54 protein-coding genes and 1 tRNA gene (1 of these 55 cut by a window edge) are annotated in these 49,923 nt (G+C 68.5%); 28 read left to right on the top strand and 27 right to left on the bottom strand.

Annotation, left to right across the window (positions count from 1 at the left end; all coding sequences use genetic code 11):
* Together AUR65_RS09700 and AUR65_RS09695 are read left to right on the top strand one after the other, a co-directional pair.
* Positions 1-279: winged helix-turn-helix domain-containing protein (locus tag AUR65_RS09700; RefSeq protein ID WP_058566622.1), on the top strand; the 279-nt coding region annotated here is incomplete at its 5' end.
* Positions 276-704, top strand: coding sequence for a hypothetical protein (locus AUR65_RS09695; protein ID WP_058566621.1), 429 nt, complete (start codon positions 276-278; stop codon positions 702-704). The genes AUR65_RS09700 and AUR65_RS09695, both read left to right, overlap by 4 nt.
* 58 nt (positions 705-762) lie before the next feature.
* On the opposite strand, the gene msrB is transcribed toward AUR65_RS09695, so the two are convergent.
* From msrB to AUR65_RS09670, 5 genes are all read right to left on the bottom strand, one after another.
* Positions 763-1,164, bottom strand: coding sequence for a peptide-methionine (R)-S-oxide reductase MsrB (gene msrB, locus AUR65_RS09690; RefSeq protein ID WP_058566620.1), 402 nt, complete (start codon positions 1,162-1,164; stop codon positions 763-765).
* 59 nt (positions 1,165-1,223) lie between these two features.
* A complete protein-coding gene (locus AUR65_RS09685) occupies positions 1,224-1,640 on the bottom strand; it encodes a hypothetical protein (protein ID WP_058566619.1) in 417 nt (138 codons plus the stop codon).
* A 13-nt stretch (positions 1,641-1,653) separates the two neighbouring features.
* The gene (locus AUR65_RS09680) at positions 1,654-2,358 is read right to left on the bottom strand and encodes an RAD55 family ATPase (RefSeq protein WP_004062671.1); all 705 of its coding nucleotides are present in this window, start codon (positions 2,356-2,358) and stop codon (positions 1,654-1,656) included.
* Between the two features lie 86 nt (positions 2,359-2,444).
* Positions 2,445-3,221 carry an aldo/keto reductase gene (locus AUR65_RS09675; RefSeq protein ID WP_058566618.1) on the bottom strand — a complete coding sequence of 259 codons (777 nt, stop codon included), beginning with the start codon at positions 3,219-3,221 and terminating at the stop codon, positions 2,445-2,447.
* A complete protein-coding gene (locus AUR65_RS09670; protein WP_058566617.1) occupies positions 3,218-3,949 on the bottom strand; it encodes an HAD family hydrolase in 732 nt (243 codons plus the stop codon). The genes AUR65_RS09675 and AUR65_RS09670 overlap by 4 nt, the downstream gene beginning before the upstream one ends.
* Before the next feature lie 155 nt (positions 3,950-4,104).
* Between AUR65_RS09670 and AUR65_RS09665 the strand changes: the two genes are divergently transcribed.
* Complete coding sequence (locus tag AUR65_RS09665) at positions 4,105-5,139, top strand: NAD(P)/FAD-dependent oxidoreductase (RefSeq protein ID WP_058566616.1); 1,035 nt, start codon at positions 4,105-4,107, stop codon at positions 5,137-5,139.
* Between the two features lie 54 nt (positions 5,140-5,193).
* Here AUR65_RS09665 and AUR65_RS09660 read toward each other — a convergent pair whose 3' ends face one another.
* Positions 5,194-6,948 (bottom strand): Rieske (2Fe-2S) protein, encoded by a 1,755-nt coding sequence (locus AUR65_RS09660; protein WP_058566615.1) that lies wholly within the window; start codon positions 6,946-6,948, stop codon positions 5,194-5,196.
* A 207-nt stretch (positions 6,949-7,155) separates the two neighbouring features.
* Here AUR65_RS09660 and AUR65_RS09655 point away from each other — a divergent pair, with 207 nt between their 5' ends.
* Positions 7,156-8,025 carry a CehA/McbA family metallohydrolase gene (locus AUR65_RS09655; protein WP_058566614.1) on the top strand — a complete coding sequence of 290 codons (870 nt, stop codon included), beginning with the start codon at positions 7,156-7,158 and terminating at the stop codon, positions 8,023-8,025.
* A gap of 48 nt (positions 8,026-8,073) precedes the next feature.
* Here AUR65_RS09655 and ahbB read toward each other — a convergent pair whose 3' ends face one another.
* Positions 8,074-9,117: a siroheme decarboxylase subunit beta gene (gene ahbB / locus AUR65_RS09650; protein WP_058566613.1), complete on the bottom strand. Its 1,044-nt coding sequence runs from the start codon at positions 9,115-9,117 to the stop codon at positions 8,074-8,076.
* 108 nt (positions 9,118-9,225) lie between these two features.
* Here ahbB and AUR65_RS09645 point away from each other — a divergent pair, with 108 nt between their 5' ends.
* Positions 9,226-10,308 carry an anthranilate phosphoribosyltransferase gene (locus AUR65_RS09645; protein ID WP_058566612.1) on the top strand — a complete coding sequence of 361 codons (1,083 nt, stop codon included), beginning with the start codon at positions 9,226-9,228 and terminating at the stop codon, positions 10,306-10,308.
* Positions 10,309-10,330: 22 nt separating this feature from the next.
* Here AUR65_RS09645 and AUR65_RS09640 read toward each other — a convergent pair whose 3' ends face one another.
* From AUR65_RS09640 to AUR65_RS09625, 4 genes are all read right to left on the bottom strand, one after another.
* Positions 10,331-10,687 (bottom strand): hypothetical protein, encoded by a 357-nt coding sequence (locus AUR65_RS09640; RefSeq protein WP_058566611.1) that lies wholly within the window; start codon positions 10,685-10,687, stop codon positions 10,331-10,333.
* Between the two features lie 38 nt (positions 10,688-10,725).
* Entirely contained in the window at positions 10,726-11,751 is a 1,026-nt protein-coding gene (locus tag AUR65_RS09635; protein WP_058566610.1) for a succinylglutamate desuccinylase/aspartoacylase family protein, read from the bottom strand.
* Between the two features lie 70 nt (positions 11,752-11,821).
* Positions 11,822-12,061, bottom strand: coding sequence for a YgaP family membrane protein (locus tag AUR65_RS09630; protein WP_058566609.1), 240 nt, complete (start codon positions 12,059-12,061; stop codon positions 11,822-11,824).
* 90 nt (positions 12,062-12,151) lie between these two features.
* The gene (locus AUR65_RS09625; protein WP_058566608.1) at positions 12,152-13,129 is read right to left on the bottom strand and encodes a bile acid:sodium symporter family protein; all 978 of its coding nucleotides are present in this window, start codon (positions 13,127-13,129) and stop codon (positions 12,152-12,154) included.
* A gap of 207 nt (positions 13,130-13,336) precedes the next feature.
* Here AUR65_RS09625 and AUR65_RS09620 point away from each other — a divergent pair, with 207 nt between their 5' ends.
* Positions 13,337-13,855, top strand: coding sequence for a peptidylprolyl isomerase (locus AUR65_RS09620; protein ID WP_058566607.1), 519 nt, complete (start codon positions 13,337-13,339; stop codon positions 13,853-13,855).
* Between the two features lie 48 nt (positions 13,856-13,903).
* Here the strand turns inward: AUR65_RS09620 and AUR65_RS09615 are convergent, their stop codons facing one another.
* Positions 13,904-15,262: a hypothetical protein gene (locus AUR65_RS09615; protein WP_058566606.1), complete on the bottom strand. Its 1,359-nt coding sequence runs from the start codon at positions 15,260-15,262 to the stop codon at positions 13,904-13,906.
* Between the two features lie 128 nt (positions 15,263-15,390).
* Positions 15,391-17,958, bottom strand: a complete 2,568-nt coding sequence (locus AUR65_RS09610; RefSeq protein ID WP_058566605.1) for a methyl-accepting chemotaxis protein — start codon at positions 17,956-17,958, stop codon at positions 15,391-15,393.
* 292 nt (positions 17,959-18,250) lie between these two features.
* On the opposite strand from AUR65_RS09610, the gene AUR65_RS09605 reads away from it, so the two are divergent.
* Positions 18,251-18,595 carry a ferredoxin gene (locus tag AUR65_RS09605; RefSeq protein ID WP_058566604.1) on the top strand — a complete coding sequence of 115 codons (345 nt, stop codon included), beginning with the start codon at positions 18,251-18,253 and terminating at the stop codon, positions 18,593-18,595.
* Between the two features lie 41 nt (positions 18,596-18,636).
* A tRNA-Leu gene (locus tag AUR65_RS09600) sits at positions 18,637-18,721 on the top strand.
* 209 nt (positions 18,722-18,930) lie between these two features.
* Here AUR65_RS09600 and AUR65_RS09595 read toward each other — a convergent pair.
* A complete protein-coding gene (locus AUR65_RS09595) occupies positions 18,931-19,371 on the bottom strand; it encodes an ester cyclase (RefSeq protein ID WP_058566603.1) in 441 nt (146 codons plus the stop codon).
* A 212-nt stretch (positions 19,372-19,583) separates the two neighbouring features.
* On the opposite strand from AUR65_RS09595, the gene AUR65_RS09590 reads away from it, so the two are divergent.
* From AUR65_RS09590 to AUR65_RS09580, 4 genes are all read left to right on the top strand, one after another.
* The gene (locus AUR65_RS09590; protein WP_058566602.1) at positions 19,584-20,378 is read left to right on the top strand and encodes a tetratricopeptide repeat protein; all 795 of its coding nucleotides are present in this window, start codon (positions 19,584-19,586) and stop codon (positions 20,376-20,378) included.
* A gap of 52 nt (positions 20,379-20,430) precedes the next feature.
* On the top strand, positions 20,431-20,607 hold the full coding sequence (locus tag AUR65_RS19975) for a hypothetical protein (protein WP_199180587.1): 177 nt from the start codon (positions 20,431-20,433) through the stop codon (positions 20,605-20,607).
* Positions 20,608-20,723: 116 nt separating this feature from the next.
* A complete protein-coding gene (locus AUR65_RS09585; RefSeq protein WP_058566601.1) occupies positions 20,724-23,093 on the top strand; it encodes a methyl-accepting chemotaxis protein in 2,370 nt (789 codons plus the stop codon).
* Between the two features lie 369 nt (positions 23,094-23,462).
* Positions 23,463-23,960, top strand: a complete 498-nt coding sequence (locus AUR65_RS09580; RefSeq protein ID WP_058566600.1) for a DUF5813 family protein — start codon at positions 23,463-23,465, stop codon at positions 23,958-23,960.
* 75 nt (positions 23,961-24,035) lie between these two features.
* Here AUR65_RS09580 and AUR65_RS09575 read toward each other — a convergent pair whose 3' ends face one another.
* Together AUR65_RS09575 and AUR65_RS09570 are read right to left on the bottom strand one after the other, a co-directional pair.
* A complete protein-coding gene (locus AUR65_RS09575; protein WP_058566599.1) occupies positions 24,036-24,272 on the bottom strand; it encodes an Lrp/AsnC ligand binding domain-containing protein in 237 nt (78 codons plus the stop codon).
* 2 nt (positions 24,273-24,274) lie between these two features.
* Entirely contained in the window at positions 24,275-24,958 is a 684-nt protein-coding gene (locus AUR65_RS09570; protein WP_058566598.1) for a potassium channel family protein, read from the bottom strand.
* A gap of 108 nt (positions 24,959-25,066) precedes the next feature.
* On the opposite strand from AUR65_RS09570, the gene AUR65_RS09565 reads away from it, so the two are divergent.
* A complete protein-coding gene (locus AUR65_RS09565) occupies positions 25,067-25,300 on the top strand; it encodes an Lrp/AsnC ligand binding domain-containing protein (protein ID WP_058566597.1) in 234 nt (77 codons plus the stop codon).
* Positions 25,301-25,316: 16 nt separating this feature from the next.
* Here the strand turns inward: AUR65_RS09565 and AUR65_RS09560 are convergent, their stop codons facing one another.
* Positions 25,317-26,363 (bottom strand): thiamine pyrophosphate-dependent dehydrogenase E1 component subunit alpha, encoded by a 1,047-nt coding sequence (locus AUR65_RS09560; protein WP_058566596.1) that lies wholly within the window; start codon positions 26,361-26,363, stop codon positions 25,317-25,319.
* Positions 26,364-26,503: 140 nt separating this feature from the next.
* Here AUR65_RS09560 and AUR65_RS09555 point away from each other — a divergent pair, with 140 nt between their 5' ends.
* Positions 26,504-26,824, top strand: a complete 321-nt coding sequence (locus AUR65_RS09555) for a hypothetical protein (protein WP_058566595.1) — start codon at positions 26,504-26,506, stop codon at positions 26,822-26,824.
* Between the two features lie 19 nt (positions 26,825-26,843).
* Here the strand turns inward: AUR65_RS09555 and tmk are convergent, their stop codons facing one another.
* Positions 26,844-27,437 carry a dTMP kinase gene (tmk, locus tag AUR65_RS09550; RefSeq protein ID WP_058566594.1) on the bottom strand — a complete coding sequence of 198 codons (594 nt, stop codon included), beginning with the start codon at positions 27,435-27,437 and terminating at the stop codon, positions 26,844-26,846.
* Positions 27,438-27,522: 85 nt separating this feature from the next.
* Between tmk and AUR65_RS09545 the strand changes: the two genes are divergently transcribed.
* The 7 genes from AUR65_RS09545 (at position 27,523) to AUR65_RS09515 (ending at position 33,682) form a co-directional block, all read left to right on the top strand.
* The gene (locus AUR65_RS09545; protein WP_058566593.1) at positions 27,523-27,768 is read left to right on the top strand and encodes a hypothetical protein; all 246 of its coding nucleotides are present in this window, start codon (positions 27,523-27,525) and stop codon (positions 27,766-27,768) included.
* Between the two features lie 146 nt (positions 27,769-27,914).
* On the top strand, positions 27,915-28,820 hold the full coding sequence (locus AUR65_RS09540; RefSeq protein ID WP_058566592.1) for a complex I NDUFA9 subunit family protein: 906 nt from the start codon (positions 27,915-27,917) through the stop codon (positions 28,818-28,820).
* Between the two features lie 211 nt (positions 28,821-29,031).
* On the top strand, positions 29,032-30,222 hold the full coding sequence (locus tag AUR65_RS09535) for a tubulin/FtsZ family protein (protein WP_199180586.1): 1,191 nt from the start codon (positions 29,032-29,034) through the stop codon (positions 30,220-30,222).
* A complete protein-coding gene (locus AUR65_RS09530) occupies positions 30,191-30,985 on the top strand; it encodes a hypothetical protein (protein WP_058566591.1) in 795 nt (264 codons plus the stop codon). The genes AUR65_RS09535 and AUR65_RS09530 overlap by 32 nt, the downstream gene beginning before the upstream one ends.
* Before the next feature lie 6 nt (positions 30,986-30,991).
* Complete coding sequence (gene cofC / locus AUR65_RS09525) at positions 30,992-31,612, top strand: 2-phospho-L-lactate guanylyltransferase (RefSeq protein WP_058566590.1); 621 nt, start codon at positions 30,992-30,994, stop codon at positions 31,610-31,612.
* 318 nt (positions 31,613-31,930) lie between these two features.
* The gene (gene cofG / locus AUR65_RS09520) at positions 31,931-33,106 is read left to right on the top strand and encodes a 7,8-didemethyl-8-hydroxy-5-deazariboflavin synthase subunit CofG (protein WP_058566589.1); all 1,176 of its coding nucleotides are present in this window, start codon (positions 31,931-31,933) and stop codon (positions 33,104-33,106) included.
* Positions 33,107-33,178: 72 nt separating this feature from the next.
* A complete protein-coding gene (locus AUR65_RS09515) occupies positions 33,179-33,682 on the top strand; it encodes a pyridoxamine 5'-phosphate oxidase family protein (RefSeq protein WP_058566588.1) in 504 nt (167 codons plus the stop codon).
* Positions 33,683-33,695: 13 nt separating this feature from the next.
* Here AUR65_RS09515 and AUR65_RS09510 read toward each other — a convergent pair whose 3' ends face one another.
* The 3 genes from AUR65_RS09510 to cofH all read right to left on the bottom strand — a co-directional run bounded on the left by AUR65_RS09510 (position 33,696) and on the right by cofH (position 36,351).
* Positions 33,696-34,298, bottom strand: coding sequence for a hypothetical protein (locus tag AUR65_RS09510; protein WP_084816416.1), 603 nt, complete (start codon positions 34,296-34,298; stop codon positions 33,696-33,698).
* Between the two features lie 135 nt (positions 34,299-34,433).
* Positions 34,434-34,982, bottom strand: coding sequence for a hypothetical protein (locus tag AUR65_RS09505; protein ID WP_058566587.1), 549 nt, complete (start codon positions 34,980-34,982; stop codon positions 34,434-34,436).
* 1 nt (position 34,983) lies between these two features.
* The gene (gene cofH, locus AUR65_RS09500; RefSeq protein ID WP_058566586.1) at positions 34,984-36,351 is read right to left on the bottom strand and encodes a 7,8-didemethyl-8-hydroxy-5-deazariboflavin synthase subunit CofH; all 1,368 of its coding nucleotides are present in this window, start codon (positions 36,349-36,351) and stop codon (positions 34,984-34,986) included.
* A 110-nt stretch (positions 36,352-36,461) separates the two neighbouring features.
* Between cofH and AUR65_RS09495 the strand changes: the two genes are divergently transcribed.
* On the top strand, positions 36,462-36,878 hold the full coding sequence (locus AUR65_RS09495) for a DUF5518 domain-containing protein (RefSeq protein WP_058566585.1): 417 nt from the start codon (positions 36,462-36,464) through the stop codon (positions 36,876-36,878).
* 24 nt (positions 36,879-36,902) lie between these two features.
* Here AUR65_RS09495 and AUR65_RS09490 read toward each other — a convergent pair whose 3' ends face one another.
* Positions 36,903-38,915, bottom strand: coding sequence for a hybrid sensor histidine kinase/response regulator (locus AUR65_RS09490; RefSeq protein WP_058566584.1), 2,013 nt, complete (start codon positions 38,913-38,915; stop codon positions 36,903-36,905).
* 108 nt (positions 38,916-39,023) lie between these two features.
* Between AUR65_RS09490 and AUR65_RS09485 the strand changes: the two genes are divergently transcribed.
* On the top strand, positions 39,024-39,272 hold the full coding sequence (locus tag AUR65_RS09485; RefSeq protein WP_058566583.1) for a hypothetical protein: 249 nt from the start codon (positions 39,024-39,026) through the stop codon (positions 39,270-39,272).
* Positions 39,273-39,301: 29 nt separating this feature from the next.
* Here the strand turns inward: AUR65_RS09485 and AUR65_RS09480 are convergent, their stop codons facing one another.
* Positions 39,302-40,060 (bottom strand): SIR2 family NAD-dependent protein deacylase, encoded by a 759-nt coding sequence (locus tag AUR65_RS09480; RefSeq protein WP_058566582.1) that lies wholly within the window; start codon positions 40,058-40,060, stop codon positions 39,302-39,304.
* Positions 40,061-40,198: 138 nt separating this feature from the next.
* On the opposite strand from AUR65_RS09480, the gene AUR65_RS09475 reads away from it, so the two are divergent.
* Entirely contained in the window at positions 40,199-41,218 is a 1,020-nt protein-coding gene (locus AUR65_RS09475) for a phosphoribosylaminoimidazolesuccinocarboxamide synthase (RefSeq protein WP_058566581.1), read from the top strand.
* A 212-nt stretch (positions 41,219-41,430) separates the two neighbouring features.
* Here the strand turns inward: AUR65_RS09475 and AUR65_RS09470 are convergent, their stop codons facing one another.
* On the bottom strand, positions 41,431-42,414 hold the full coding sequence (locus AUR65_RS09470; RefSeq protein ID WP_058566580.1) for a formyltetrahydrofolate deformylase: 984 nt from the start codon (positions 42,412-42,414) through the stop codon (positions 41,431-41,433).
* A gap of 146 nt (positions 42,415-42,560) precedes the next feature.
* Complete coding sequence (locus tag AUR65_RS09465) at positions 42,561-43,955, bottom strand: GntP family permease (protein WP_058566579.1); 1,395 nt, start codon at positions 43,953-43,955, stop codon at positions 42,561-42,563.
* 282 nt (positions 43,956-44,237) lie between these two features.
* Here AUR65_RS09465 and purS point away from each other — a divergent pair, with 282 nt between their 5' ends.
* Together purS and purQ are read left to right on the top strand one after the other, a co-directional pair.
* On the top strand, positions 44,238-44,489 hold the full coding sequence (gene purS / locus AUR65_RS09460) for a phosphoribosylformylglycinamidine synthase subunit PurS (protein ID WP_058566578.1): 252 nt from the start codon (positions 44,238-44,240) through the stop codon (positions 44,487-44,489).
* A 1-nt stretch (position 44,490) separates the two neighbouring features.
* Positions 44,491-45,165: a phosphoribosylformylglycinamidine synthase I gene (gene purQ / locus AUR65_RS09455; RefSeq protein ID WP_004975659.1), complete on the top strand. Its 675-nt coding sequence runs from the start codon at positions 44,491-44,493 to the stop codon at positions 45,163-45,165.
* 441 nt (positions 45,166-45,606) lie between these two features.
* Here the strand turns inward: purQ and AUR65_RS09450 are convergent, their stop codons facing one another.
* Both AUR65_RS09450 and AUR65_RS09445 read right to left on the bottom strand, forming a co-directional pair.
* On the bottom strand, positions 45,607-46,689 hold the full coding sequence (locus AUR65_RS09450; RefSeq protein WP_058566577.1) for an archaeosine biosynthesis radical SAM protein RaSEA: 1,083 nt from the start codon (positions 46,687-46,689) through the stop codon (positions 45,607-45,609).
* Between the two features lie 79 nt (positions 46,690-46,768).
* Complete coding sequence (locus AUR65_RS09445) at positions 46,769-47,626, bottom strand: DICT sensory domain-containing protein (protein ID WP_058566576.1); 858 nt, start codon at positions 47,624-47,626, stop codon at positions 46,769-46,771.
* 150 nt (positions 47,627-47,776) lie between these two features.
* Here AUR65_RS09445 and AUR65_RS09440 point away from each other — a divergent pair, with 150 nt between their 5' ends.
* Positions 47,777-48,856, top strand: coding sequence for a hypothetical protein (locus AUR65_RS09440; RefSeq protein ID WP_058566575.1), 1,080 nt, complete (start codon positions 47,777-47,779; stop codon positions 48,854-48,856).
* Between the two features lie 126 nt (positions 48,857-48,982).
* On the top strand, positions 48,983-49,923 hold the start of the coding sequence (locus AUR65_RS09435; protein WP_058566574.1) for an aldehyde ferredoxin oxidoreductase family protein. Its footprint extends 991 nt past the window's final position; only the first 941 of its 1,932 coding nucleotides appear in the window; it begins with the start codon at positions 48,983-48,985; its stop codon lies off the right edge, out of view.

Below are 49,923 nucleotides of genomic sequence, written 5' to 3'. Positions count from 1 at the left end.
GGGTCGCGCGGGGGGCGAAACCGCCTGCGAATTATCCGCGCGCTCGACGACATGCCGATGAACGCCAACCAACTCTCGAACGAACTCGACCTCGACTACAAGACCACACAGCACCACCTGGAACTCCTCGTCGAGAACAACGTGTTGATGACTATGGGTGACAACTACGGAAAGACGTACTTTCTGACCGATCAGATGGAAGCCAACCTCGACGTGCTCGACGAGGTGGCTCGGAAGGCCAACTTAGACGACGTCGCGGTCGGAGGTGACGACGCGTGAGCGACGCGCCCAACCGCGACCCGCTCCGACGGACCGCGGTCGTCGTGGTCGTCTCGCTCGCCGTCGCCGCGCTCGTGACGTGGTTCGGACCCGCCCTGTTCGTCCCGCACAAGCCGGGCGGCCCCGGTGGCCCGCCCATCCCCGACCTGTTCGTGCAGCTAAAACTGTTCGTCTCGACGTACAACCTCGTCGCGCTCGGGTTCCTCGCGGCCACCTACGCGATGCTCTACCGGGAGCTTCCGAACCGGTTCACCCTGAGCCTGCTGCTCTTCACCGCGGCGTTGCTCCTGTACGCCCTCACGTCGAACCCGCTGGCGTCTATCCTCCTCGGGTTCAGGGGGAGTGGGCTGGGACCGTTCACGTTCCTGCCCGACCTCTTCGCGGCCGTCGCCGTGACGTTCCTCACGTATCAGAGTTCGGCGTGAGGAAGGCGAGGTTCGCGTTCGGTGTTCGTCGGTCCGGTTCGCTGTCGTCTCTTCCGACCTATTTTTCGTCCGCCTCGAAATCGAGCGCGACCGAGTTGATACAGAAGCGCTTGCCGGTCGGCTCCGGGCCGTCGTCGAAGACGTGGCCGAGGTGGCCGCCGCAGGTCGAACAGACGACCTCGGTGCGGTCCATGCCGTGGCTCAGGTCGCGCCGAAGCTCGATGTTCGAGTCCTCGGCGGCGTAGAAGCTCGGCCACCCGCAGTTCGAGTCGTACTTCGTCTCCGAGTCGAACAGCTCGGTCCCACAGCCGGCACAGCGGTAGACGCCGTCGTCGCTCCGGTCGACGTGCTCGCCGGAAAACCGCGGCTCGGTCCCCTGTTCGCGGAGGACGCGGTAGGCGTCCTCCGAGAGTCGCTCGCGCCACTCGGACTCGGAGAGGCTGAATTCGCTGTCGCTCATACGTCGAGAGAGGGTTCGAACGCCCAAAGGCTCGTCGGCTACTCGCGTCGTCCCTTCGACTACCCGCGTCGGAGGAACTTCGGTAGCCGAATCCGAGCGAAGTCGTCGTCGTTCCCGTCGAGGACGGACGCCCGGCCGACGGCGTTGGGGATGCCCTGTTTGTCCGTCGGCTTCTGCATCGTCACGTCGGCGCGACCCGTCGTGGCGGGCGTCGTCTCCTCGTCGACGAGCGCCTCCCAGACGTCCTGTTTCGAGTCGTACTCCGACTCGTTGCGGGCGACGCGCTGTTTGCCCTCCTCGAAGGCGAGTTGGAGGACGCTCCGGCCGTAGGCGGTCCCTGCCTGCCGGCGGATGCGTTCGAACTCGCCGCGGTTCGGGTGGCCGAGCGCGCTGGAGACGCCGAGGGCGTACATCCGGCGGATGGCCTCCTCGTCCGAAATCGTCCGCCAGTCCGTTCCGAAGACCCGTTCGTACATGGTTGTGGTTACCTCAGAGGTCGACCTTCGACCGGGGGTCGACGACCAGTCCGTTGTCGGTGAACTCGAGCGACCGGATGTCGCAGTCGATGTTCGTCCCGCGCATCTTGATGACCTGAATGCCGCGTGTCATCCCCGTCGCCTCCAGATAGTTGTGGAAGAACACCACGCCGTGGGCGAGGAAGTGCTCGTCGGAGTACGACGAGGGGTCGGTCATCTCGGAGATGAGAAGCGTCGTGGCGTCGCCCTGCTTGAGCGCCGTCAGAAACCGCGTCATCTCCTCGGAGCCGTTGGCGAAAAACAGCCGAAGCAACATCGTCGAGTCGATGACGAGGCGGTCGACCTGCCGGGAGTTGACGAACGCGACGATTTTGTCGGTGAGGCTCTGGACGCTCGACGAGCCACCGGTCTGGGAGAACTGGTTGAGGATGTGTTTGCCCTTCGGGCTCACGAGATTGATGAAGCGAAAACCCTCGGAACTGGCGAGCGTCTCGAAGCCGAAGTCGAAACTCGACATGTCGTTGACGAGTTCGTCTTCGGTCTCGTGCATGGTGATGTACATGCATTTCTCGCCGTTCCGTAGCCCCTCGGCCATGAACTGCGCCGTGAACGTCGTCTTCCCGCTCCCCGGCGGTCCGCTCAGCACGTACAGTCGGCGCGGGAGGAAGCCCCCCTGGATGAGTTCGTCGAACCCGCTTACCCCACTCGGAATCCGCATGGTCGGACACTCGCCCGTCTTATTATAATCGTTCCGGGACTAGTATCGAAATTGAGACTTCGAGACGGCGCCGAGCGCCTGACTCGTCACTCGGGAAACAGTTCGACCTCAAATTCGATACCGTCGATGGCCGCCACGTCGGCCGCATCGAGTTCCAGCGAGACGGCGTCGAGATTCGCCCGGAGATGCTTCTCGCTCGACGCCTTCGGAATGGGGCACAGCCCCTTGGCGGCCAGCCACGCGAGGCTCACCGCCTCGGGTGTCGCGCCGTGTTTCTCCGCGACCGCGACGACCTCGTCCACGTCGCGGACGCGGCCCCCCGAAAGCGGCGAGTAGGCGACAACGTCGTAGCCGTGTTCCTCGGCGTGGTCGAGGAGCGCGGGGCGCTGGAACAGCGGGTGGTACTCCGTCTGGTGAGCGACGAGCGGCGCGTCGAGCAGGTCGAGTGCCTCGTCTAGCTCGGCGATAGTGAAGTTGCTCACGCCGACCCCGCGGGCGAGGCCGTCGTCGACGAGTTCGTCGAAGGCCGCAAGCGTCGCCTCGGGGTCGTAGGTGTCGATGGGGCGGTGGACGTACAGGAGGTCGACGGAGTCGGTTCCGAGCGTTTCGAGGCTCTCGCGGGTCGTCCGGCGCACGTCGGCGGGCGCGAGGCTGTCCGCCCAGACCTTGGTTGCGAGCGTCACGTCCTCGCGGGGCACGTCGGCGGCCGCGAGCGCATCGCCGACGACCGCCTCGTTCCCGTAAATCTGCGCGGTATCGACGTGGCGGTAACCCAACTCCAGCGCCGTCGTCACGGCGGCGGCCTCGTCGGGCGTGTCGAGGCCCATCGTCCCGAGGCCGATGCGGGGGAGCGACCGGGTCATCGAGACGGCGCTCCGCCTTCGCGGCCGCCGTCGGCCGCGGGACCCGACGCGGCGGACGCGTCGCCGACGACGGGCACCCCGTCGAGTTCGAGCAGGTCGTCGAGGCCGGCGATTTCGTGGGTCGGATCGGGCGTCGGCGTGTGGTCGGCGCGGTGGCCGCGGCGGATGAACGCGGAGTCGACGCCCGCGGCCTCGGCGGCGGCGATGTCGCTGTCGCTGTCGCCGACGAACAGCGGCGATTCGACGCCGAGGTCGGCCATGGCGCGTTCGAGGTAGTAAGGTTCGGGCTTCTTGCGGTGGAGGCTCGTCATCGAGGGCTCGCGGCCGTAGGCGGTTCCGAACAGGTCGGTCGCATCGAGGTGGTCGAGGACGAAGTCGATGGTCGCCTGCTGGTTGCTGGAGACGATGCCCATCGGGGCGTCGATGCGGCGGAGCGCGTCGAAGTCGTCGTAGGGGACCTTCTGGCCGTCGGCGATGGCCCGCTGTTGGGCGGCCGACTGGAGTTCGTCGCGGACGCGGAACAGCGTCTCGGGGTCGAGGTCGTAGGGCTCGGCGGCGGCGCGCACGTCCTCGGGCGTGACGTGGATGACCACCTGCTCGACGTGGTCCGGGTCGGGGTCGGCGACGCCGAGTTCGGCGAAGGCGTCCCACGTCGCGTCGCGGAGGGGCGAAAGCTCGACGAGCGTCGTCAACACGCCGTCGTGGTCGAAGATGACCGAGTCGTACATACCCGGACTCCGGCGGCGCGACGTGAATCGTTTTCGCCTCCGGCCGGGGTGGAGGCGTGGGCGCGGTCCCCAATCCCGCCGCGTTGCGAGTCTTTTAGCGCCTCGAAGCCTCACGTTTGACCAATGCTGGCTGGACTCACACGCGGGGTGGCGAGATGACTCGCGACGTGTGCATCGTCGGAGCCGGGGCCGCTGGGGCTGGCGCGGCCTACGCGCTCCGCGAGGCGAACGCGAGCGTCACGATTCTCGAGAAGAGCCGCGGCGTGTGCGGGCGCGCCGCGACGCGCCGCCGACACGGCTGTCGGTACGACCACGGCGCGAACTACGTGAAAGACTACGACCGCCGCACGGAACGGCTCGTCCGCGGACTGGGCGCGGACGGGTTGGTCGACATCGACGAACCGGTCTGGACGTTCGACGGCGACGGCGTCATCTCCGAGGGCGACGAGCGGGACCAACACAAGTGGACGTGGACCGAGGGCATCACCCAACTGGCGAAGCGCCTGCTCGCGGAGACCGAAGCGACGGTCGAGCGCGAGACGCGCGTCGCCGCTATCGACCACAACCCCGACAGCGGCTACTGGTCCGTCGTCGACGAGGCGGGGACGCGCCACGGCCCGTTCGACTCGGTGCTCCTGACGCCGCCGGCCCCGCAGACGGCCGGGATTCTCACCGAGATGGGCTGGGGCGACCAGTGCATGGTCGCGCTCCGCGAGGCCATCGGGAGCGTCGAGTACCGGACGGTTCGAACCGTCGTCCTCCACTACCCCTTCGAGCGCGAGGAGCCGTGGTACGCCCTCGTCAACCCAGACAAGACCCACCCGATCGGCTGGGTCGCCCGCGAGGAGTGCAAGGAGGGACACGTCCCCGACGGCGAGAGCCTGCTCGTCGTCCAACCGAGCCCCGAGTGGTCGGAGGCGCACTACGACGACCCCCTCTCCGACGCGGCCGACGAGGTCGCCGGGATGGTCGCCGAACTCCTCGACGACGAGCGCCTGCGCGACCCCGACTGGGTGGACGACCAGGGCTGGCGGTACGCCCTCCCCGACGGCGTCGCCGACCGCGAGATACTCCGCCGCGGGGAGTCTCACGGCCTCTACTTCGCTGGCGACTGGACGGTCGGCGAGGGCCGGGTCCACGCCGCGCTCTGGAGCGGCGTCGACGCGGGCGAGCGAATCGCCGAGCAGTAGAAAAGAGACGACGGCGACAGCGACGGGGGCCGACGCGACGACCCCGGCGCGGGGTCAGCGGGCCGCGTCTTCGACGTCCTCGCCGTACACCGACTCGCCGCGCTGGAGTCGCGCGGCGATGCTGAACGTCTGTTCTCGCTCCCGGCGCGTCGGCGAGTGCGCCGCGAGGTAGCGCGCGACGCCGACGAGGAGGGTCCGCGCCTCCTCGGGCGGCCGCGTCGCCGCCTGTTCGAACCCGGCTTCGAGCGCCTGATAGGTGTGGAAGCCGGCGTCCTCGCGGAGCAGCGCGCCCCCGAGTTCGCGGCGGAGCCTCGCCGGGTCGCCGCCGCCGTCGAGGAAAACCGCGGCCGCCCGGCCGGCGTCGTTCACCCGTCCCTCGGCGTCGAACGCCGCGGACAGCGTTTCGAGTGCTTCCGCGGGGTCGGCGTCGGGGGCCGGGTCGGGAAGCGGGGCCGGCGGCGTGTTCAGGAACCGGTCGAGGTAGACGTTGACGGCGGCGTCGAACGCGCCGCGGTAGAGCTCTTTCGCGCCCGTCCGCTCGGCGAGCCGATGGACCGCGTTGGCGTAGGTGAACGTGTGGTGGACCGTGTTCCAGTCGCCGAACTCGTTGGTGGTCGAGAACCGCGCGACGCGGGTCCCGGCGGCGAAGGCGACGACATCGGCGAGTTGGGCGGGCGTCGCGCCGCTCCGAATCGCCCCGGTCAGCGCGTCGACGATGACGTGCGGGTCGTCGCCGAGGAGGGTATCGAGCAGGTCGTCCGGGCGGGACCACGTCTCGCCCGCGCCGGCGGCGACGTGGTCGTCGAGGTCGGCGAACACGTCGTCGAGCGTGCCCGCGAGGTCGATTGGGCGACGCCACTCGGCGGACTCCTCGGCCCGGTCGGCGCGAGCGAGTCCGCGGACGAGGCTCGGGAGGACCTCGTCGGCGCGGTCCCAGCCGACGTGGTCGAGCGCCTCGCAGGCCTTGTTCACGAAGTCGAGGACGTGCCCCGTGTCGAGGTAGCGGTGGTCGGTGGCCGCGGCGGCGACCATGCCGGCGAGTTCAGCGTCGTCGTGACCGGCCGCGATGGCGGTCCGGAGGACGCGTTCCGCGCCGTCCGGGTCGCGGACCTCGACGTTCTCGCGGAACCACGACCGCAGGCGGTCGAAGTCGGTGTCGGTCGCGCCGAGCGCGTCCTGTTCGAACTGCGGCGGCTCGTCGGAGACGTCGCCCGCGACGTGGACGAGCCCCTGATAGAGCGCGCGCTTCCGGTCGTCGGGGGCGAGGTCGGGGAGGACGTTCGCCATCGCGGTCAGGATGGTGAGTCCCGACCCCCAGCCGTCGCGCCGGTAGCGACAGCCGAACCGGACGCCGGTCGAAAGCGGCTCCGTCGGCTCGACGCCGGCGTCGAGGAGGCCGATGACGGACTTCGCGACGACCAGCCGGAGGTTCTGTTCGAGGCCGTCTTCCAGCCGGTTCGACCAGCGGACCGCCGGGGGGTCGTCCGGCTCGGGGTTCGGGTCGACGTAGACCGTTCCCTCGCGCACCTCCACGGGGTAGGTCCGCACGTCGTCGGCCCACGGGTCGAAGGTGTCGCCGCAGGAGAGTTCGAACCGAGCGTGGTGCCAGTGACAGGTCAGTACGCCCTCGTCCACGGAGCCGCGAACGAGGGGAAAACCCATGTGCGGACAAGCGTTGTCGATGGCCCTGACGGAACCTTCGTGGTCGAAGAGGACGATAGAGCGTCCGTCCAGCGCGACGAGTTCGCGGCCCGACTCGCGGAGGTTCGCGAGGTCGGCGGCGGGACGAAAGCGGTCTTGGGATGCCATGTGCACACGTTCGACACGATAATTCCTAAAGATTCGCTGAAACGAATTTACGTCGGTAGTGTGACGTATTCCTGAACCCTCCGCGCCCGCGGGTTTTCACGGTCGTTCCGGTGGGTGTCGGGATTCCATCGGATTGCCCGAGTGCTGTGCTGCGAGATAGCACGATTCGGGCGTGTCTTTTTCGTTACCGAAGCCTAACGAGGAAGCGTGTCCGCGCTGACCGTCCGCATCGACCCCCACGTGCACTCGGAAGGCTCGTACGACGCGCACGACCCGGTGGAGCTCATCTTGGAGCAGGCCGCCGAAATCGGGTTGGACGCCGTCGTCGTCACCGACCACGACGTCATCGACGAGTCCCTTCGAGCGGCGCAACTCGCACCGATGTACGGCCTCGTCGGCATCCCCGGCGTGGAAGTCTCGACGGCCGACGGCCACCTCCTCGCGCTCGGCGTGGAGGAGCTTCCGCCGCGTCGTCGCCCGCTGGACGAGACGGCCCGCTGGGTGCGCGAGCGCGGCGGCGTCGCCATCGTCCCGCACCCCTTCCAGCGGAGCCGACACGGCATCGGTCGCCGTCGGCTCGGCCGGTATCACGACGCCGCGGGCGGCGACGCCTTCGACGCCATCGAGACGTACAACTCGTGGCTCTTCACGGGCTACAAGAACCGCCGCGCCCGCCGGTTCGCGGCGAATCGCCAGTACCCCGGCGTCGCCGGCAGCGACGCCCACAAAGTCGGGTACGTCGGTCGCGCCTACACGGAAATCGACATCCCCGACGTGTCGCGCGCCTCCCTCAGCGGCGACGACATCTTGGACGCCATCCGCAACGGCTCGACCGAGGTCCAAGGCCGCCGAACGCCGATTCCGACGAGCACGAAACACTACGCCGGCGCGGCCGGCCGGAAGTCCGCGTACTACGCCAAGCGCGGGGCGCTCGGGAGCGCGCTGCTCGCCAAGAAGGGCGCGTTCAAGTCCGGCTACTACGCGAAAATCGGCGCGCTCAAGAGCGGGTCGCTGGCGAAGACGGGCGTCGCGCAGGCCGCGCGGATGCTCTACCGGCTGTCGCCGCTCTCGCGGTGAAGTAACGCGGACGACGGTGCGGGCGTCGAAAACGAGTGCTGTTTCTCCTCAGTCGTCGGAGCCCACGAGCTCCTCGTACTGCGCGCCGGTCTGCTTCAGTTTCGCCGTCGAGTAGAGTCGCTCGTGGTCGAACGGCAGGTGGTCGGCGGCGAGTTCGTCTATCTTCTCGTCGACGGCGTCGGCGTCCCGGCCGTGAATCATGGTAAACAGATTGTACTCCCAGCCCTGCTCGGGGCGGCGCGGCCGGTGATAACAGAGCGTGACGTACGGGAGGCTCCCGACGGCCTCGCCGCGGGCGTCGAGTTCGTCGTCGGGGACGTTCCAGACGACCATGCAGTTGTTCCGAAAGCCGGTGACGATGTGGTTGACGACGCAGCCGATGCGCTTGATACAGCCGTCGGCGAGCAGGCGCTCGACGGCGACGAGCACGTCGTCGACCTCGGCGTCGAGGGCGTCGGCCACGTCCCGGTAGGGCGTCTTCGACAGGGGGAAGCCGCCCTGAATCTCCACGAGCAGGCGGGCTTCGAGCGCCGAGAGGTCGCCGGTCGCGTCCTCGGAGATGCGGGTGGCGCTCACGTCGGTCGCGCCGAGGCTCTCGCGGGCGAAGCGGTCGTCGTTGACGATGGGGAATTCGAGGTCGATGTAGTAGTCGGTGAGCATCGGGAGGTTCAGCACCTCGCAACCCGTTCGCTCCTCGATTTCGGCGAGGATGCGGTCGCGCGTCTCGCGGGAGCCGGCGGTGACGACGAACCACATGTTCCACTCGTGGGCGCGGCGGTAGTTGTGGTTCACCTGGCGGTAGCCGTTGATGAGCTCGGCGACCTCCTCGAAGCGTTCCTCGGGAGCCGAGACGGCCGCGAGGGTCGAACTCCCGATGACCGGCGGGTTGAGGACCGGACCGAACCGCCGGAAGATGCCGTCGTCGCGGAGCCGACGGACGCGGTCGAGGGCGTCGTCCTCGTCGATGCCTAACGCCTCGGCGACGGCGCGGAACGGCCGCCGTTCGACCGGGAAGCCGCTCTGGTAGCCGTCGATAAGCGCCGCATCGACCTCGTCGATGCCGTCCCGCCAATCATCCGACAACGCGCTCATTACCCGGCGTTAGGAGTCGGGAAGCCTATCGCTTTCGGACGGCGTCGTCGCTCCCGGGCGACGGGACCGAACGGGACGTTTTTTGACCGCTCGCCCGAACACAGGCGCATGGCAGTAGTCGACAGCGAGTTCGGGGAATGGCCGCTGAAGCGTCTGATGACGGAAGTCGTCGGCACAGGCACGAAGTCCGCCGAGGACATGAGCCGCGAGCAGGCGTCCGAGGCGATGCGCCGCATCCTCGCCGGCGAACCGGACCACACGACGCTCGGCGCGTTCTGGCTCGCCAACCGCTGGAAGCACAACAACGCGGAGGAACTCGCCGCCTACGCCGACGTGATGGCCGAACACGTCGAGTACGCCGAACCCGACGCCGACCCCGTCGACTGCGGCGCGAACTACGACGGCAAGGGCAAGACCGCCATCCTCGGCGTCGCCGCCGGCGTCGTCGCCGCCGCGGCCGGCACGCCCGTCGTCGTCCACTCCGGCGACCGCGTCCCGACACAGAAGCAGGACGCCTACAAGCACGTCCTCGACGAACTCGGCGTCCGCACGGAACTCGACCCCGAGGAGTCCGCCGACATGGTCGACGACACCGGCTTCGGCTTCTACTACCAGCCGCGGTTCAACCCCGCCATCCACGCCCTCTGGGAGCGCCGCGACAACATGGGCGTCCGGACGTTCGTCAACACCATCGAGACCATCGCCAACCCCGCGAACGCCTCGGTTCACCTCGGGTCGTTCTACCACCTCGCGTTCGCCAAGAAGATGGTCAACACCTTCGAGGCGAGCGAGCACCACGACCTCGACCGCGTCCTCATGTTCCAGGGCATGGAAGGCTACGACGACATCCGCCCCGGCTACACGAAGGTCGCCGAGTGGACCGCCGGCGACGACGGCGAGGCCACCTTCGACGACTTCGACATCGAGACCGCCGAGTACGGCATGGACTTCGAGTACGACGACCTCGGCGTCGACGAGGACGACGTGGCCGGCGACTCCGCGGAAATCACGGAGGCCGTGCTCGCCGGCGACCGCGAGGACCGCTTCGCCGACGCCGTCGCCCTCAACGCGGCGCTCCGCATCTACGCCCGCGAGGACGCGGAAACCATCGACGAGGGGCTGGAGATGGCCCGCGAGACCATCGCCTCCGGCGACGCGGAAGCCGTGCTCGAAGACCTGCGCGCGTTCTAAAACCGACTCGAACGCTCTCGCTTCAACACGTCGGCCCTACCGACTCACCGCCGACGTACCGAACCGACTCCACGCCCACGACGTAGACCGATTCCGACGACGCGTCGGTGTGTGACCGGTTCGTGCTGTACCAGTACGGATGCGAGACGCGGACCGTCCAGCCGTCGAGGCTTCGGCCGACGACCGACGCCGACTCGTCGCTGACGGTCGCCGACGTGCCGTACGTCGTGACGCACTCGCTGGCCGCCAGTTCGGTCTGGAGACGCGTTTCTTCCGCCGCTATCGCCCGCCGTTGGGCCTCCCTGTCGAGGACGAAGACGGTGCCCGCCGCGACAACGAGGAGAACCAAGAGAAGCGAGAACGCGGCGCGGCGGTCCATACACGCCCGACCGCCGGCTCGAATAAGTGTTTTCTGCCCTATATGTCGAGGTCGCCGTCGGCCTCGTCGAAGGGGTCGTCCCCTTCGGTGTCGTCCTCGCCGTCGTCCAGCGGGAGCGCGATGCCGACGAGCGTCTCGCCGCCCGTGACGGTCGCCTCGCGGGCGATAGAGTAGACGAGACCCGCGCGCTCGGCTTCGACCTCCTGCAGTACCTCGTAGGTGGTCGGGTCGTACACCCAGCCGAGGTGGTCGCCGGGGCGGACCTCGCGGCCGAGTTCGACGTCCTCGCGGGCGACGAACAGGCCCGAGGCGGCGGCCTGCACGCGGCCGAGGTGGTTGCGATAGGTGCGGCCGTCCCACGACTCGACCGCGCCCGAGAGGATGCCCATGTCGCGGCAGACGTTGAGCACGCCCTCGACGCCGGCGACGATGGCCGGCTCGACGAGCTGTTTGTTGTGGGCGAGTTCCGGGGTGATGGAGGGAATGCCCGCGTTCGTGGCCGCCACGCGGAGTTTGCCGTCGAAGCTCCGTTCGGTCCACTCGTCGTCGGCCTCGTCGCCGGCGGCCTCTGCGAGGAGGATATCGACGCCGAACGCCCGCGCGAGGTCGCGGGAGGCCTCGTCGCCCCGGAGGTAGACGGTGTGGGTGAGCATGTCCGGGCTCCCGGTGTGGAGGTCGATGATGGCGTCGGCGTCGCTGATGTACTCCCAGAGCTTCGCGGCCATGCGCTGGTGGAGCGACCCGTCGGCGTCGCCCGGCCAGACGCGGTTCATGTTGGAGTTGACGGAGTCGAGCACCTCGGGCGTGACGTAGGAGACGCGGTCGAACGTCAGCGGGTCGGCCACGGGGACGGCGACGACGCGCCCCGAGAGCTCTGCGCGTTCGAGGCGACTGTGCAGTCGTCGGAGCACTTCGGTGCCGTTGATTTCGCGCCCGTGCTGGGCGGCCTGCACGTAGAGCGTCGGGCCGTCGGTCCCGTCGGCTGGTTCGTACGTGTGAACCGTCGTCTGTACCGGGACGCCGGAGGGGAGGCGAGTGAGCGTCACGGTCTCCGCGGTGTGCATATCCGACGCATCGCGGTGGGGTGTCTTGTAGTTAGGGGAGCGAGAAGGGCAGACGGGGCGATACTGGGCGTCAGTTCCGGCCGTCGGAGGTGTCGATGCCGAACGGCAGGTACAGCGGACACGTCCGGCGGAACCCGGTCACGAGCAGGATGACGCCGACGGCCGCGACGAACACGGCTCCGAGCGCCGCGGGCACCGGGCCGAACCCGAGCGAGAACAGCCCCGCGTAGCTTCCGACGCCGCCGACGACGAGAAGCGCGCCGAGCGCGAGGCGAACAGTCCGGTCGAGCGTGCCGACGTTTCGTACCATACAGTAGTGCTTGTTCTCCACAATACATTAATCCAGCGCAGGTTCCGAGCGGACGGGGCTAACGGAAATGTCGCGTCGTTTACGAGCGATTCAGTCGTCAGCCGGCGCGCCACCGGCGGAGCCGCTCGCAGACCGGGAGAAGTAGCTCGCGAGGAGGGGCCCGGTGATGTTGTGCCAGACGCTGAACAGCGCCGGCGGAAGGGCGGCGGCGGGCGAGAAGAACGACAGCGCGAGGGCCGCCGCGAGCCCGCTGTTCTGGAGGCCGACCTCGAACGTCGTCGTCCGGACGCGGTCCTCGGACATCCCGGCGAGGCGGCCGGTGCCGTAGCCAGTGCCGAGGCCGATGGCGTTGTGGAGGACGACGGCCCCGATGGCGGCCGCGCCCGCGCCGAGGATGGTATCGACGTTGAGGCCGACGACGGCCGCGACGATGGCGACGATGCTCAGGACCGAGACGAGCGGGAACACGTCGAGGCCGACTTCGGCGACCTCGGGCGCGTTGCGGTCGAGCACGAGGCGGAGTGCGAAGCCGAGGACGACCGGGATGAAGACGATTTGCAGGATGTTGACGAACAGGTCCACGAAGCCGACCTGCAGCTGTTCGCCGGCGAGCGCGACGACCCACGCGGGCATGACCAGCGGCGCGGCCAGCGTGGTGACGGTCGTGATGGCGACCGAGAGCGCCACGTCGCCTTTCCCGAGGTAGGCCATGACGTTCGAGGCGGTGCCGCCGGGGGCCGCGCCGACGAGGATGACGCCGACGGCGAGTTCCGGCGGGAGCGAGAGGACCACCGTGAGCGCGTAGGCGGCGGTCGGCATGATGAGCCACTGGGCGAGCGCGCCGATGGCAACGTCTCGCGGGCGCTCCGCGAGTCGGCGGAAGTCAACGGGCTGGAGCGTCAGCCCCATCCCGAGCATGATGAGCCCGAGGAGCGGCGAGATGTAGGGCGCAATCCACGTGAACAGGTCCGGTTGCGCCAACGCGGCGGCCGACGCGAGGAGCACGAGGCCGACGAAGTAGGTGTTGGCGAGTTCCGACAGGCGTTCGAGGGTCGAGCGGGCGTTCACTCCGACCGCCCTCCGTCGAATTGTGATGTCATCTCACACCACTCGGTCGCGGGGGAGAAAAACGTCTGTCGGTGTGACAGTCAGCGGAACCGACCGGAAGACTCGGGCCGAACGGGGTCGTGTCACCGACGGAGAACCGGAGAGCCGCGTCACCGGCGACGAACCGGAGGCGGCACGGTTTTCACTCGCCCGCCCGACGGGTCGAGTATGAGCGACAACCCAACGGCCACGCTCCACACGAACAAGGGCGACATCACGGTCGAACTCTTCGAGGACAAGGTCCCGAACACGGTCGAGAACTTCGTCGGCCTCGCGACGGGCGAGAAGACGTGGGTCCACCCCGAGACGGACGAGACGATGGAGGGCGAGCCTCTCTACGAGGACATCCTCTTTCACCGCATCATCTCGGACTTCATGATTCAGGGCGGCGACCCGACAGGGACCGGCCGCGGCGGCCCCGGCTACACCTTCGACGACGAGTTCCACTCGGACCTCAGCCACGACGGCCCCGGCGTGCTCTCGATGGCGAACCGCGGCCCCAACACGAACGGCTCGCAGTTCTTCATCACGCTCGACGCCCAGCCCCACCTCGACGGCAAGCACGCCGTCTTCGGGAAGGTCACGGACGGCATGGACGTCGTCGAGGACATCGGCTCTGTCCCGACCGACCGCAACGACAAGCCGGTGTCCGACGTGGTCCTCGAATCGGTCGACGTCGAGCAGTAAACGCCGCGAATATCGGGACGGCCTCGGTCGGTGGCACGCGCCCGGTCGCTACCCGGTCGCATTCGCCGGAACGACGGTCCGGCCGCCGTTCGAACCGTCGGCGCGGTCGAGCCACGCCGGTCGCGTGACCGTCGTCTCGCCGACCGCGTCGTACGCGAACCAGACCTCGACGCCGAGGCCGTCGCGGGTCTCGTAGGTGACGCGCATCGAGCGGACGAACCCGTCTTCTTCGACGACCGCTTCGACCCGATAGCCGCGCGACCGCGGGAAGTCGGTGCCGCGGCCCTCGATTCGGTACAGCGCCACCTCGTTTTCGACGCTCGCGTTCGCCGGGGTCGTCACGCGTGCCACGCTCGTCTCGTCCGCCGAGAGGTACCAGTCGAGATAGCGGGCGGCGCGCGAGGCCTGTCGCCCCGGTCCGTCGCGCACGTCCGGGTCGAGGACGCGGGCGGCGACGCCGTCCGGTTCCGCGGGTCGGCGGGCGTAGCGCGTGGTCCCGTCGGCATACGCGTCCTCCGAGGCGGTCGGGCGCGGGAACGCCCTGAGTCGCCCGGCGCGCTGTACCTCGGAGACGTAGACGTGCGGGGCCTCGACGTAAACGACCTCGACCTCGCGGCCCGTCTCGTCGCCGGCGATGGACTCGCGGTAGCCGAGCGTCCAGCGGTACGACCGGTTCGCCGCGGCCCGACGGTGGGCCGCCGCGAGGAGCGTCGCGTTCTCGACGCCTGCGGTAGTCACGCCGGGAGCGACCACCCGCGGTTCGGGCGTCGGCGTCGGGGCGGGAGTCGTCGCCGCGGTTGGCGTCGGGGACGACGGCTGTTGCCCGCCCAGCGCCTCACCGAGCGTCGGCACGCCGCCCGAACCGGCGGTCACGACGACCGCCGCGACGAGGAGCGCGGCGAAGAGAAGCGGCGCGACCGGGAGCGACGAGAGCGCGGGAGGAAGCACGGACGCGAGCGGCCCGGTCCGCGCGCCGCCTGCGCGACCCGCACTTCCTGCACCACCGCCTCCGCCGTCGGCCGGCAAGTCGGCGAGGCGGACGCCGAAGTGGTCGGCGACGAGGTCGTCGCCGCGACCCTCGGGGAGGCCGTACCGGACGAGGTCGAAGAGTTCGTCGAGCGAGAGGACGCGGGCGTCGTCGGGGGCCGCACGCCGAGTTCGCGCGGGGTCGCCGAGCGCGACGACGACTGTCGCCTCGTCGGGAACCGACGGCGACAGGGAAAACCGAGGACGGGAGCCGACCGCGAGTCGCTCGGTTCGGTCGCCTCGGCGGGCGACGACGAGGCGGTCTTCAACAGTCGTCTCCCACCCGCGGGCGGTCCAGAGGTCGGCGAGGAATCGGCGGCGGCCGCTGGGGCCGGCGGCGCGAATCAGGTCGCCGAAGCGCGAGCGACGGAACTGCCGCATCGCTCGGAATTAGGGCTCGATGGCGAAAGCATCACCGGGCGGTCGTTGAGGGGCGGTCACTGAGGCTCGTCGCAGTCGGCCGGTCCGTTTCGACTCGGTCCGACTCGGAGAGACCCGCTCCCACCGGGTCAGCGGTTCGCCGAGTTCTCGTACTCCGACAGCCGGGCCGACACCTGTTCGTCCATCGTCGTCAACACGGCGTCGAGGTCGCGGCCGTCGAACAGTTCGGACAGTCCCTCGGAGACGATGGTCCTGACGGTCGTGAAGGGACCGACGCGAGCGCCGCGGGTGGCCGGGGTGTCGACGGTCTCGGCCAGTTGGTCGAACGCGACCGCGAAGCCGGGGTGATCGTCGAACCAGCCGTCGTCGCGGAGGAGGTCCCGCGTCCGGCGGTGAACCGGGAAGTAGCCCGTCCGGCGGTGCCAGCGGCGCTGTTGTTCGGGCCGGGTCAGCCACGCGATAAATTCGCCCGCGGCGGCCCGTTTCCGGGATTCGACGCCGTCTGCGACCCACAGCGACGCGCCGCCGACGACAACGCCCTCCCGCGACGACCCGGGCGCGGGGAACCGGCCGACTTCGGCGGTGAACCCGCGCTCTGCGGCCCCTCGGACGACCGACGCGGCGCTCGAACTGGAGTCCACGAGCATCGCGGCGCGGCCGTCGAGGAACGCCTCGCGCGCGTCTCGCCGGGCCTCGACGCCGGGGTCGAACAGCAGGTCGTTCCGTTCGAGGTCGCGCCACCACTCGAACACGCGGGTCCCGACCGGACCGTCGAGATTCGAGGTTCGGGCGGTACCGCTCCGCCCGTTATCGGCGTCGAAGAGGCACTCGCCGGCGGCCGCGAACCACTGTTCGACGAACCAGCTGTAGTTCGCCCACGTCGCGCCGTAGTCGACCGCGCCGCTCGTCTTCAGCGTCGCCGCGGCCGAGGTGACCTCGTCGAACGTCGCCGGCGGGTCGTCGGGGTCGAGTCCGGCCCGCTCGAACGCGTCGGCGTTGTAGTACAACACGGGGTTCGAGGCGTTGAACGGCATCGACCAGAGCGCGCCGTCGTGGCGGTAGTAGTTGGCGATTTCGGGGACGAGTTCGCTCGCCGATGCCCCGTCTGGGAGCACCGATTCGACGGGGGCGAACGCCCCGCTGTCGAGGGCGCGCTGGGTGCCGACCTCGTACAGTTGCGCGATGGTCGGCGGCGTTCCCGACCGGGCCGCGGCGAGGGTCGCGTCGAACGTGCCGCGGTAGCTCCCCTTCGACGCGGTGTCGACGCGGACGCCGTCGTGGCCGGCGTTGAACTCGTCGACGAGCGATTCTAACACCGCCGCCTTGTCGCCGGACATGCCGTGCCAGAACTGGACGACGGTCTGTCCGGACTCGGTCGCCTCGGCGTGGAGACGGTAGTCGTCGATGGAGTCCTGAAGTTGGTCCGCCTGGTCCGAAAGCGCGTCTATCTTCGTCACCGCCTCGGAGAGCGACACGGTCTGTCGGCGCGCCGACCCCGCGGCGTCGGCCGCGAGCGCCGCGGTCTCGTCGCTTATCTCGCCGACGCCGTCCGCTTGGCTCACGACCTCTTGAGAGGTCGCCGCCTGCGAGTCCGTGGCGTCGGAGATCTCGTGGAGGCTCCCGTTCGTCTCCTCGAGGTCGGAGACGACGCCGTCGAGCGCCGACAGCGCGTCCTGAATCGTCTCGCTCCCCTCGTCGAGGCGCTCGCTCGTGTCGGTGATGTCATCGACCGTCGCGGCCGACTGGGCGCGAATCGTCTCGATTGTCGATTCGATGTCGGCGGTCGCGGCCTGCGTCTCCTCGGCGAGCGACTTCACCTCGTCCGCGACGACGGCGAAGCCCGAACCGGCCTCACCGGCGCGGGCGGCCTCGATGGAGGCGTTGAGCGCGAGGATGTTCGTCTGCTCCGCGATGTCCGAGATTTTGGTCGCGATGCCGGTGATGTCGTCGATGCGGTCGTCGAGTTCCGCGACGCGTTCGACCGTCGCGTCGGTCCGCTCGCCGATGGCCGCCAACTCGTCGATGGCGGTCTCGGCGGCGCGCTTGCCGCGGTCGCCGCGGTCGACGGCCTCGTCGGTCGCGTGCCTGATTTCGTCGGCGGAGGCCGCGACCTCCTCGATGGTGGCCGAGAGGTTCCGCATCTCGTCTGCGACCTCCTCGACGCTCTCGCTCTGCCGGCGCGCGCCCGCCGCGATGTCGTCGACGGAGCCCGCGACCGACCGGCTCTCCTCGCGGCTCTCCTCGGCGGCGTCGGCCACGATTCGGGTCGATGCCGAGACCTGGTCGGCGAAGGCGTCGACGTTCCGCACCGCGGTCTGCCGCTCCTCGAACAGCTCGTTGAGGAGGCGGGCGTGGCGCGCGAGCGCCGGGTCGTCGGGGACTTCGACCCGGACCGTCAGGTCGCCCTCGATACAGCGTTCGAGAGCCGCGGAGAAGTCGTCGAGGTCGTCGAGCGCGGCGGCGTCCGACGCCGACGACGCGGTGTCGGTATCGACGGCGGCGGCAGGTGATGACTCCCCGTTCCTCGTCTCGACAGCGGCCGAGGGAGTTCCCCCGCCGTCGCTTCGCGCGTCGTCGTGTGTCTGCGCGTCTGCGCCTTCCGATTCGGCGTCGTCGTCCGCGCGCGACCCGAACGCGGCCCGGACGGAGGCGCGAACCGACGACACTCGTCTCCGGAGGTGGCTGTCGTCGTCCATTGGTCCAGAAGATTTCTGGTCGGTGATAAGACCACGCCTCCGAGTATCAAATCTGAAGAACGGATTCGTGACTGGTGGTGAGTTCGTCGAGCAGTCGTTCGACGGAAGCGACCCGTTGAGTCGGGATACCACGGATGGAATACGGTACGCCCGCTCGTCGCAATTTGAGACTGGAGCGCGACGAGCGCGCTTCGACGGACGTACCAGAAGTTCGAGGCGTTCCGCGAGTCTCGGCCCGCGCGGTCGCCGCGCGACCGACAGCGCAAAGACCACCGCGTGGTAAGGGCCGACGATGAGCGAGGAGTCCGAGCGTCCGAAGCCGAGCGACTTCGGAACCGACGAGAACGCCCCGCCGGTCGACGAAAAGCCCTACAAGATAATCTTCGAGGCGAACAAGTGCTTCGGGGCCGGCCGATGCGCGGAGGTCGCCGACAACTGGGAGATGGACCTCGAAACCGGCCTCGCCCGCGCGAAGTCCTACTTCGTCGGCGAGGACGAACTCGACGAGAACATCGAGGCGGCGGAGGTCTGCCCGGCGAAGAAGGGCCGCGGCGTCATCCACGTCATCGACCGCCGAACCGACGAGGAGCTATCGCCCGACCCCGACGGCGACGGGACCCTCTCGGTCGACTGGTAAAGCGAAAGCACTTTTCACCCCCTCGGAGAACGAGAGAGTGCGCGGGGGTGGCTGAGCTAGGCCAAAAGCGGCGGACTTAAGATCCGCTCCCGTAGGGGTTCGCGAGTTCAAATCTCGTCCCCCGCACTTGTACCGAGGAACTACGTGACGAGTGTCAAGTGCGGCAGAGAGATTTGAACCCGACGAGTCGCAGCACCCGAGCGACAGCGAGGGTGACCGTCTCGGCACGGTTCACAATCTCGTCCCCCGCACTCGCTTCTGCGAACGATAGTGAGCGGAGTAACGGCTCTGGAAACGTGCATAAAAACTCGAGCCAGCGGTGATGCCCTCGTTGGCTACGCCGGTAGCTCGACGCCGAGTTGCGAGAACAGCGTCGCCATGCTCGCGGCGTCTTTCACTTCGACGATGGTTCCTTCGTCGATGCGGCGGTAGCTGAACCCGTCGACTTCGACCTGCGAACCCGTCGGCTCGATGCCGCGGAACGTCCCGAGATGCGTGCCGCGGAGGGTCCACCAGACCATCACGGCGTCGCCCTCGGCGACTAACTCGTTGATTTCGGTCGTCGCGTCCGGGAATGCGCCGTCCCACTCGCCGTGCAGTTCCTTGATGTCTTCGCGCGTGACGAGCGCCTCGTCGGACCCGCTTCGCGTCGTGGCGATGCGGACGGTGTCGGCGTACAGTTCGTCGAGCGCGTCCAGTTCGTCGCGGTTCCACGCCCGGTCGAACTCGGTTCGAATCAGGGTGCGGTTCTCCTCTGTGGCCGTTCGTGTCGACATGCGTACCCATCCGGCGTCGCCGCGGCGACCAGTCAGGCCTCGCACCAACGCCATCGGGAAGTACGACCCGCGAAGACATAGTGTAGTGCTACCAGATAGCACCCATCGACGGGCGGGCGGCGTGGGGACGGCGGCAGGGACGACACAGCAGATGGGGGGCGGACGCCGCGACCGCCGACCACGTTATCTCGGTTCCCCGCCAATCGGTACGAATGGCTTCGACGCGCAGACACCGCTACTCGGACGGACAGGGATTCGGCGACCCGTACGACGGGTTCGACCTCGGACCCCCGACGTACCTGGTGAACGGACGACTCGTCGACCCGGCGGACGACCACGCCCTCGCCGAACTCGTGGACGAGGCGGGAATCGACCCCGAGGCTGTCGACGCGGCGGCGCTCGTCGAAGTCGGACTTGCCTACGTCGCCATCGAGGAGCACGAGCAGGCCGTCGACAGTTTCAGTCGCGCGGTCGCCTACGCCGACGCGGACTCCCCGACGGCGTGCGAGGCGTGGGTGAACAAGGGCGTCGCCCACGCCCAACTCGGCGAGTACGACGAGGCAATCGGCGCGTACCGCGAGGCGCTCCGCATCGACGACGACGGCGAACACGCCGCGGCCGCGGAGACCAATCTCGCGTACGCGCTGTGGGAACTCGGCGACTCGTCGGGACCCCTCGAGCGCGCCGAGCGAGCCGTCGAACTCGACCCGCGACTCCCGCAGGCGTGGTACAACCGCGGCTTCTTCCTCGCCGAACGCGGCCTCCACGAGGAGGCCGTTCGCTGTTTCGACACCGCCATCACTCTCGGGATGCGCGACGCCTCGGTGCGGGGCGAGCGCGAGCGGTCCCTCGCGTTCCTCGAAGACGCCGTCGAGACCGAGACCGAGACCGAGACCGAAGCGTCGGTGAACTCGACGCCGCACCGCGTCCGCGACTCCGGAGCCGACGCCGCGGAATCGGACCCCGCCGACGCGACTGACCCGGACGTGAGAGAGCGAGGCGAGTAGGACCGGTCCCACAAACATTTTGACAGTTCGGCTAATGAGATGTAATTAGACCGTGTCACCCGGACCCCTCATCACGAGATTCGACGCCACGCTCCTCGGGATGGCCGTCTGTCTCCTCGTCGGGGCCGTCGTGGGCGTCGTTTCCGCTCTCCCCACGCCGCTGGCCGCGGGTGGCGGCGCGACCGGGGCCGCCGCCCTCGCATTCGGCGTCACAGTGAGCGAACTGTAGCCGATTCTCGGAACTCGTAACGCCGCGAGTGAGACGGGTCACGTTTTCGCGCACCGATATCACATCTGATAGCTAGCGGGACAACGCTTTACGTCGCTCTCTTGCTACCAAGTGGCATGAAGCTCGCCACGCTGGTTCCGGCGGTGCTCAGGCGGAGCTACCTCCGGAAGTTTCTGTTCGTTATTCTCCTCGTGGCCGCGGTGATGGGCGGGTTCGGCCTGTACGTCTCGGACATGGTCGGGTCCGAGGTCAGAGCCGACACCCACAGCGACCTCGAGATGGTCGCCGCGCTGGAGGCCGAGGGACTGTCGAGTTGGATGGACGGCTACGCCCGGACCACCCGGATGCTCTCTGAGTACGAGACCGTCCAGACGGGCGATCCCGACACCATCGACGAGACGCTCGAACGCGAGAGAGACACGCTCCCCGACGAGGTGATGGCCATCCACTACGTGAAGCCGTCGAACCGCGATATCGTCCGCAGTACCAACGGCGTGATAGAGGCCAAGTCGGTCTCCGACCTCGGCCTGTCGTGGACGACCGGGTCGCTGACGATGTACGACCCCGACGCCGTCGCCATCTCGGAGGTGTACCGCTACGCCGGGAGCGAGCGCCTCGCCTTCCTCAGTCCGGTCGAGGGGCGGGACGGAGCGGTGATGGTCGTCGTCGACGCGACGAAGCACGCCGAACTGCTGAGCGAACCGGTCGAAGGCTCGCAGACCCGCGTCGTGACCGAAGAGGGCGTCATCGCCTTCGACAAGTACGGCAAGAACGTCCTCACGACGTACCGCGAAGGGGCCGAGACGCCGGCGCTGGACGCGGCGCTCGGCGGTGAGACCGGCGTCATCGAGCGCGAGGGCGACGGGAACGCCGGGGACGAAGTCGTCGCCTACGCGCCCGTCTCGGGGACGAACTGGGCGGTCCTCGTGGAAGCGCCGCAGGACAACGCCTACGCGGTCGCGCAGGTCGTCGAGCGCGACGTCGCCGTCCTCATCGGCGTGGGCCTCGCCGGCCTCGCGCTGGTCGGGGTCGTCATCGGCCGCAACACGGTGCTGTCGCTCCGGCGGCTCCGCGCCAAGGCGGAAGCGCTCGCCGGCGGGGACCTCGACGTGGACCTCGAAACCCGCAGAGTCGACGAGTTCGGGGCGCTGACCGAGGCGTTCGCCGAGATGCGAAACGGTCTGCGCGACCGTATCGAGGCGGCCGAAGACGCCCGCCGCGACCTCGCGAGCGCCGCGGACGACTACCGCGAGACGATGGACGCCGCGGCGACGGGCGACCTGACGGTTCGCACGTCGGTCGAACCGGACGACGAGGCCATGGCGGCGGTCGGCGACGGCATCGACGCGATGCTCGCCGACCTCGAAGCGACCATCGGACAGGTCGCGTCGTTCGCGGCGACAGTCGATGCGGCGGGCGAGCGCGTCACCGCCGGCACCGAGGAGGTCAGCGCCGCCTCCGAGCGGGTCGAACTGGCGACGGCCGACATCTCCGAGGGCGCGGCCGAGCAGGCGTCGCTCCTCGACGAGGTGTCCTCGGAGATGCAGGACCTCTCGGCGACCGTCGAGGAGGTCGCCGCCTCCGCCGACGAACTCGCTGACCTCGCAGGCGACGCGTCGGAGCGCGGCGAGGCCGGGCGCGACGCGAGCGCCGCCGTCCACGACGAGATGGCGAACATCGACGAGCGCGTCGCGGCCGCGGCCGAGGGCGTCGAAGCGCTCCGCGACGAGGTGGCGGACATCGGCGAGGTTGTCGACCTCATCGAGGACATCGCCGACCAGACGAACCTGCTCGCGCTCAACGCGTCTATCGAGGCCGCCCGCGCCGGCGACGCGGGTGCCGGCTTCGCCGTCGTCGCGGACAGCGTGAAGGCGCTCGCCGGCGAGACCGCCGACGCGACGACCGAAATCGCGTCGTCCATCGAGTCCGTCGAGGAGACGGCCGACGAGACGGTCGATGCGGTCACGGCCGCCCGAGAGCGCGTCTCGCGGGGCTCCGAGACGGTCGAAGCCGGCGTCACGGCCATCGACGAGGCGGTCGACCGACTGGCGGAGGTCGACCACGGCGTCGCCGCCATCGACGAGGCGACCGCCTCGCAGGCGTCGGCCGCACAGTCGGTCGCGCGCCTCGCGGACGAGGCCGCCGAAATCGCCGACGAGACGCGGACCGAGGCGGCCGACGTGGCCGGCGCGGCCCACGAGCAGAACGACGCGATGGTCACCGTCGCCGGGCAGATGCAGGAACTGTCGTCCACGACCGACGAACTGCGGGCGCTCGCCGACCGGTTCGAGGTGCGCGAGGAAAGTGCGCGCGACGGCATCGCCGACGCGGGGGAACTCGGGGACGAAAGAACCGAAACCGCGACGGCGGACGAGACGGGTTCCGACCCGATTTCGTCGCCGACGATGGCCGACCTCGCGACCGACGGGTCGGGCGGAGACGAAGCCGCGGGGGACGGAACCGAGTCTGGTGACCGCGGCGTCTAGTGAACGCGAACCTGCCGGCGACGGTCCGGACGAGAACTGACGCGGCCGCGTCGCTGGCGGAGTGTTACTGCTTAGATATCGCTCGGGTCGGTTGTTCGATTCGAGCGCGCGCGGACGCAAACCGGCGGCTCTTCGATGTGAGTTTCGTGAGAAAGGGATAGGCAGCCGCACGGGAGCGGCCCGCGCGGCAAATGCCGCCCTAGATTGGTCCCCGCTGACGCTTCGGCCCTCCAAAGCGAAGCGTCACCTGAACGGAGTGCGGCGAGATACTTAAACGTGCCGCCATCCGCCCAAAACCGCCGCAGGCGGGCGATTCGAGGGCGCTCGCGACGCAACGGGCTTTTCTCCCGTCGGGACCTTCGTCCGGGCATGAGCGAAGACGACATCCCCGGTCGGGTCCGCCGCGCGTTCGGCGACCACGGGTCGTTCGAACCGATCGACGACCGCACCTTCGAGTCCGTGACGACGCCGTTCGACGGCACCGTCAGCGTCGCGGCGCAGGAGAGCGGCCACGTCGAGTTCGGCGTGGAGGTCCGCGTCCCGATGCTGTCTGCGGTCGCCGACGACGTGGCCCCCGTGGTCGAAGACGGCTGGTACGAGACGTTCGAACTCCGCCTCGAAGACGTAAACGGCGTCGTCGCCGGCGACCACGACCTCGACCCCGACGTGACGCGCGCGGGCGACGAGGCGGTCGTTCGGGCGAGCTTCGCCGACATCAACGAGCGCCGCGGCGTCGACGACGCCGGCGCGGTCATCGACTACGTCGAAGGCACGTTCGTCGAGGGCATCATCCCCGGCTACGACTACGGCGAACCGGTGACGAGTCTCATCCAGAACGCGCGGGACGCCGCCGGCGCGGGCTTCTGAAAAACGAGCGTATTCGGTTCGAGCGCGGTTCGGGCGACTCCCCGGGCCGTCGCCGTTGGTCCCCGTTGTCCGGGGTCAGTCCATCGCGATGTACGTCTGGGTGTCCTCGATGCCCGACACCGACTGGATGCCGCCCGCGATGTCCTTCACGTCGGCGGGCGAGGCCACCTCGACTTTCACGATGAAGTCCACGTCGCCCGCGACGATGTGTGCGCTGACGATGCCGTCCGAGACGGCCAACAGGTCCCGTTTCAGCTGGTCGATACCGTCCGAGACGGGCGCGGCCTTGACCATGATGTAGGCGTAGACCATCGTCACGCACCTCCCGCCGCGGTGACGACCTCGTCGCCGACGAGCAGTTGTCGCACGTCGTTGAGCACGTCGAAGTCCGCGAGGACGGCCACGCGGTCGCCCGTCTCGAGCGAGTCGTCGGCAAGCGGGATGCCCATCGGACCGTCCTTCTTCCCGAACGCGAGGACGCGGGCGTTCGCCGGGAGCGCCACCTCCTCGATGCTGTAGCCGTTCATGGGCGACTCCTCTGTCACCGTCACGAGGATGACCTGCAGGTGTTGGGCGATGTCGGCGATGGCGCGGATAGACCCGCCGAGCAGCGCGTTCTTCGCGCCGATAGCGCCGAGGCGCTCGGGGTAGACGATTTCGTCTACCTCCTTCGCGTACTTCTGGTACACCTCCTCGCGGTAGTCCTCGTCGACCCGAAGCACCGTCCGACAGCCGAAGTGCTTGCCGATCATGCAGGCCGCGAAGTTCACGTTGAGGTCGGCGGTGAGCGCGCCGAGGGCGTCGGCCGCCTCGATACCTGCATCGACGAGCACCTCCTCGCGGGAGCCGTCGCCTTCGACCACGTCGAAGTCTGCCTCGCGGGCCCGTTTGACCCGGTCGCGGTCCAACTCCACCAGGACGATGTCGTGACCCTCCTCGCGGAGGACGCGAGCGGTGCGCAGCCCAACCCGTCCAGCACCAATGATAACGAACCGCATGATAAGACGGTATGTCGGCGGAGGCAAATAACCTTCCCCCGGTTCGGGCGAGCGGGCCGCACTCGGTCGAAGCAAGGCTTTTGACGACCGTGGTAGAATATCTCACGCATGGTTCACGCGTTCATCATGGTGAAGACCGGAGCCGGTGAGTCGGAACAGCTTCTCGGTCCTATCCGCGACTTCGAGACGGTGACCGAGGCCCACATCGTCGCGGGCGCGTACGACATCATCGCGGAGGTCGATGCCGACGCGGTCTACGAGGTGTTGAAGACCGCGTCGAGCCACGTGCAGGGGTTACAGGGCGTCGCAGACACGAAGACGTACATCTCGCTGGACGACTGAGACGACCCGCCGCGGCTCAGCGCTCGATGTCGAACGGCCCGTTTCGCTCGACGAACGCGACGTGTTCCCCGCGCTGGCGGGCGAGTTCCGGCGGCAGTTCCTCGTAGACGTTGTCGAACAGTTCGTCGGTTCCCGGTGCAGGCGTCGCCTCCGCGCGCTCGACGGCCTCGCGCAGTTCCTCGTCCGCGTCGTCGCGCATGGCGTCGAGCGCCGCGTCGTCGACGACCTCCTGCTCGCGGCAGAACGACTCGAAGCGGTCGAGCGGGTCGCGCGTCCGCCAGTCGGGGAGTTCCGGGTCGTCGTCGCGGTAGCGCGAGGGGTCGTCGGCGGTCGTGTGCGGGCCCTGTCGGTAGGTGAGACTCTCGATGAGCACCGGCTCTCCGGCGCGCGCCTTCTCGAAGCCGCGCTCGACGACCTCCCTGACCGCCAGCGGGTCGTTGCCATCGACCTGCATGCCGTCCATCCCGTAGGCGTCTGCCTTCGCCGCGATGGACTCGCTGGCTGTCTGGCGCTCGCGGGGGAGCGAAATCGCCCAGCCGTTGTTCTCGCAGAAGAAGACGACCGGCGCGTCGAAGACGCCCGCGAAGTTCAGCCCCTCGTGGAAGTCCCCTTCGGAGGTCGCGCCGTCGCCGAAGCAGACCAGCGCCGCGTGGTCGTCGCCGCGGTAGTTCGCGGCCATACCGACGCCGGCCGCGTGAGGAATCTGACTTCCGATGGGGACCGCCTGCGGGAACACCGGCACGTCGTGGTCGGAGTCGTACTCGGCGTGGCCGCGCCGGAAGAGGAGGATGTCGCTCGGCGGCACGCCGCGGGCGAGTTGGAGGGCGTTCGACCGATAGGTCGGCAGCAACACGTCGTCGTCGCGCATGGCGTGGGCGGCCCCGATTTGGGAGGCCTCCTGTCCGCGGAAGGGCGGATAGCCGCTCATCCAGCCGCGTCGCTGGAGGGCGAGTGCGCGCTCGTCGAACCGTCGCGCTCGAATCATGTCGCGGAGGGCGGCGCGGGCGTCGTCTGCGGTGAACTCCGTGTCGTCCAGCCCGCGCTCTGCGATGAGTCGGTGCATGGCGGTGAGTCACGGTCCTTCGTGATAAACGTCACCCGTCTGCGGGGTCGCTCCCGGCGGGCGGTTCGACCGACGGCGGCGCGGGACGAGCGGGTCGCCGAGAGCGACAGGCCAAAGACCACCGCCTCCCTAGGTCGGCTATGGTCTCGGTGATCAACCTCGTGCTCATGGGCGCGGTCATCGTCCTCCACACGCTCATCGCGGCGGTCATGACCCGCTTTTTCCGCCTGCGGTTGAAGACGCAGTGGGGGTACATCCTGTACGCCCTGTTTCTCATTCCGCTCGTGCTGTTCGTCTCGACGCTGGTGTTCTCCGGCGTCTTCAGCATCGGCGTGAACCTCGGCAGTCCCACGGCCGCCATCGGCGTGATGATAGGGATGCCGCTCGCGCTCGGGTTCACTATCGACACGCTCTACGTCCCGCCGCCGGAGGAGTACGAGAACCTCCCGAACTCGCGGTGAGCCGCGAGTCGGCCGGCGGTTAGCGTTCCGCGAGAATCTCTTCGAGCGCCGCCTCGACCGCGTCGAGCACGTCCTCCGGCGACTGCGTCGCGTCGATGCGGACGAACCGCTCCGGTTCGGCTTCCATGAGCCGCTCGTAGTTGGCGCGCACGTCCGCGAGGTACGCCGCCTGTTCGAACTTGTTCGTCGCCCCGCTGCGCGCGGCGGCCGTCTCGGGGTCCACGTCGAGGTAGATGGTCTTGTCCGGCGGACGGGTGAAGGCCGTGTGGATGCCCCTGATGTACTCCATCGGGCGGCGGAGGTCGCTGTCGCGGAGCGAGGCGGCCTGATAGGCGTACCGCGAGTCGGAGTAGCGGTCGGAGATGACGAGGTCGCCGTCGGCGAGGGCGGGCCGGACGACCCGCGAGAGGTGGTCGGCGTGGTCGGCGGTAAAGAGGAACAGCGTGGCGAGCGGGTCGGCGTCGTCGTCGGCGATGGCGCGGTTGACTGCCTCTCCGTACCACGAGTCCGACGTGGGCTCGCGCGTGAAGACGGCGTCGGGGTACGCGTCGTGGAGCGCCTCCCAGACGGTCGTCTTCCCGCTCCCGTCGAGCCCTTCGAGCGTGACGAGCATACCCTACCAACTCGGCGCTCCGGAAAAAGCGCGCCGAAGCGAGCCGCCGCAATGATAATGTCAACGCAAACCGATACGTGTAGTAGTGCCTCCCACCTGCGAGCGGTGGGACGACCTCCTTCCGAGCGAAAAGCAGTACAGCGTCGTCCGCTTCGACGAGCGCGTTTCGCCGGCCGACGCGTCGTTCGCGACGAAGCAGTCCGAGGTCGACCACCCGAGCGACGCGCCCGACGAGTGCCCCGAGGCGGCCGAAGAGCTCGTCGTCTACGACCGAATCGGTCGGATGGTGAAACGCACCGACGGGTCGGTCGCGCCCTCGATTCTGTTCTGAGTACGCCCGCGCCACTCGCGGGCGACCGCCGGGCCCGCGACCGGACGTGTCCGCCCGGGAGAGCGTCGTTCCCATCGGGGTGTTCCCCGGCGAAATCGACCCCTATCCCCCGTTAGCTTTACCCTCATTCCGCCGAATATTACGGCATGAAAGTCCTTGTCGTCGGCGGAAGCGGATTCATCGGGAGCCATCTCTGCCGCGAACTGCAGTCGCGGGGACACAGCGTGACCGCGATGTCGCGGAGTCCGAACAGCGAGGACCTCCCCGACGGCGTCGAGAAGGCGATGGGAGACGTGACGGACTACGACTCCATCGCGGGCGCGTTCGAGGGGAAAGACGCGGTCGTGAACCTCGTCGCGCTCTCGCCGCTGTTCGAACCGAACGGCGGCAACCGGATGCACGACATCGTCCACTGGCAGGGGACCGAAAACGTCGTGAAGGCCGCCGAGGCCAACGACGTGCCCCGACTCGTCCAGATGAGCGCGCTCGGAGCCGACACCGACGGCGACACCGCCTACATCCGCTCGAAGGGGAAAGCCGAGCAGGCGGTCAAGTCGTCGGGCCTCGACTGGGTCATCTTCCGTCCCTCGGTCGTCTTCGGCGACGGCGGCGAGTTCGTCTCCTTCACGAAGCGACTCAAGGGGATGTTCGCGCCCGGCGTGCCGCTGTACCCGCTTCCCGGCAACGGGGAGACGCGGTTCCAACCCATCTGGGTCGGCGACCTCGTGCCGATGCTCGCGGACGGCGTCGAGGGCGACGAACACGTCGGCGAGACCTACCACATCGGCGGGCCGGAAAAGCTCACGCTCCGCGAAATCACGGAGATGGTGTACGACGCCGAGAACAAGTCCATCACCATCGTCCCGCTCCCGATGGGGCTCGCGGGCGTCGGACTGACGGTTCTCGGCGCGGTCCCCGGCTTCCCGATGGGGAAAGACCAGTACCGCTCGCTCCAGTTCGACAACACGACCGACCGGAACGACGTGGGCGTCTTCGGCGTCGACACCTCGTCGATGAAGACGCTCGGGACGTACCTCGCCGAGCGAAACTGACGAACATCCAACCTTTGGGTGCCGTTAAGCAGTCGTGAAACCCGGCTCATTTCACCGGTATTAGCCGTTCTCACGGGATAATGGCCGATTAACACCGGTTTCGAGTCACCGTTTTTCGCCGATAATCTGACGCTGGGTATACACTTCCCCATCACAACGCTTATGTCCGCGTTCGTACTGCCATTCACCCAATGGCGAGGGGACCGAACCTATGAAGCTCGCAATGATCGGATTCGGGCAAGCCGGGGGAAAAGTAGTCGACAAGTTTGTCGAGTACGACCGGGAACGCAACGCCGGAATCGTCCGCGCTGCGGTCGCGGTGAACTCCGCGAAAGCTGACTTGCTCGGACTGAAGAACATCCCGAAGGACCAGCGCGTCCTCATCGGCCAGTCCCGCGTGAAGGGACACGGCGTCGGTGCGGACAACGAACTCGGTGCCGAAATCGCCGAGGAGGACATCGACGAGGTGCAGGGTGCCATCGACAGCATCCCCGTCCACGAAGTCGACGCCTTCCTCGTCGTGTCCGGGCTCGGTGGCGGCACCGGCTCCGGCGGCGCGCCGGTCCTCGCGAAACACCTCAAGCGCATCTACACCGAACCCGTCTACGGACTCGGCATCCTGCCGGGCTCCGACGAGGGTGGCATCTACACGCTCAACGCCGCGCGCTCCTTCCAGACGTTCGTCCGCGAGGTCGACAACCTCCTCGTGTTCGACAACGACGCCTGGCGGAAGACCGGCGAATCGGTACAGGGGGGCTACGATGAGATTAACGAAGAAATCGTCAACCGATTCGGCGTGCTCTTCGGCGCCGGCGAAGTCCAAGACGGACAGGAAGTCGCGGAGTCCGTCGTCGACTCGTCGGAGATTATCAACACGCTCGCCGGCGGCGGCGTCTCGACCGTCGGCTACGCTTCCGAGGGCGTCGAACCGCGGAAGAACAAGGGCGGCGGTGGCCTCCTGTCCCGGCTGACAGGCGGCGACGAACCCGACGACAACCTCGACACCGCACACACGACCAACCGAATCACGAGCCTCGTCCGCAAGGCCGCGCTCGGTCGACTCACGCTCCCGTGTGAGATCGAAGGCGCGGAGCGCGCGCTGCTCGTCCTCGCTGGTCCGCCGGAGCATCTGAACCGGAAAGGCATAGAGCGCGGGCGGAAATGGATCGAGGAGCAGACCGGTTCCATGGAAGTTCGCGGCGGCGACTACCCGATTCCGGGCGCGGGGAAGGTGGCGAGTGTCATCCTCCTGTCGGGCGTGACGAACGTCCCGCGCATCAAGGAGCTACAGCAGGTCGCCATCGAAGCGCAGGATAACATCGAAGAGATCCGTCAAGAGAGCGATTCGAATCTGGAGAACCTCATAAACGATGACGAAGACGAACTGGAGTCGCTTTTCTAAGCTGGCGCTCGCGCTCGTCGTGCTCTTGTCGGCCCTCGCGGGCCCGGCAGGGGCGGTGAGCGTCGCGTCCGAGGACGTCCCCAACGAGGCGCAGGTCGGTTCACAGGTGACCGCGGCGGCCACCATCGATGAACTGTACAGGAACCCGCAACTCGAATCGTGGACGCTCGCGGGCGAGACCGACCTGGAAGACGTGACGTGGACCGTCACGTACTACGACCAGACGGGTGCAAAAGTCGACCAGCAGTCCTTCGACGGGCAGAACTTCAGCGGCGCGCAAGTCGCCGCTGACGACGGCACGAGCGAAGTGGAAATCTCCGTGACGGGGACCGTCCCCGAGGTCGAGGCGTACTCCTACGACCCCGCGCAGACGTTCACGCTCATCTCGCTCGACCAGACCCGCGAAGGTGGCTCCAGTAACGACATCGACACGTGGACGGCCCACCACTACACCGAAGACAGCGCCGCCGCGCGCGCCGAACTCGACAGCGCGCAGGCCGCGATTCAGAGTGTAAGTGGCGCCAACACGCAACAAGCCCAGCAGACGTTCAACAACGCTGTCGAAGCGTTCAACGGCGAAGAGTTCAACCTCGCGACGAACCTCGCCAACGAGGCCGAGACCAGCGCGAACCAGGCACAGCAGTCGAGTCAGACGACCCAACTGCTCATCTACGCCGCTGGCGGCCTGCTCGTCGTCGCGCTCATCGCCGGTGGATTCCTCTACTGGCGGTCCCAGCAGACGACCTACGACAAACTGGGCTGATTCTCCGTGCGAGTCGTCGTTCCCTTCGGGGGACGAACGCCGAAGACCCGACTCGCCCCGTTTTTCGACGCCGACGAGCGACGCGAGTTCGCCGTCTCGATGCTCCGCGACGTGCTCGACGCGGTCCGCGCGGCCGACGGCGACCCGAGCGTCGTCGCTGACGCGCCCGTGTCGGTCGATGCGCCCGTCACCGTAGACGACCGGCCGCTCACCGACGTCGTGGGCGACGAACTCGATGAACTCGGCGGTGACCCGGTCGCGGTCGTCATGGCCGACCTCGCGCTCGCGACGCCCGCGGCGCTCGCGCGCCTGTTCGACACCGACGCCGACGTGGTCGCCGCACCCGGCCTCGGCGGCGGTACGAACGCGCTCGTCGTCCGCCACCCCGACTTCTCCGTGGACTACCACGGCGCGTCTATCCTCGACCACCGGCGAATCGCCCGCGACGCCGGCTGTTCGTTCGCCGAGGTGGACTCGATGCGACTCGCCGTCGACGTGGACGAACCGAGCGACCTCGTCGAGGTGTTGGTTCACGGCGAGGGGCGCGCGCGCGAGTGGCTGGTCGACGCCGGCGTCCGACTCGAACGCGGGTCGGGCCGGGTCGAAGCCGTCCGCGGTCGCCGATAGGACCTTAACGGTCCGCGATAAACATTGACTGGCGCGGTTGTCCGTCTGCCCGGCGGGAACTGAGGCAACGTGCGCCGCGCGCTTCCGCGTCGCGAAGACGACGTGGAGGTCGAAGTGGAGTCCGAACGTCACGACGACGACGCGAGTCCCACTCGCAACCAACTCGGGGCGAGCGCCTGACGGCGCCTCGGACGGGCCGGAGACGTGTCTGGCACCAACTATCCGGCCCCGAGCTCGACTTCCGTTCTTCCGTCTCGAACCGCGACCGTATCGGCCGCGAGTGACACGCTTTTAATGGCTCGTCACACACCGAGAGGTATGTTCCCGGGTGCCGACGAGTACGGAGTCGACCTGACTATCGACGACGCCGACGTGGAGCGACTGCTCGCCGTCACCCCCGACGACGCCGACGCGCCGGCGTCGCTTTCGTTCTCTCGGAACGTCTTCATCCCGCTGACGACCGCCTGCCGGTACACCTGCACCTACTGCACCTACTACGACGTGCCCGGCGAGGCGACGCTCATGTCCCTCGACGAGGTCCGCGAGACGGTCCGCACGGGCGCGGACGCGGGCTGTACGGAGGCGCTTTTCACCTTCGGCGACGCCCCCGACGAGCGCTACACGGAGATTCACCGCCAACTCGACGAGTGGGGCTACGACGACATCCTCGACTACCTCGCGGCGGCCTGCGAGGTCGCGCTCGACGAGGGCCTCCTGCCGCACTCGAACCCCGGCGACCTCACCCGCGAGGAGTTCGCCGACCTCGCGCCCCTGAACGCCAGCATGGGCGTGATGCTGGAGACGACCGCCGACGTGGCCGCCCACTCGGGCAGTCGGCGGAAGACGCCCGGCCAGCGGCTCAACACCATCCGCGCCGCGGGCGAGGTGGGCGTCCCCTTCACGACGGGCATCCTCGTCGGCATCGGCGAGACGTGGCGCGACCGGGCCGAGAGCCTGCTCGCCATCCGCGCGCTCCACGAGCGCTACGGCCACGTGCAGGAGGTCATCGTCCAGAACGTCGTCCCCAACGAGCGGTCGGACTACGAGCGCCCGTCGCTCGACGCGATGCGCCGGGTCGTTTCGATGGCGCGGGTCGCGCTTCCCGAGGAGGTGTCGGTGCAGGTGCCGCCGAACCTCTCGGCGGCGGCCGACCTCGTCCCCTGCGGCGTCGACGACCTCGGCGGCGTCTCGCCGGTCACGGACGACTACGTCAACCCCGACTACGAGTGGCCCGCGCTCCGGGAACTCGTCGATATCGCCGACGAGGCGGGCGTCCCGCTCCGCGAGCGACTGCCGGTTTACGAGCGGTTCCTGCCGGACGGCGTCCGCGACCCGGCGGGTGAAACCGGCGAGCGCGACGACGCCCGCGCGGTCGCGCCGGACCGCGAGTGGCTCCGCGACCCGATTACCGACCGGTTCGGGGCCGACGACGTCCACGGGCGGCGGCTTCGAAACGTCGCCCGCGGCGACGGCCCGCTGTCGATTCCGAACTGACGGGGGTTTCGACCGTTCTCGCGGGGCGAAAACGCGCCGTACCCCGATATACGCGCCCGAGAAACGGGACGTATGGAGGGCGGAAGCCACGACAGCAGGGACTGGGTCGACCGCGGCCGCGAACTGAGTGACGAGACCATCGCCGAGGTGTTGCGGGCGCGGGGCCACGGCGTCCTCTCGGCCGCGGTGGACGGCGACGTGGTCGCCCGCCCGATGTCGTTCGGCGTCGACGGCGACGACCTCTACTTCCAACTGGCGGCCCCGCCGGAGTCGAACGCGAGTCGCTTCGCCGAGAGCGACGGCCCGGTCGAACTCGTCGTGAGCGCCGTCGAGAGCGTCGATGACTGGCACAGCGTCGTCGTCCGCGGCCGCCTCGTTCCCGTCGGGGCCGACGAGGAGACCCGGGCGTTTCGAGCCCTCGCCGACAACGCGGTGCTCCCGCAGAACGCCCTCGGCGTCGGCGAGTGCCGGGAGTTCCGACTCGCTCGCTTGGCGGTCGAATCGGCGACCGGCCGCGAGGGGCCGGCGTCGTCGCTCGGAAGCGGCGGTTCGGCTTCGCCGACGGCCAGCGACTGAGTCGGGCGGCACCTTATCGACGGCGGAGGAAAAGCGAGTAAAGCGCGACGAGCGCGGCGGTCACCGCGGGCGTGCGCCCCGAAAGCTGTGGGACGCGCTTTCTGACGAGCGTGTATGCGACGCCGACGGCGAGGCTGGCGAGGAGAATCCCCCGCGGGCCGTCGCCGAGCGTCAGGAATCCCGGCACCGAGAGCGCCGCGGCGAGCGCGAGGTCGCCGGGCGAGCCGTCGTAGGCGGCGAAGCGTCGCGGTTCGACCCAGCCGCCGAGACTGCGGACGTAGACGCCGCGGTCGGTCCGCGCCTCCCACGGGCGAGCCTCGCTGCTGCCGCCGAGGTAGTCGGTCGCGCAGTGGAGCGCCGCCGCGACGAACCCGGTCGCCGCGGCCGCGGCCAGCGGCTCGCCCGTGACGAGCGCGACCGCGCCGAACCCGACCGAACCGACGACGAACGCCTCGACCTGATGGAGCGTCTTGCGGTGGACGCCGACGACCATGTCGAGGTCGGGGAAGACGCCGCCGACGAGCGCCGCCGTGACGACGAGGGGTGCGGCCGCGGGGGCGACGACCGCGACGGCGGCGGCGAGCGCGAGGCTCATCGCCACGTGCGTCGGGGCCATCACGGGGCGAACACCCCCCGAACCGGTCGAAGTCGTCGGGTCGTCATCGCTTCGCCTACTCGGCGACCGAGACGTATGAGTTTCGTGGTCGAACCGAACGCCCGCGGGCGCGGTCGTGCTCGCGGACGCCGCGCCTCAGATGCCGAACCACTCGGGCATCCGCTTTCTGAAGCCCGTGTAGAACAGCGCGACGGCGACGCCGACCGCGACCGCGACCCGGACGCCGCCGGTGAAGGCGAGGAAGCCCGGGACGGCGAACAGGAGCGTCAGCGCGAGGTCCTCGGGCGCGCCGTCGTAGCGGACGAGGTAGCGGGGGCGGAGCCAGCGCTTCGCGGGATGGACGTACACCGCGCGGTCGGAGGTGCGGTCCCACGGCCGGAGTTCGCCGCCCGCGCCGAGCCAGTCGGACGCGGAATGGAGCCCCGCCGAGAGGAAGAAAAAGGCGACCCCGACGCTGAGCGCCGAGGGAGAGACGACGGCGACGGCTCCGAAGACCGCGGCGGCGACGCTGTAGTAGACGGGGAAGTGCAGCGTCTTGCGGTGGACGCCGACGAAGAGGTCAACGTCGGGGAAGACGCCGCCGACGAGCGCACCGACGGCCGCGGCAGTCGCGAGTTCGGGAGCGACCAAGACCAGCGGCGCGGCGAGGGTCAGCCCCACGGCCGCGTGGGTTGTCGCCATCATCTCAGTCGTCTGCGGTCGCCGGGTCGCGGCGGCCGTCGAGCAGGGGCGTCCCGTCGGCGCGCGGGCCGAGCGTCGGGCCGTGCGGGCCGTCGTCTGGGTCGATGGGGCGGCGGGTTCGGTAGTCCGTCGAGCGCTCGACCGGCCGGCGACCGATGGCGGTTATCATGTCGACGTAGTCGTCGAACGAGCGGAACTCGCCGAAGCCGCCGCCGGCGCGCTTCGTTATCTCCTCGGAGAGAATCGTGCCCATGAGGTCGTCCGCGCCGCAGTTGAGGAGCTTCAGCGCCTTCGCGTTCCCGAACTTCACCCACGACGACTGGATGTGGTCGACGTTGTCGAGGTAGAGTCGCGCGACGGCGACCATCAGTTCGTCCTCGTCGTCGGACGCGCCGCCGGTCACGAGGCCGCGGTCGTACAGCGGCGTGTTCTGGTGGATGAACGACAGCGGGACGAACTCGGTGATTCCGCCGTAGCGGTCCTGTAGGTCCCGAACCACGTCGAGGTGGAGCACGCGGTGTTTCTCGGTCTCGACGTGGCCGTACATGATGGTCGCCGTCACGTCGAGGCCGGCTTCCATCGCGCCCTCCATCCCGGCGACCCACTCGTCGGTCCCGATTTTCCCGGGGCAGATGACCTCGCGAACCTCGGGGACGAGAATCTCCGCGGCGGTGCCGGGCGCGCTGGCGAGGCCGGCGTCGGCGAGGCGGCGATAGACCTCCTCGTAGCTCCAGTCGGTGCCGCGCTTGGCGTGGTGGGCCTCCTCGGGCGTCATCGAGTGGACGTGCGCGCCGTCGGCCGACATCGCCGAGAGCTGTTCGGCGTAGCTCGCGGGGTCGGTGTCGTACGCCTCGGGCGGCTTGTAGTTCACCTCGGCGGCGGGGTTGTCGTAGGATTCGAGAATCTCGCGGTGTTCCTCGTCGAGCACGAGCGCGGGGTGGAGGCCGGAGACCGACGTGACCTCGTAGATTCCCATCTCGACCGCGTCGGCGACGATGTCGCGGGACTCGGCGGGCGTCTTCGTGAAGCCGCCGTGGTCGGCGTCGGAGCCGGACTCGAACAGGTGGGCGGTGTTCTTGAAGTTACAGAACAGACAGCCGGTGTTGCAGGCCGTCGTCACGTTGTTGTTGAGGTTGGCGACGAACGTCACCTCGTCGCCGACCATCTCGGCGCGCCGGCGGTCGGCGGCCTCGAGCACGAGTTCCTTGCGTTCGGGGTCGATTCCCTCGCAGTCGGTGCCCGTCGTGATGAGTTCGACGCCGTCGTCGACTGTGAGGCGCTCGCCCGCTCGCGCCTTCGCCAAGGCGTTCTCGAACGACTGGTCTGTCTCGGGGACGTGTTCGAACCCGAAGTCGTGGGCGGCACCGGTCATGCTCGTTTGAAACGCGCCACGGTCCTAAAAACGGGGCGGTACCGGATACCCCGACCGCGGGACGCCGCGGCGGAGAAAGCATTAGGCCCTCCCGCCGTGTTGTGTCGGACATGGAACACACCCCGTCTTCGGAGACCGAGCCCTCCCTCGGCGACGACCGCGAGAGCCTGCTGTTTTCGGCGCTCGTCGGCGCGGTCGCCAGCGTCGTCCTCTCGCCGCTCCCGGGGTCGACCGTCCTCGGCGGGGCGGTCGCCGGCTACCTGACCGGGAGCGACCGCGAACTCGGCGTGAAGTCCGGCGCGGTCTCGGGGCTGTTCGTCAGCCTCGTCGGCGTCGTCCTCGGTATCGTCGTCCTCGGGTTCTTCAGCATCTTCGCCATCGGCGTCGGCCCGCGCGGGTTCGGTCTCGGCATCCTCGGCATCGCTATCGTCGCGCTGTTCGGCCTCGCCTTGCTCCTCGTCTACACCGTCGGTCTCGGCGCGCTCGGCGGCTACCTCGGCGCGTACCTCCACGAGGAGTTCGCCTGAGTCCAGTTCGCCCCGATTCGGCGCTCAGGACGCCGATTCCACGCCGGTGAACTCGAAGCGAGCGCCGCCCGCGTCGCTCTCCCCGACCGAGACCGTCCAGTCGTGCGCGTCGGCGACGTTCGAGACGATTGTCAGTCCGAAGCCGATACCGGCGGTGCCGGTCGAAAATCCGGTGTCGAAGATGCGCGAGCGGAGTTCGGGCGGAACGCCCGCGCCGTCGTCTTCCACGTAGAAGCCGTCGTCGAGCGCGCCGACGGTGACGGTGACGCGGTCGTCGCCGCCATCGGTCGGTTCGGATGCTTCCGGCGAGCCGCGCTCGACGGGGTCGTCGGATGGAATCCGACTGCCTGTGGAACCGTGTTCCACAGAGTTCCGCATCAGGTTCTCGAACAGTTGGTGGAGCCGCCCCGCGTCGGCGACGAGCGTCCGGTCGGACGCGACGACGAGCGTCGCGTCCCCGGTCTCGACGTTCTCCCAGCACCGCTCTGCGGTCTCCGCGAGGGACACGGGCGTCGTGGCGAGCGCGTCGGTTCCCTGGCGCGCGAGGACGAGCAGTTCCTCCGTCAGCGCGTTCATCCGGTCGTGCGCCCGCGCCACCGCCGCGAGGTGGTCGTTATCGACTTCCTCGCGGGCGAGGTCGAGGTGGCCCGTGGCGACCGAAAGGGGGTTGCGGAGGTCGTGAGAGACGACGCTCGTGAACTCGTCGAGCCGGCGGTTCTGGGCTTCGACCTCGCGTTCGACGTCCCGACGCGCCGTGATGTCCGTGTAGACCGCGTACATCGTGTTCTCGCCGACCGGGACCGACCGGAGGAGGAAATCTTTCTCGCCGTCAGCGGTCTGTCTGCGAACCTCGGTCTGGACGAAGTCGCCGGCGCGGACCATGTCGGTGAGCTTCGCGGCCTCGTCGAGGCGGTCGTCCGGCGCGACCACGTCGTCGATGGCGCGGCCGACGACCTCGGATTCGTCGTAGCCGAACGTGGCCTCGAACGCCGGGTTGACCGCGCGGATGACGGACTCGCCGTCGACGAACTCCGAGTCGATGATGCAGTCGGCGCTGTTCTCGAACAGGGCGGCGTACTGGTCGCGTTCGACCCGAAGCCGGCGCTCGAAACTGAGGCGCTGGAGCGCCGCGTTCGTGTGAGCGACGAGCAGTTCCGCGAGTTCGAGGTCGATTTCGTCGAACGCGCCGGTCTGCTCGGAGACCGCCTGAAACACGCCGAACGAGCCGATAGCGACGCTGAGGCCGGAGCGGTAGTCGCCGAACTCGGGGCGGCCGAACGCGTGGAGTTCCATGTCGACCGCGCGGTGGGACTCGCCGGTGCGGAACGTCTCGCCCATCGCGCCCGCGTCCTTCGGGACCGGTCGGAGTTCGCGGTCGGTCGGCGTCGAGGACTGCGCCCGCGGGACGAACCGGTCCGCCTCGGCCTCGAAGGCGAAACAGATGTCGAGGTTCAGGATGCGCTCCGCCGCCTCGACGGTCTCCTCGTAGATGTCGTCGGTGTCGGAGGCCGACGCGAGTCGCATGGCGACGCCGTGGAGCGACGTTATCTTCCGCTCGGTGCGCTGAATCCGGTGTTCGAGCCGAGAGACGATGTCGCGTTCGGTGCGCTGGGCCTGCGAGCTACGGTAGCGGGCGACCGCCGCCCGGACGCGGTCGGCGAGGCGGTCGTAGGAGATAGATTCGACGTCGTCAGAAACGCGGTGGACCGTCGGGTCGGCGGCGAACGGGTCGGTGTCGCCGTCGTCGGTCCCGCCGGGGCCGAGGAGGACGACCGGGACGTCGGGATGGCGCTCGCGGACGAGCGCGACGACGTCGGCGGCGGTGTGCTCGCCGAACTGCCGGGGGACCAAGAGGCAATCGACCGTCCGGTCGGCGACGCGCCCGAGGGCGGTTCCGAGGTCGAATTCGACGGTGACGGACACGTCGTGGCGGTCGAGCGCGGCCGCGACGGCGTCCGCCCGTGTGCGGTCGGGAGCGACGAAGAGAACGGACGGTGCCGTCCCCGCCGACGCCCCCGGCGAGGGAGACCGAGTCATGCACCGACATGACGGGGAAACAGTATCAATTGATTGGTGGGTGTAATCGGGGGTTCGAAGCGCTTGGCCACCACCTATTTGCCGCGGGCGACGTGAGCTAGCGGCCCGATGTCCGACGACACCGAAGCGGACGTGACTGACCGCGAACCGAGCGTCGAAGACGACGACGGACACGGCGTCACGGTCGATGGCGACGGCGACGCCGGCGCGTCGTCGCCCGAGGAGTCAGCGGAGGTCGACGCCGAGCGCCCGGACGACGGTGCGGAACCGGACGCCGAAGACGAGATGCGAGAACAGGAGGCGGCCGAGACGGAGAACGTCGACAACCACCGCGACGGCGAGCCGTTCGACTCCTAACGGTCGGGCGGGCGGTCGCGCGGTCGCGCTCAGACTCGTTTTTCGACTTCCGGGAGGAACGCCGCGAGGTCGCCGCGGACGACGCGGTCGGCGCGGTCGTCGTACTGCGTCGCGTCGAAGTTGACGACGACCAGCGAGCCGCCCTCGGCGGCCCGACCGGCGAGACCCGCCGCGGGGTGGACCGTCAGCGACGACCCGAGCGACAGGAACACGTCGGCCTCGCCGGCGAGACGGTTCGCCTCGCTGTAGGCGACGCGGGGAAGGCGCTCGCCGAACAGGACGACGCCGGGCTTGAGCAGGCCGCCGCAGTCGTCGCACGTCGGCGGCGCGTCGCCGGCGCGGACCGTCTCGAACGCGGGGTCGGCGCCGGTTCGCGCGCCGCAGTCCTCGCAGACGACCTCGGCGGCGTTGCCGTGGAGTTCGACGACGCGGTCGGAGCCGGCCTCGCGGTGGAGACCGTCGGTGTTCTGCGTCACGACCGCGTCGAGGACGCCGCGCGATTCGAGGGTCGAAAGCGCGTCGTGGCCGAGGTTCGGCTCGACGCCGTCGGGGAACATGCGCTCGTGGAGACGGACGCGGTCGCGCCAGAAGCCGGCGGGGTCGTTGACGAAGCGGTCGCGGTGGAACGACGCCGGGTCGAACTCGGTCTCCCAGATGCCGTCGTCGCCGCGGAAGTCGGGGATGCCCGAAGCCGTGCTCATCCCCGCGCCGGTGAAGGCGACGGCGGTGTCGGCCTCGCGGAGTCGTCGGGCGACCCACGCGGCGTCTGATTCGAGGGCAGCGTCCATAGCCGAACGGACGGGACAACCGCGAAAAAGCGATACGATTCGCCCGGTACGCGAGTTCGTGCATAAATTCGACTAATCGCCGACCGAGATGCGCACGGAAGTGGAAGCTTCTTAGTGGGATGAGTCCAGAGGACGACCATGACCAGCGTGAAGGACTTCCGCGTCGAGGAGGAGCCGACGGCGACCGACCTCGGGCGGGGCCGCTTCGTCTTCTCGGACCGCTACTCCGTGTTCGACTGGGGCGAGATGCCCGACCACGTCCCGAACAAGGGCGCGAGCCTCTGTCTCATGGGCGCGTACAACTTCGAACTGCTCGACGTGAACCACGTCCCGACCCACTACCTCGGGGTCGTCGAAGACGGCGAGGTCAAGGAACTCGGTGAGTGCGAGTCGCCGCCGACGGAGATGGCCATCGAACTCACGCAGGTGCCCGACCTCCCCCACGAGGACGGCGCGTACGACTACGACGCCTACCACGAGGCCGCCGGCGACAACTACCTCATCCCGCTGGAAATCGTCTTCCGCAACACCGTCCCGGTGGGGTCGAGCCTCCGGCGGCGCGGCGAGCCCGCAGACTACGGCCTCGAAATGGACGAGTGGCCCGACGAGGCCGTCTCCCTCCCCGAGCCGGTGGTGGAGTTCTCCACGAAGTACGAAGAACAGGACCGCTATCTCTCCCGCGAGGAGGCCGACGACATCGCCGGGAAAGTCGACCTCGACCGCCTCGAAGAGCTGGCGCTCGCCGTGAACCACGTGCTGACGGAGCGCGCCGAGAAAGCCGGCTTCGACCACGAGGACGGCAAAATCGAGTGCCTGTACCACGACGGCACCGTCAAGGTCGGCGACGTGGTCGGCACCTTCGACGAGAACCGGTTTTCCTACGGCGGCCAGCAGGTCTCGAAAGAGGTCGTCCGCCAGTACTACAAGCGCGTCCAGCCCGAGTGGGTCGAGGCCGTGAAAGACGCGAAGGCCGAGGCCATCGAGACGGGCGAGCCGAACTGGCGCGAGAACTGCGCGGTCGAACCCGACCACCTGCCCGCCGACATCGTCGAGGCGCTGGCGGACCTCTACTGCGCCGGCACCAACGCCTACGTCGACCACGACTGGTTCGACGCGCCGGCCATCGAGGACGCCGTGGCTCGCGTTCGGGACCTGTAGTCGGACACGAGCGAACGCTGTTTTTCGGCTGTTGTGCCGTTCTGTTCTCACGGTCCGCCGTCGTCACCGACGAGGAGTCGCCACCCTCTGTGGCGTCGTCTGCCGAGGCCGAGGGAACGCGATAGCGGAGGGAGACGGGCACGGCTCCGAGTCGCGGCGGCGGCAAAATAGGTCTGGGCGTGGGTCGCCCCGCTCAGCCGCTCAGCGTCGCCTCAGTCCTCGGACGGCTCTGGCGCGAGCGCCTCGCGCTCGCCGAGGGCGTCGATGATGCCGTCGACCGGGCGGTCGGGGTTCGACGCCTGCGCCTCGCGGGTGAGGCCGAGTTGGTAGCGCTCGGGGTCGGCGCTCTCGCGGAGGCTGGTGCGCCCGCGGTGGACCGACACGTCGTTGTTGAGGTGGAGCTTCACGGCCTCGAGGAGCGCGTCGGCCTCCAGCGGCTGACCGCGCTCTTTTATCTCGTCGATGGAGGCGTCGTCCGGCACGTCGAAGGCGCGCTGGGTGATGATGGGGCCTTGGTCGAGGTCGGTCGTCACGTAGTGGGCGGTGACGCCCGCGATGCGGACGCCCTCCTCTTTCGCCTGTCGGTAGGCGGCCGCGCCGGGGAACGACGGGAGCAGCGACGGGTGGATGTTGATGATGCGGTCCTCGTAGCGGAAGACGACGTTCGGGCCGAGGATGCGCATGTAGCGCGCGAGGACGATGAGGTCCACGTCGTACTGTTCGAGGAGGTCGAGCAGGCGGTCTTCGTTGGCGGTGCCCTTCTGGTCGCCGATGTCGTGGAAGGGCACGTCGTAGTGGCTCGCCAGCGGTTCGAGCGTGTCGTGATTGCCGATGACGACCGAAATCTCCGCGCCGAGGTCGTCGTTGGCCCACGCCTCGAACAGCGCTTCGAGACAGTGGGACTCCTTCGTGACGAGGACGGCGATTTCGCGGGTCTCGCGGTCCGAGGGGAACCGGACCTGCACGTCGACGCCGAGGTCGTCGCCGAGGTCGGACAGCGCCGCCCGAAGCTCGTCGCGGGAACAGGTCATCTCCGAGGTGTCGGCGTGGAGGGTCATCCGGAAGATTCCCTCGCGGACCGCCTGGTCTAAGTCCTCGACGTTGATTCCGCGCTCGAACAGCAGGGTGGTCACGTTCGCGATGAGTCCGGTCTTGTCTCCTCCGATGACCGTGATTTCGGTGAGTTCGCGAGTCATACCGTCACCTCCAGCTGTTCGAAGCTGAACATATACCGTCCTGCGTCGGCGAACGGTAAACCGCTGTCGTTCTCCGCAAGCGAATCCCTCGGGAACGACCGTGAATCACCCGGAAAAAGGAAAAGCCGACGCGAGCGCGAGGCCGCCTACGCCAGCGGGAGCACCGACGAGACGACGAGGACGACGACGAGACCGGTCACGGAGATAATCGTCGTCAGCGCGGTCCACGTCTTCAGCGTCTCCATCTGCGTGAGGCCGCCGATTTCCTTGACGAGCCAGAAGCCGGAGTCGTTGTACCACGAGCAGATGTTGCCGCCCGCGCCGATGACCATCACCAGATACGCGGTGTGGACCGGAAGTTGACCGGTGAGCGGGGCCATGATGCCGGCGGCCGTGAGCATCGCCGCGGTCGCGGAGCCCTGCGCGATGCGGACGATGGCGGCGATGAGCCACGCCGTCACGAGAAGCGGGATGCCGAAGCCTTCGAGGCCGTTGGCGAGGTACGAGCCGATTCCGGAGGCCGCGAGGAGCGCGCCGAACGCGCCGCCCATCGAGGTGATGGCGGCGATGTTGCCGCCGCTTTTGAGCGCCTCGGTGAGTTCGTCCTCCCAGTCGGACCGCGAGAGGTCGGACCAGCGGTAGTACGTGTAGGCCGCGGCGAGCGCGGCGACGGTCAGCGCGACGTTCTTGTCGCCGATGAACGCGACGAACGGTCTGACCTGCTCGACCACCGGCGTCACGCCTTGGAGGGCGTTGACGACGGTGAGCGAGCCGACGAGCGCGACGGCGATGATGATGGGCGCGGTGGATTCGAGGAAACTCGGCAGGGACGACACGTCGCGCTGGGCGCGCTCCTGCAGTTCGTCCGTGGTCGTCCCCATCGCGTCGCGGAGGGGGATGTCGATGCGGCGGTTAATCCAGCGGCCGTAGACGAGGCCGCCCATGGTGGCCGACGGGACGGCGACGGTGACGCCGATGAGCATCGTCGTGCCGATGTCGGCCCCGATTTCGCTGGCGACTGCGAGCGGGCCGGGAGTCGGCGGGATGAACACGTGAGCCGTCGCCGCGCCGGCCCCGACGACGACGAGGTAGAGCGCGTAGTTGTCGCCCATCCGGGCCCGCATCGACCGCGCGAGCGGGGCCATGAGGTAGAACACGCTGTCGAAGAACACGGGGATGGCGAGCACCGTACTGCTTCCCCACAGCGCGATGTCGCTGTTACCCTTCCCGACGAGCGACTGGAAGGTGCGAACAATTCGCTGGGCGGAGCCGCTTTCGAGCATCGACTTCCCGATGATGGCGGCCATCAGGATGGGAATCCCGATACCGGCCATCCCGTTGCCGAAGGCACTCGCCGTCCGCGTCGCCGCGTCGGCGAGCGCGAAGTCGGGGACGAACGCCGCGTTGACGAGGCCGACCGCGAACGCGGCTATCGCCAAGCCGACGAACGCAGGGAGGTCTAACACGACCAGTAGCAACACGACCAACGCGAGTCCGATGACGAACGTCAAGAGCGGACTCTGTGCGAATTCGATTACCATGCGTGAGACGCTGTCTCACTCGCGATATAAAAATGATTATCATATATCATGTGTGTAATTATTATTTTTACTATTGTAAAAATAATAATGTATTTATAGGTGCAAGCAACTTCGCACGCGGCGGCGCGTCCGGGGTGTGTCGATAGCCGGAGAGCGGTTCGTCGTCCGCGGCGGAGCGCGGTCGCCGGCGGCGTAGTCGCCGGTTCGACCCCGATACACACATTCGTGTATATCAAACTCGACCCAAAACCGTTTTTGCACATCACCACGCATCGCCACCTGATGACCACCTACACCGCGACGGTGACGGTGCGCCTCAAGCGTGGCGTGCTCGACCCGGAGGCGGAGACCACGAAGCGCGCGCTGGAACGACTCGGGTTCGAACTCGACGCGTTGCGCTTTACCGAACGGTACGAAGTCGACCTCGACGCGGCCGACGCCGACGAGGCCGAGACCCGCGCCGACGAGATGGCCGAACGCTTGCTGGCGAACCCGACCATCCACGACTACGAGGTCGCGGTCGCCGAGGCCTGAGATGATCGCAGTCGTGCAGTTCGGCGGCTCGAACTGCGACCGCGACGCCGTGCGCGCGCTCTCCGACCTCGGGTTCGAGGCCGAGCGCGTCTGGCACGAAGACCCGCTCCCCGAGGAGACGACGGGCATCGTGCTCCCCGGCGGCTTCTCGTACGGCGACTACCTCCGCGGCGGCGCGATGGCCGCCCGCTCGCCCATCATGAAGTCGGTCCGCGAGGCGGCCGCAGAGGGCGTCCCCGTCCTCGGCGTCTGCAACGGCGCGCAGATCGGCTGCGAGTCCGGGCTCACCCCCGGCGCGTTCACGACGAACGCGAGCGCCCGCTTCCAGTGCGAACACGTCTATCTCCGCGTCGAGAACGCCGACACGCGCTGGACCGCGGCGTACGAGGAAGGCGAGGTCATCGAACTCCCCATCGCCCACGGCGAGGGTCGCTTCGAACTCGACGCCGAGCGCTACGAGGAGCTCGAAGCCGATGACCGGATTCTGTTCCGCTACTGCGACGAGGACGGCAACGTCACCGACGAGGCGAACCCCAACGGCTCGCTCGGGAACGTCGCGGGCGTCCTCGGCGACAGCGAGTCCGTCGCGGTGCTGATGCCGCACCCCGAGCGGGCGTCGCTGCCGCAACTCGGTAACACCGACGGTCGGGGCGTGCTGGCGGGCTTCGAGGGATAGGGGTATAAAAAAGACCGTCCGCCGCGGTGGCGGGCGGCACGGGGCCGGTTGGCGAACGTAGCGGCGTACACGATGAGCGATGTTGGAGTGTCGAGGTTTCCGGCCCGCATGCCGCGTGCTATGGGGCGAGAGCGCAGGGAGCGTCCGTGGCGATCCACGCCTCGGCGTTCTCCTCTTCGCGAATCTCGAACCACCCATCCGCGTAGTAGACGGTCTTGTACGTGTGTTTCGTCATGATGGCGGGCGGCTCGGATGGACACGTCCGAACCACCGAATATGACAACGACTCACACCCTCTTTGATACGAATATCCTATCCAACGGTTAGGAGCCTGTTACTTTCGGATAGCACCCCCTAACGCGACCGAATCGGAGAAAACGAAGCGAGATAGTGGACGAACGGTCGGAGAGTCGCGGACGAACGGTCGGCGAGTGCGCGGGCTTACTTGACCAGCGGCATGTTGTAGCTCGTCTCGTTGTCGAGGACGAACTCCCACGTCGCCTCGCAGTCGCAGGACACCTGGTCGAAGACGCTCGGGTCCTGTCGGAGGTTGAAGTCCTTGACCGCCTTGAACACGAGTTCGTCGCAGTCGCCGCAGTTGTGCGCGCCGCGCTCTTGGCCGCCGCCGACGGGGTCGGAGACGACGATAGCGTCCACGTCGGCCGTCTCGCGGAGCGCGTCGGCGACCGACCAGAGCCACGGCGGGCGGTAGCCGCCGTTGAAGAACAGTTCGTCGACCATCGTGTAGCGCTGGACGTTCGTCGGGTTCATCGAGACGGTGTGGCAGTTGTCGACCGCCGCACACCGGCGGATAGAGGACTTCATGTCGTCGAGCGCCTCGGGTTCCGAGAGGAACGGCGGCTTCATCAGGAGGTACGCCTTGACGCCGCCGCCGGCCGCGGCGGCCTCCTCGCAGGCGTCCTCGAAGTCGGCGAAGTCGAAGTACTTGTTCACGCAGTCGTGGCGGACGCGGTCGGTGGCGGTTTCGAGGCCGATTGCCACGTCGGTTTCGAGGCCGCGGTCGGTGAAGTCGGCGAGTTTCTCGCGCGTGACGAAGTCCGGGAGCGACTCGACGACCATGCGGTCGCGGTCGGCGAACGTCTCGGCGATGGCGTCGCGGGTCTCCGCGGGCACCTCGCGCTCGTCGAGGAACGAGCCGGAGGTGTAAATCTTGATGAGACCGGCCTGCTCGCCGTCGTCCATCTCCTCGGCCTCGTGGTCGAGACAGACCCGAATCTGGTCCATCAGCGCCTCGTGGGCGACGGTGCCGCCTTCGACGGACTCCGCGACGTAGCCGCACATGGTACAGCCGCCGGCGCGCGCCCACCGACACCCGCCGGTGTTGAGAATAATCGTCAGCGAGTCGTAGACGCCGTCGGGCGTGTTGTCCTCGTCTATCCACACCCGGGTGGGCTCGTGGGGGTCGTAGGTCTTCTGCTTCCGCGAACGGATGTCGCGCATCACCTTGTTGTGCGCGTCCATCCCGCGTCCCCGCTCGTAGACCTCGGGGCTCGGCTTACTCATTGGATACCCGTATCGGACGGGCGCGTAAAGCGGCTTCGTCTGGGTTCGGTCGGCGACCGGTCGGTGCCTGTCCCGCCGCTCACATGTTCTGCGAGATGTAGCGGTCGATGTCGGCGACGAGCGACGGGCGGAACGTCCAGTAGCCCTCCCAGCGCTTCGGCTCGGTCTCCAGCGCGAGCAGGGCGACGGGCTGTCCCGGTTCCACGCTGTCGATGCTCCCGTCGCGGCCCCCGTCGGCCGCACCGACGCTCCCGGCCGACCCAGTCGAGTCGGTCGTGTCGGTCGAGTCGTCCCCCGGCGGCGTGTAGACGACGAACCACGAGTCGTAGAAGTCGTTCGTGTAGCCGCCGTGGGTCAGGAGGTCGGAGTTCGACGGCGGGGTCCAGTCCGGAATCCCGTAGACGTGGGTCTGCACGTCGGTCGCCGCGACCTTCTGGTAGACCGCTCGCGTCCCGCGCTCGTCTTCGATTCGGGAGAGCCGCTGGAACGACGACCGGAGTCGCCCGTCGCCGGCGCGCCACGCGTGGCGCTCGATGTACCGCGAAATCGCCACGAGAAGCAGTTTCTCCTTGTCCGATTCGGGATAGCCGCGGAGGGAAAACGGCACGTCGTCGAGTCGCGTGAGCACCGACGGGAGTTCGAACTCGGCGAGGTTCGCCTGCCCCGTCTTGTAGAGGTCCGAGTTCACGAGGAGGACGGTGTTCATCACCTCCTCCAGCGACGAGGTCGCGACGACCTCGCGCCCCTCGGGCGTCTGCTCGGAGAGCACGACCACGTCGTCGCCGCGCGCGTCGTCCGACAGTTCGTCGACATCGACCGGCTGGTCGGCGAACGTGGTTTCGAGCATCCGCAGGACGGGGTCGGGAGCCGAGCGATTGACCACCGAGAGCGACTGACTCGCGGTGTCAATCGCGCCGAGGAAACTGTCGAGTCCCATCTATTCGTGAAGACGACTGACCGCCGACGAAATAGCTGTTTTGGAGGCCGGAGCCGCGACGGCGGCGACGGTGGCGGTGACGACAGTCGAGGGCAGTCGACGGCGGCGACCGCGACAGACGTTCATATGCGTCGAGGCCGTAGGTGAGGTATGGAGCGCCGCACGCTCCTCTCGCTTCTCGCGGGCGGTGTGGCCGGACTCGCCGGGTGCGGAACGCCCGAGGGCGAGACGGAGACGCCGACCCCCGAGGAGGGGACCGCCGCGCCGACCGAGACGCCGACGCCCGAAGAGCGTGTAGAGCGGTCGCTGACGCTCTGGAACCCGACGCCGACTCCGGTGTTCACGACCGTCGTCGGCGTCCGCGGCGACCGCGACGTGTTCTTCGAGAACCGCGACCTGCTCCCCGGCGAGCGGACCGCGCTGTCGGTCGCGGTCCCGACCGGGGAGACGGCGGTGCTCGTGGAGACGGACACCGGCGTGCGGGCCCGGTCGGGGTGGGTCGTCGACGCGGCGTTTGAGGGGCTGGAGGTCGTCCTCGGTCGGGACGGCGCGGAGTTCTGGCGGACGGTCTCGTGCGACGCCCGAGGCGAATGTTCGCTCGCGGCGGCAGTCCCCGACGACGGGCCGAGAATCGACCTCCCGCTCGTCGGCGACGGCTCCGCGCGATGGTACGCACCGGCGGGCGTCGTCGTGGAGAATCCCGGGCCCGAGACGACCGCGCGACTCCGCATCGACCTCGGCGACACGGCGCTCGTGGACCGGACCTACCGCGTCCCGTCGGGGGCGCGGCTGTCGGTGCCGGTGACGTACCGAAGCGGCAGCTACCGCGTCGAAGTCGAGACCGACGAGCGACGCGTCGAGGCGGCGTGGCCGGTGCCCGACCAGCCGACGAAGTACGTCGACGTGTCGAGCGGAGCGACCGGCTGCGGACCGGCGAACACGACGCTCACGGTCGCCAACCGCGACGACGAACCCCATCGGCTCTCGCTCCGGGTCGACCCCGCGGGCGGCGGCGAGCCGTTCGACCGCACGCTCGCTCTGGACCCCGGCGAGGTCCGCGAACTCGTCCCCGTGACGACCTCCGGGGGGCACGCCGTGTCGGCGACCCTCGACACCGGGGCGGCCGTCTCGGGAACGTGGTGGTCGTGCCCGCCGCGCGGGCCCGCGAGCGTCGTCGTCGACGCGACTGGAACCGTCTCGTTGCGGGTCGCCGGCCCGCAACCGGGATAAGTCGCACAGATTGCCGCAATCCCGTGACGGTCCGGCGTCGGCTCGCGGCGGGGTAACCTCGAACGGTTACGTCGAGGTGGGAATCACTAACCCGACAGCGGCCGTATATAATCAACGAGGATTACAATGACTGAACTCGGTGGTTATCACGACAAGGTCGCTCGGGTGGACTTGTCGTCCGGCGACATCGCGTACGAGGGAATCGACGAGGAAGACGCACGAAAGTACATCGGGGCCCGCGGCCTCGGCGTGAAGTACGTCTTCGACCAGGGACCGGACGTGGACCCGCTTGGACCGGACAACCTCCTCGCGTTCATGACCGGCCCGCTCACCGGCACGCAGACCGTGATGAGCGGTCGCATCGCGGTCGTGACGAAATCCCCGCTCACGGGGACCGTCACCGACTCGCACCACGGCGGCTGGAGCGGCGCGCGACTCAAGTGGTCCGGCTTCGACGGCCTGCTGTTCACGGGCAAGTCCGAACACCCGGTCTACGCGGTCGTCGAAGACGGCGAACTGACGCTCCACGACGCGGAGCACATCTGGGGCTGGGGCGTCCACGACACAATCGAGGAGCTCGAAGGCGAGGTCGAAGGGAGCCTCGGCAAGAACCTCTCGATAATGGCTATCGGCCCCGGCGGCGAGAACGAGGTCAAGTACGGCTGTATCGTCAACGAGGACGACCGCGCGTCCGGCCGCGGCGGCACGGGCGCGGTCATGGGCTCGAAGAACCTCAAGGCAATCGTCGTGAAGTCCGGCACGCGGATGCCGAAGCCGGCCGACGCCGACACGTTCAAGCAGGGCTACCAGCAGGCGATGCAACTCATCCGCGAGTCCGAGGTCACCGCGCCTAACGAGGGCGGCCTATCGCTGTACGGGACGAACGTCCTGATGAACGCGGGCGAGGAACTCGACGGTCTCCCGACGAAAAACGGGAAGTACACCTCGACCGCGGCGATGCGAGACGCCGAGGGCGCGGACATCGACTCCGAGCGCGTCTCCGGCGAGAACGTCCGCGAGAACATCCTCGTCGACGAGCCGACGTGTCACTCCTGCCCGGTCGCCTG

Source organism: Haloferax marisrubri, from assembly GCF_001469875.2.
Lineage (GTDB): Archaea > Halobacteriota > Halobacteria > Halobacteriales > Haloferacaceae > Haloferax > Haloferax marisrubri.
The sequence above is the reverse complement of the archived record's forward strand: the minus strand, read 5'-3'. Positions and strand labels throughout refer to the sequence as shown.

Excerpts from the sequence above, each read along its gene's own strand:
- AUR65_RS09645 (WP_058566612.1), top strand. The coding sequence starts at position 9,226 with ATGGCAGTAGTCGACAGCGAGTTCGGGGAATGGCCGCTGAAGCGTCTG.
- AUR65_RS09595 (WP_058566603.1), bottom strand. The coding sequence starts at position 19,371 with ATGTCGACACGAACGGCCACAGAGGAGAACCGCACCCTGATTCGAACC.
- cofH (WP_058566586.1), bottom strand. The coding sequence starts at position 36,351 with ATGACCGGTGCCGCCCACGACTTCGGGTTCGAACACGTCCCCGAGACA.
- AUR65_RS09680 (WP_004062671.1), bottom strand. The coding sequence starts at position 2,358 with ATGCGGATTCCGAGTGGGGTAAGCGGGTTCGACGAACTCATCCAGGGG.
- AUR65_RS09440 (WP_058566575.1), top strand. The coding sequence starts at position 47,777 with ATGGAGCGCCGCACGCTCCTCTCGCTTCTCGCGGGCGGTGTGGCCGGA.
- cofG (WP_058566589.1), top strand. The coding sequence starts at position 31,931 with ATGTTCCCGGGTGCCGACGAGTACGGAGTCGACCTGACTATCGACGAC.
- AUR65_RS09660 (WP_058566615.1), bottom strand. The coding sequence starts at position 6,948 with ATGGCATCCCAAGACCGCTTTCGTCCCGCCGCCGACCTCGCGAACCTC.
- AUR65_RS09465 (WP_058566579.1), bottom strand. The coding sequence starts at position 43,955 with ATGGTAATCGAATTCGCACAGAGTCCGCTCTTGACGTTCGTCATCGGA.
- AUR65_RS09610 (WP_058566605.1), bottom strand. The coding sequence starts at position 17,958 with ATGGACGACGACAGCCACCTCCGGAGACGAGTGTCGTCGGTTCGCGCC.
- AUR65_RS09490 (WP_058566584.1), bottom strand. The coding sequence starts at position 38,915 with ATGACTCGGTCTCCCTCGCCGGGGGCGTCGGCGGGGACGGCACCGTCC.
- AUR65_RS09485 (WP_058566583.1), top strand. The coding sequence starts at position 39,024 with ATGTCCGACGACACCGAAGCGGACGTGACTGACCGCGAACCGAGCGTC.
- AUR65_RS09480 (WP_058566582.1), bottom strand. The coding sequence starts at position 40,060 with ATGGACGCTGCCCTCGAATCAGACGCCGCGTGGGTCGCCCGACGACTC.
- AUR65_RS09445 (WP_058566576.1), bottom strand. The coding sequence starts at position 47,626 with ATGGGACTCGACAGTTTCCTCGGCGCGATTGACACCGCGAGTCAGTCG.
- AUR65_RS09530 (WP_058566591.1), top strand. The coding sequence starts at position 30,191 with ATGACGAAGACGAACTGGAGTCGCTTTTCTAAGCTGGCGCTCGCGCTC.
- AUR65_RS09585 (WP_058566601.1), top strand. The coding sequence starts at position 20,724 with ATGAAGCTCGCCACGCTGGTTCCGGCGGTGCTCAGGCGGAGCTACCTC.
- AUR65_RS09570 (WP_058566598.1), bottom strand. The coding sequence starts at position 24,958 with ATGCGGTTCGTTATCATTGGTGCTGGACGGGTTGGGCTGCGCACCGCT.
- AUR65_RS09635 (WP_058566610.1), bottom strand. The coding sequence starts at position 11,751 with ATGCACACCGCGGAGACCGTGACGCTCACTCGCCTCCCCTCCGGCGTC.
- AUR65_RS09475 (WP_058566581.1), top strand. The coding sequence starts at position 40,199 with ATGACCAGCGTGAAGGACTTCCGCGTCGAGGAGGAGCCGACGGCGACC.
- ahbB (WP_058566613.1), bottom strand. The coding sequence starts at position 9,117 with ATGAGCGCGTTGTCGGATGATTGGCGGGACGGCATCGACGAGGTCGAT.
- AUR65_RS09505 (WP_058566587.1), bottom strand. The coding sequence starts at position 34,982 with ATGATGGCGACAACCCACGCGGCCGTGGGGCTGACCCTCGCCGCGCCG.
- AUR65_RS09630 (WP_058566609.1), bottom strand. The coding sequence starts at position 12,061 with ATGGTACGAAACGTCGGCACGCTCGACCGGACTGTTCGCCTCGCGCTC.
- AUR65_RS09685 (WP_058566619.1), bottom strand. The coding sequence starts at position 1,640 with ATGTACGAACGGGTCTTCGGAACGGACTGGCGGACGATTTCGGACGAG.
- AUR65_RS09670 (WP_058566617.1), bottom strand. The coding sequence starts at position 3,949 with ATGTACGACTCGGTCATCTTCGACCACGACGGCGTGTTGACGACGCTC.
- AUR65_RS09450 (WP_058566577.1), bottom strand. The coding sequence starts at position 46,689 with ATGAGTAAGCCGAGCCCCGAGGTCTACGAGCGGGGACGCGGGATGGAC.
- AUR65_RS09665 (WP_058566616.1), top strand. The coding sequence starts at position 4,105 with ATGACTCGCGACGTGTGCATCGTCGGAGCCGGGGCCGCTGGGGCTGGC.
- purS (WP_058566578.1), top strand. The coding sequence starts at position 44,238 with ATGACCACCTACACCGCGACGGTGACGGTGCGCCTCAAGCGTGGCGTG.
- AUR65_RS09535 (WP_199180586.1), top strand. The coding sequence starts at position 29,032 with ATGAAGCTCGCAATGATCGGATTCGGGCAAGCCGGGGGAAAAGTAGTC.
- AUR65_RS09560 (WP_058566596.1), bottom strand. The coding sequence starts at position 26,363 with ATGCACCGACTCATCGCAGAGCGCGGGCTGGACGACACGGAGTTCACC.
- AUR65_RS09510 (WP_084816416.1), bottom strand. The coding sequence starts at position 34,298 with ATGGCCCCGACGCACGTGGCGATGAGCCTCGCGCTCGCCGCCGCCGTC.
- AUR65_RS09575 (WP_058566599.1), bottom strand. The coding sequence starts at position 24,272 with ATGGTCTACGCCTACATCATGGTCAAGGCCGCGCCCGTCTCGGACGGT.
- AUR65_RS09590 (WP_058566602.1), top strand. The coding sequence starts at position 19,584 with ATGGCTTCGACGCGCAGACACCGCTACTCGGACGGACAGGGATTCGGC.
- AUR65_RS09615 (WP_058566606.1), bottom strand. The coding sequence starts at position 15,262 with ATGCGGCAGTTCCGTCGCTCGCGCTTCGGCGACCTGATTCGCGCCGCC.
- purQ (WP_004975659.1), top strand. The coding sequence starts at position 44,491 with ATGATCGCAGTCGTGCAGTTCGGCGGCTCGAACTGCGACCGCGACGCC.
- AUR65_RS09675 (WP_058566618.1), bottom strand. The coding sequence starts at position 3,221 with ATGACCCGGTCGCTCCCCCGCATCGGCCTCGGGACGATGGGCCTCGAC.
- AUR65_RS09540 (WP_058566592.1), top strand. The coding sequence starts at position 27,915 with ATGAAAGTCCTTGTCGTCGGCGGAAGCGGATTCATCGGGAGCCATCTC.
- msrB (WP_058566620.1), bottom strand. The coding sequence starts at position 1,164 with ATGAGCGACAGCGAATTCAGCCTCTCCGAGTCCGAGTGGCGCGAGCGA.
- AUR65_RS09470 (WP_058566580.1), bottom strand. The coding sequence starts at position 42,414 with ATGACTCGCGAACTCACCGAAATCACGGTCATCGGAGGAGACAAGACC.
- AUR65_RS09495 (WP_058566585.1), top strand. The coding sequence starts at position 36,462 with ATGGAACACACCCCGTCTTCGGAGACCGAGCCCTCCCTCGGCGACGAC.
- AUR65_RS09555 (WP_058566595.1), top strand. The coding sequence starts at position 26,504 with ATGGTCTCGGTGATCAACCTCGTGCTCATGGGCGCGGTCATCGTCCTC.
- AUR65_RS09640 (WP_058566611.1), bottom strand. The coding sequence starts at position 10,687 with ATGGACCGCCGCGCCGCGTTCTCGCTTCTCTTGGTTCTCCTCGTTGTC.
- AUR65_RS09620 (WP_058566607.1), top strand. The coding sequence starts at position 13,337 with ATGAGCGACAACCCAACGGCCACGCTCCACACGAACAAGGGCGACATC.
- AUR65_RS09515 (WP_058566588.1), top strand. The coding sequence starts at position 33,179 with ATGGAGGGCGGAAGCCACGACAGCAGGGACTGGGTCGACCGCGGCCGC.
- tmk (WP_058566594.1), bottom strand. The coding sequence starts at position 27,437 with ATGCTCGTCACGCTCGAAGGGCTCGACGGGAGCGGGAAGACGACCGTC.
- AUR65_RS09605 (WP_058566604.1), top strand. The coding sequence starts at position 18,251 with ATGAGCGAGGAGTCCGAGCGTCCGAAGCCGAGCGACTTCGGAACCGAC.
- AUR65_RS09565 (WP_058566597.1), top strand. The coding sequence starts at position 25,067 with ATGGTTCACGCGTTCATCATGGTGAAGACCGGAGCCGGTGAGTCGGAA.
- AUR65_RS09580 (WP_058566600.1), top strand. The coding sequence starts at position 23,463 with ATGAGCGAAGACGACATCCCCGGTCGGGTCCGCCGCGCGTTCGGCGAC.